60 protein-coding genes and 1 riboswitch (1 of these 61 only partly in view) are annotated in these 56,814 nt (G+C 41.1%); of the genes, 38 read left to right on the plus strand and 22 right to left on the minus strand.

Features of this window, described 5'->3' with window-relative positions; all coding sequences use genetic code 11:
• The first annotated feature begins 245 nt into the window (after window positions 1–245).
• The 10 genes from CWB85_RS07485 to ung all read left to right on the plus strand — a co-directional run bounded on the left by CWB85_RS07485 (window position 246) and on the right by ung (window position 8,912).
• The gene (locus CWB85_RS07485; protein ID WP_016709908.1) at window positions 246–860 is read left to right on the plus strand and encodes a histidine phosphatase family protein; all 615 of its coding nucleotides are present in this window, start codon (window positions 246–248) and stop codon (window positions 858–860) included.
• A 39-nt stretch (window positions 861–899) separates the two neighbouring features.
• A riboswitch (cobalamin riboswitch) is annotated at window positions 900–1,024 on the plus strand.
• An 84-nt stretch (window positions 1,025–1,108) separates the two neighbouring features.
• A complete protein-coding gene (locus tag CWB85_RS07490; RefSeq protein WP_138554556.1) occupies window positions 1,109–1,942 on the plus strand; it encodes an ABC transporter ATP-binding protein in 834 nt (277 codons plus the stop codon).
• Entirely contained in the window at window positions 1,932–2,927 is a 996-nt protein-coding gene (locus CWB85_RS07495) for a FecCD family ABC transporter permease (protein ID WP_016709906.1), read from the plus strand. The genes CWB85_RS07490 and CWB85_RS07495 overlap by 11 nt, the downstream gene beginning before the upstream one ends.
• A 3-nt stretch (window positions 2,928–2,930) precedes the next feature.
• Complete coding sequence (cobT, locus tag CWB85_RS07500) at window positions 2,931–3,995, plus strand: nicotinate-nucleotide--dimethylbenzimidazole phosphoribosyltransferase (protein WP_016709905.1); 1,065 nt, start codon at window positions 2,931–2,933, stop codon at window positions 3,993–3,995.
• On the plus strand, window positions 3,995–4,795 hold the full coding sequence (locus CWB85_RS07505; RefSeq protein WP_016709904.1) for an adenosylcobinamide-GDP ribazoletransferase: 801 nt from the start codon (window positions 3,995–3,997) through the stop codon (window positions 4,793–4,795). Before cobT ends, CWB85_RS07505 begins: the two co-directional genes overlap by 1 nt.
• Complete coding sequence (gene cobU / locus CWB85_RS07510) at window positions 4,792–5,319, plus strand: bifunctional adenosylcobinamide kinase/adenosylcobinamide-phosphate guanylyltransferase (RefSeq protein WP_138554557.1); 528 nt, start codon at window positions 4,792–4,794, stop codon at window positions 5,317–5,319. The genes CWB85_RS07505 and cobU overlap by 4 nt, the downstream gene beginning before the upstream one ends.
• Window positions 5,316–6,806 (plus strand): cobyric acid synthase, encoded by a 1,491-nt coding sequence (locus CWB85_RS07515; protein ID WP_138554558.1) that lies wholly within the window; start codon window positions 5,316–5,318, stop codon window positions 6,804–6,806. Before cobU ends, CWB85_RS07515 begins: the two co-directional genes overlap by 4 nt.
• Window positions 6,803–7,402 (plus strand): cob(I)yrinic acid a,c-diamide adenosyltransferase, encoded by a 600-nt coding sequence (gene cobO, locus CWB85_RS07520; RefSeq protein ID WP_138554559.1) that lies wholly within the window; start codon window positions 6,803–6,805, stop codon window positions 7,400–7,402. Before CWB85_RS07515 ends, cobO begins: the two co-directional genes overlap by 4 nt.
• A complete protein-coding gene (locus tag CWB85_RS07525) occupies window positions 7,402–8,250 on the plus strand; it encodes a cobalamin-binding protein (RefSeq protein WP_016709900.1) in 849 nt (282 codons plus the stop codon). Before cobO ends, CWB85_RS07525 begins: the two co-directional genes overlap by 1 nt.
• The gene (gene ung / locus CWB85_RS07530; protein WP_016709899.1) at window positions 8,250–8,912 is read left to right on the plus strand and encodes a uracil-DNA glycosylase; all 663 of its coding nucleotides are present in this window, start codon (window positions 8,250–8,252) and stop codon (window positions 8,910–8,912) included. Before CWB85_RS07525 ends, ung begins: the two co-directional genes overlap by 1 nt.
• Before the next feature lie 181 nt (window positions 8,913–9,093).
• Here ung and CWB85_RS07535 read toward each other — a convergent pair whose 3' ends face one another.
• A complete protein-coding gene (locus tag CWB85_RS07535) occupies window positions 9,094–9,282 on the minus strand; it encodes a DUF3545 family protein (protein ID WP_016709898.1) in 189 nt (62 codons plus the stop codon).
• Between the two features lie 192 nt (window positions 9,283–9,474).
• Window positions 9,475–10,425 carry a transaldolase gene (gene tal, locus CWB85_RS07540; protein ID WP_016709897.1) on the minus strand — a complete coding sequence of 317 codons (951 nt, stop codon included), beginning with the start codon at window positions 10,423–10,425 and terminating at the stop codon, window positions 9,475–9,477.
• 233 nt (window positions 10,426–10,658) lie between these two features.
• Here tal and yaaA point away from each other — a divergent pair, with 233 nt between their 5' ends.
• From yaaA to CWB85_RS07560, 4 genes are all read left to right on the plus strand, one after another.
• On the plus strand, window positions 10,659–11,438 hold the full coding sequence (yaaA, locus tag CWB85_RS07545; protein ID WP_138554560.1) for a peroxide stress protein YaaA: 780 nt from the start codon (window positions 10,659–10,661) through the stop codon (window positions 11,436–11,438).
• A gap of 106 nt (window positions 11,439–11,544) precedes the next feature.
• The gene (locus tag CWB85_RS07550) at window positions 11,545–12,456 is read left to right on the plus strand and encodes a mechanosensitive ion channel family protein (RefSeq protein WP_138554561.1); all 912 of its coding nucleotides are present in this window, start codon (window positions 11,545–11,547) and stop codon (window positions 12,454–12,456) included.
• 189 nt (window positions 12,457–12,645) lie between these two features.
• Window positions 12,646–13,125, plus strand: coding sequence for a DUF2059 domain-containing protein (locus CWB85_RS07555; RefSeq protein ID WP_016709894.1), 480 nt, complete (start codon window positions 12,646–12,648; stop codon window positions 13,123–13,125).
• Between the two features lie 103 nt (window positions 13,126–13,228).
• Entirely contained in the window at window positions 13,229–13,423 is a 195-nt protein-coding gene (locus CWB85_RS07560; RefSeq protein ID WP_080571552.1) for a DUF1289 domain-containing protein, read from the plus strand.
• A gap of 197 nt (window positions 13,424–13,620) precedes the next feature.
• Here CWB85_RS07560 and CWB85_RS07565 read toward each other — a convergent pair whose 3' ends face one another.
• Window positions 13,621–13,944: a BON domain-containing protein gene (locus CWB85_RS07565; RefSeq protein ID WP_016709893.1), complete on the minus strand. Its 324-nt coding sequence runs from the start codon at window positions 13,942–13,944 to the stop codon at window positions 13,621–13,623.
• 457 nt (window positions 13,945–14,401) lie between these two features.
• Here CWB85_RS07565 and CWB85_RS07570 point away from each other — a divergent pair, with 457 nt between their 5' ends.
• On the plus strand, window positions 14,402–16,492 hold the full coding sequence (locus tag CWB85_RS07570; protein ID WP_138554562.1) for a S8 family serine peptidase: 2,091 nt from the start codon (window positions 14,402–14,404) through the stop codon (window positions 16,490–16,492).
• Between the two features lie 60 nt (window positions 16,493–16,552).
• On the opposite strand, the gene srmB is transcribed toward CWB85_RS07570, so the two are convergent.
• Window positions 16,553–17,779: an ATP-dependent RNA helicase SrmB gene (gene srmB / locus CWB85_RS07575; RefSeq protein ID WP_138554563.1), complete on the minus strand. Its 1,227-nt coding sequence runs from the start codon at window positions 17,777–17,779 to the stop codon at window positions 16,553–16,555.
• Between the two features lie 76 nt (window positions 17,780–17,855).
• Here srmB and CWB85_RS07580 point away from each other — a divergent pair, with 76 nt between their 5' ends.
• Window positions 17,856–18,554: a tRNA1(Val) (adenine(37)-N6)-methyltransferase gene (locus CWB85_RS07580; RefSeq protein ID WP_138554564.1), complete on the plus strand. Its 699-nt coding sequence runs from the start codon at window positions 17,856–17,858 to the stop codon at window positions 18,552–18,554.
• A 30-nt stretch (window positions 18,555–18,584) separates the two neighbouring features.
• On the opposite strand, the gene CWB85_RS07585 is transcribed toward CWB85_RS07580, so the two are convergent.
• Window positions 18,585–19,238: a hypothetical protein gene (locus CWB85_RS07585; RefSeq protein ID WP_138554565.1), complete on the minus strand. Its 654-nt coding sequence runs from the start codon at window positions 19,236–19,238 to the stop codon at window positions 18,585–18,587.
• A 183-nt stretch (window positions 19,239–19,421) separates the two neighbouring features.
• On the minus strand, window positions 19,422–20,033 hold the full coding sequence (locus CWB85_RS07590; protein ID WP_016709888.1) for an SDR family oxidoreductase: 612 nt from the start codon (window positions 20,031–20,033) through the stop codon (window positions 19,422–19,424).
• 195 nt (window positions 20,034–20,228) lie between these two features.
• Between CWB85_RS07590 and CWB85_RS07595 the strand changes: the two genes are divergently transcribed.
• Window positions 20,229–20,702 (plus strand): VOC family protein, encoded by a 474-nt coding sequence (locus tag CWB85_RS07595; protein WP_016709887.1) that lies wholly within the window; start codon window positions 20,229–20,231, stop codon window positions 20,700–20,702.
• A gap of 40 nt (window positions 20,703–20,742) precedes the next feature.
• Here CWB85_RS07595 and CWB85_RS07600 read toward each other — a convergent pair whose 3' ends face one another.
• The 4 genes from CWB85_RS07600 to CWB85_RS07615 form a co-directional block, all read right to left on the minus strand.
• Window positions 20,743–21,123 carry a hypothetical protein gene (locus CWB85_RS07600; RefSeq protein WP_016709886.1) on the minus strand — a complete coding sequence of 127 codons (381 nt, stop codon included), beginning with the start codon at window positions 21,121–21,123 and terminating at the stop codon, window positions 20,743–20,745.
• Window positions 21,120–21,488: a hypothetical protein gene (locus tag CWB85_RS07605; RefSeq protein ID WP_171038995.1), complete on the minus strand. Its 369-nt coding sequence runs from the start codon at window positions 21,486–21,488 to the stop codon at window positions 21,120–21,122. The genes CWB85_RS07600 and CWB85_RS07605 overlap by 4 nt, the downstream gene beginning before the upstream one ends.
• An 87-nt stretch (window positions 21,489–21,575) precedes the next feature.
• Complete coding sequence (locus CWB85_RS07610) at window positions 21,576–22,466, minus strand: dienelactone hydrolase family protein (protein ID WP_138554566.1); 891 nt, start codon at window positions 22,464–22,466, stop codon at window positions 21,576–21,578.
• Between the two features lie 115 nt (window positions 22,467–22,581).
• A complete protein-coding gene (locus CWB85_RS07615; RefSeq protein WP_016709883.1) occupies window positions 22,582–22,800 on the minus strand; it encodes a hypothetical protein in 219 nt (72 codons plus the stop codon).
• 211 nt (window positions 22,801–23,011) lie between these two features.
• Between CWB85_RS07615 and CWB85_RS07620 the strand changes: the two genes are divergently transcribed.
• The 3 genes from CWB85_RS07620 (at window position 23,012) to CWB85_RS07630 (ending at window position 25,746) form a co-directional block, all read left to right on the plus strand.
• The gene (locus CWB85_RS07620; protein ID WP_138554567.1) at window positions 23,012–23,875 is read left to right on the plus strand and encodes a PA4780 family RIO1-like protein kinase; all 864 of its coding nucleotides are present in this window, start codon (window positions 23,012–23,014) and stop codon (window positions 23,873–23,875) included.
• A 200-nt stretch (window positions 23,876–24,075) separates the two neighbouring features.
• Entirely contained in the window at window positions 24,076–24,969 is an 894-nt protein-coding gene (locus CWB85_RS22760) for a GGDEF domain-containing protein (RefSeq protein WP_016709881.1), read from the plus strand.
• Window positions 24,970–25,161: 192 nt separating this feature from the next.
• On the plus strand, window positions 25,162–25,746 hold the full coding sequence (locus CWB85_RS07630; protein WP_138554568.1) for a YqaA family protein: 585 nt from the start codon (window positions 25,162–25,164) through the stop codon (window positions 25,744–25,746).
• Between the two features lie 40 nt (window positions 25,747–25,786).
• Here the strand turns inward: CWB85_RS07630 and CWB85_RS07635 are convergent, their stop codons facing one another.
• From CWB85_RS07635 to CWB85_RS07655, 5 genes are all read right to left on the minus strand, one after another.
• Entirely contained in the window at window positions 25,787–27,748 is a 1,962-nt protein-coding gene (locus CWB85_RS07635; protein ID WP_138554569.1) for a phytase, read from the minus strand.
• Between the two features lie 229 nt (window positions 27,749–27,977).
• Entirely contained in the window at window positions 27,978–29,144 is a 1,167-nt protein-coding gene (locus CWB85_RS07640; RefSeq protein WP_138554570.1) for a hypothetical protein, read from the minus strand.
• 191 nt (window positions 29,145–29,335) lie between these two features.
• On the minus strand, window positions 29,336–30,748 hold the full coding sequence (locus tag CWB85_RS07645; RefSeq protein WP_016709877.1) for a family 43 glycosylhydrolase: 1,413 nt from the start codon (window positions 30,746–30,748) through the stop codon (window positions 29,336–29,338).
• Between the two features lie 230 nt (window positions 30,749–30,978).
• Window positions 30,979–31,446 carry a PA2404 family protein gene (locus CWB85_RS07650; protein WP_138554571.1) on the minus strand — a complete coding sequence of 156 codons (468 nt, stop codon included), beginning with the start codon at window positions 31,444–31,446 and terminating at the stop codon, window positions 30,979–30,981.
• On the minus strand, window positions 31,446–32,588 hold the full coding sequence (locus CWB85_RS07655; RefSeq protein WP_138554572.1) for a PepSY-associated TM helix domain-containing protein: 1,143 nt from the start codon (window positions 32,586–32,588) through the stop codon (window positions 31,446–31,448). The genes CWB85_RS07650 and CWB85_RS07655 overlap by 1 nt, the downstream gene beginning before the upstream one ends.
• 102 nt (window positions 32,589–32,690) lie before the next feature.
• Between CWB85_RS07655 and CWB85_RS07660 the strand changes: the two genes are divergently transcribed.
• The gene (locus CWB85_RS07660) at window positions 32,691–34,856 is read left to right on the plus strand and encodes a TonB-dependent siderophore receptor (RefSeq protein WP_016709874.1); all 2,166 of its coding nucleotides are present in this window, start codon (window positions 32,691–32,693) and stop codon (window positions 34,854–34,856) included.
• Between the two features lie 128 nt (window positions 34,857–34,984).
• On the opposite strand, the gene CWB85_RS07665 is transcribed toward CWB85_RS07660, so the two are convergent.
• The 4 genes from CWB85_RS07665 to CWB85_RS07680 all read right to left on the minus strand — a co-directional run bounded on the left by CWB85_RS07665 (window position 34,985) and on the right by CWB85_RS07680 (window position 37,838).
• A complete protein-coding gene (locus CWB85_RS07665) occupies window positions 34,985–35,821 on the minus strand; it encodes a mechanosensitive ion channel family protein (protein ID WP_016709873.1) in 837 nt (278 codons plus the stop codon).
• A 40-nt stretch (window positions 35,822–35,861) separates the two neighbouring features.
• Window positions 35,862–36,569 carry an LrgB family protein gene (locus CWB85_RS07670; RefSeq protein ID WP_138554573.1) on the minus strand — a complete coding sequence of 236 codons (708 nt, stop codon included), beginning with the start codon at window positions 36,567–36,569 and terminating at the stop codon, window positions 35,862–35,864.
• Window positions 36,562–36,948, minus strand: a complete 387-nt coding sequence (locus tag CWB85_RS07675; protein ID WP_138554574.1) for a CidA/LrgA family protein — start codon at window positions 36,946–36,948, stop codon at window positions 36,562–36,564. Before CWB85_RS07675 ends, CWB85_RS07670 begins: the two co-directional genes overlap by 8 nt.
• 98 nt (window positions 36,949–37,046) lie before the next feature.
• On the minus strand, window positions 37,047–37,838 hold the full coding sequence (locus CWB85_RS07680) for a crotonase/enoyl-CoA hydratase family protein (RefSeq protein WP_016709870.1): 792 nt from the start codon (window positions 37,836–37,838) through the stop codon (window positions 37,047–37,049).
• Between the two features lie 261 nt (window positions 37,839–38,099).
• Here CWB85_RS07680 and CWB85_RS07685 point away from each other — a divergent pair, with 261 nt between their 5' ends.
• From CWB85_RS07685 to CWB85_RS07705, 5 genes are all read left to right on the plus strand, one after another.
• A complete protein-coding gene (locus tag CWB85_RS07685; RefSeq protein ID WP_249314814.1) occupies window positions 38,100–39,305 on the plus strand; it encodes an efflux RND transporter periplasmic adaptor subunit in 1,206 nt (401 codons plus the stop codon).
• A gap of 11 nt (window positions 39,306–39,316) precedes the next feature.
• Window positions 39,317–42,433, plus strand: coding sequence for an efflux RND transporter permease subunit (locus CWB85_RS07690; RefSeq protein ID WP_138554575.1), 3,117 nt, complete (start codon window positions 39,317–39,319; stop codon window positions 42,431–42,433).
• A 107-nt stretch (window positions 42,434–42,540) separates the two neighbouring features.
• A complete protein-coding gene (locus tag CWB85_RS07695) occupies window positions 42,541–42,861 on the plus strand; it encodes an HI1450 family dsDNA-mimic protein (protein WP_016709867.1) in 321 nt (106 codons plus the stop codon).
• Between the two features lie 61 nt (window positions 42,862–42,922).
• Window positions 42,923–43,738 carry a DUF481 domain-containing protein gene (locus CWB85_RS07700; protein WP_029216230.1) on the plus strand — a complete coding sequence of 272 codons (816 nt, stop codon included), beginning with the start codon at window positions 42,923–42,925 and terminating at the stop codon, window positions 43,736–43,738.
• Between the two features lie 8 nt (window positions 43,739–43,746).
• Complete coding sequence (locus CWB85_RS07705; RefSeq protein ID WP_016709865.1) at window positions 43,747–44,196, plus strand: hypothetical protein; 450 nt, start codon at window positions 43,747–43,749, stop codon at window positions 44,194–44,196.
• A 58-nt stretch (window positions 44,197–44,254) separates the two neighbouring features.
• Here CWB85_RS07705 and CWB85_RS07710 read toward each other — a convergent pair whose 3' ends face one another.
• Window positions 44,255–44,740, minus strand: coding sequence for an FKBP-type peptidyl-prolyl cis-trans isomerase (locus CWB85_RS07710; protein ID WP_016709864.1), 486 nt, complete (start codon window positions 44,738–44,740; stop codon window positions 44,255–44,257).
• Between the two features lie 12 nt (window positions 44,741–44,752).
• A complete protein-coding gene (gene ygfZ / locus CWB85_RS07715; RefSeq protein ID WP_016709863.1) occupies window positions 44,753–45,664 on the minus strand; it encodes a tRNA-modifying protein YgfZ in 912 nt (303 codons plus the stop codon).
• A 130-nt stretch (window positions 45,665–45,794) separates the two neighbouring features.
• Between ygfZ and CWB85_RS07720 the strand changes: the two genes are divergently transcribed.
• Window positions 45,795–46,046: an FAD assembly factor SdhE gene (locus tag CWB85_RS07720; protein ID WP_016709862.1), complete on the plus strand. Its 252-nt coding sequence runs from the start codon at window positions 45,795–45,797 to the stop codon at window positions 46,044–46,046.
• A gap of 112 nt (window positions 46,047–46,158) precedes the next feature.
• Entirely contained in the window at window positions 46,159–46,458 is a 300-nt protein-coding gene (locus tag CWB85_RS07725) for a hypothetical protein (protein ID WP_232321866.1), read from the plus strand.
• On the opposite strand, the gene nadB is transcribed toward CWB85_RS07725, so the two are convergent.
• Window positions 46,418–48,043, minus strand: a complete 1,626-nt coding sequence (nadB, locus tag CWB85_RS07730) for an L-aspartate oxidase (RefSeq protein ID WP_016709860.1) — start codon at window positions 48,041–48,043, stop codon at window positions 46,418–46,420. The two genes, CWB85_RS07725 and nadB, sit on opposite strands and share 41 nt — an antisense overlap.
• Before the next feature lie 259 nt (window positions 48,044–48,302).
• On the opposite strand from nadB, the gene rpoE reads away from it, so the two are divergent.
• The 10 genes from rpoE to pdxJ form a co-directional block, all read left to right on the plus strand.
• Window positions 48,303–48,884 (plus strand): RNA polymerase sigma factor RpoE, encoded by a 582-nt coding sequence (rpoE, locus tag CWB85_RS07735; protein WP_016709859.1) that lies wholly within the window; start codon window positions 48,303–48,305, stop codon window positions 48,882–48,884.
• A gap of 1 nt (window position 48,885) precedes the next feature.
• A complete protein-coding gene (locus tag CWB85_RS07740) occupies window positions 48,886–49,497 on the plus strand; it encodes a sigma-E factor negative regulatory protein (RefSeq protein WP_016709858.1) in 612 nt (203 codons plus the stop codon).
• A gap of 4 nt (window positions 49,498–49,501) precedes the next feature.
• Window positions 49,502–50,458: a MucB/RseB C-terminal domain-containing protein gene (locus CWB85_RS07745; RefSeq protein WP_138554576.1), complete on the plus strand. Its 957-nt coding sequence runs from the start codon at window positions 49,502–49,504 to the stop codon at window positions 50,456–50,458.
• Window positions 50,459–50,470: 12 nt separating this feature from the next.
• Window positions 50,471–50,920, plus strand: a complete 450-nt coding sequence (locus tag CWB85_RS07750; RefSeq protein ID WP_016709856.1) for a SoxR reducing system RseC family protein — start codon at window positions 50,471–50,473, stop codon at window positions 50,918–50,920.
• 69 nt (window positions 50,921–50,989) lie between these two features.
• Complete coding sequence (gene lepA, locus CWB85_RS07755) at window positions 50,990–52,777, plus strand: translation elongation factor 4 (RefSeq protein ID WP_016709855.1); 1,788 nt, start codon at window positions 50,990–50,992, stop codon at window positions 52,775–52,777.
• A 39-nt stretch (window positions 52,778–52,816) separates the two neighbouring features.
• Complete coding sequence (gene lepB / locus CWB85_RS07760; protein WP_016709854.1) at window positions 52,817–53,752, plus strand: signal peptidase I; 936 nt, start codon at window positions 52,817–52,819, stop codon at window positions 53,750–53,752.
• Between the two features lie 2 nt (window positions 53,753–53,754).
• Window positions 53,755–54,432, plus strand: a complete 678-nt coding sequence (gene rnc, locus CWB85_RS07765) for a ribonuclease III (protein WP_016709853.1) — start codon at window positions 53,755–53,757, stop codon at window positions 54,430–54,432.
• Window positions 54,422–55,354 (plus strand): GTPase Era, encoded by a 933-nt coding sequence (gene era / locus CWB85_RS07770; RefSeq protein ID WP_016709852.1) that lies wholly within the window; start codon window positions 54,422–54,424, stop codon window positions 55,352–55,354. Before rnc ends, era begins: the two co-directional genes overlap by 11 nt.
• Before the next feature lie 17 nt (window positions 55,355–55,371).
• A complete protein-coding gene (gene recO / locus CWB85_RS07775) occupies window positions 55,372–56,061 on the plus strand; it encodes a DNA repair protein RecO (RefSeq protein WP_016709851.1) in 690 nt (229 codons plus the stop codon).
• 59 nt (window positions 56,062–56,120) lie between these two features.
• Window positions 56,121–56,814 carry the 5' portion of a pyridoxine 5'-phosphate synthase gene (gene pdxJ, locus CWB85_RS07780; RefSeq protein WP_016709850.1) on the plus strand. It continues 38 nt past the right edge of the window, so the window shows 694 of its 732 coding nt (coding positions 1–694); the start codon lies at window positions 56,121–56,123; the stop codon falls past the right edge of the window.

Here is a 56,814-nt window from a genome sequence, read left to right on the forward strand (position 1 = left end):
TAATATCAATCAATTTAAATATTTAACCATTCTAGCGAGCTAAATAAAGCGCTAACTGCGTATAAATGACTGCATGGATGCAGGAGGTAGAGTAATGCAGAAGCAATTGCCGAGAACAACTACATGTCAAAATTTATGCCTTGTTATCACGCCATTTATCTGTCGCTATAAATGGTCAGTAACTTGATATGATTGGTATTACTTAATAACTCAAAGCTCGATTCATTATTTTTACTAAGGATGTTATGACACCATTTTCTAGTCGTGTTTATTTATTACGTCATGGAGAACTTGTTGAGCAAGGTGTTTTGGCCGGACATACCGATTTTGCATTAAGCAAAAATGGTGTCGAACAGTTAAACTCTGCCGTTGCCGGAATTACGGGTATAGAACGCATTATTAGTTCTACGCTAATACGTTGCAGCGTATTTGCAACTGAGCTTGCTAATCGCCAACAAATCCCCCTAGTGTTAACGGATCAAATCCGAGAGTATAACTTTGGCGAGTGGGATGGTTGTAAATATGAATTTTTATGGCAACAAACACATAGTCCGAGTATTGGTGATTTTTGGCAAGAACCATGGCATGTTACTCCGCCCGGTGGCGAGCGCATGGCTGAATTTTATGAACGGATTGCGACATGGTGGCACACTTTACTAATTGATATTGCAAAAACCAACACTCAAGCGCAGTTGGTGATCACTCATGCAGGAGTGATCAAACAGCTGCTCGCGATAATTTGCCAGTTACCTAAACAATCTCAGCAACAAAATATTTTCTCCATCGGCTATGGTAAGCATGTGTGCATTGAGGTTTTTATTGATGAAAGTGGTCATGCATGGCCTAGAATTATTTTTTAAATACGATTACTAGCCATCTAGAAAGATATTCATTGAAATATTTATTCACCTGCCCATAATAGAGCCTTATGTATTTTGGAATGGGGTGAAAGTCCTCAACTGTACCCGCAACTGTAAGTCACCTGGGTGATAAGTCAGATACAAAATACGTTAATTTGAATCAACGAGCGGGTTAACTCTTCTATTTTCACCATAAATGTTATGGGTTGTAGTGCTGTGGGTTTGCTATCGCCAGAGAGAACAACACATTGCATACACCTGACGCAGCGCCACCTCCTTTACTTAAAGTTACCAACTTATCTTGGTCTGTAGCCAGTACTACTATTTTGCAAAGTATCGATTTTTCGATAAAAGCAGGGCAGTTCATCGGTTTGTTAGGCCCCAATGGTGCAGGTAAATCAAGCTTACTGCGTTGTTTATACCGTTATAGCAAGCCAGGCAGTGGCGAGGTTGCCTTTGCCGGACAGAACATCTGGCAGTTAAGTGCGGATGAGTATGCTAAACAGGTAGCCGTTGTACTGCAGGAAACACCTTCGCAATTTAACTTATCTCTTTATGATGTTGTAAGTCTTGGGCTTACCCCCCACAAAAGCTTATTTAGTTCTACCACAACAACGGATAAAGAACTAATTTTACAGGCGATTGAACAAGTTGGCTTGAGCCATCATTGTCAGCAATCGTTTGATTCTCTTTCGGGTGGCGAAAAGCAACGGGCATTAATTGCGCGCTCTATTGTACAAGGCCCCAAATTACTCATTATGGATGAGCCTACTAGTCATTTAGATATTAAATATCAAATTCAACTAATGGAATTGGCTAAGTCGCTTAATGTGACCGTTTTAGCATCGTTTCATGACCTGAATCTCGCTGCGAGTATGTGTGATGAATTGTTGGTTCTCAAAAAAGGCCGATTAGTTGCATCAGGCACACCAGAGCAAGTGATCACTGAAAAAATGCTCAGCGATGTATTTGGCGTGTGCGCTGAGGTATCCCCGCATCCTCAAAGCGAGCAATTAGACAAGGTGATTCCGCATATTACCTACTTTTATGGTTATCAGACGGGAGTGACTAATGGCAAATAATCACTCTCTAGCTGTTGTCACTGCATTAATATTGGCAGTTGTCAGTATTTTTATTGCATTGAGCTTTGGTGCTGCCCCCAGTAAGTTCATTGATGTGTACCATAGTCTTATAGGGCAAGGGCATGACTCCTTTATTGAAAGAATCATCTGGCAATTACGGATGCCGCGTACCTTATTGGCTTTTTTAGCAGGTTCTGGTTTAGCGATTGCTGGGTTAATTTTACAAACAGTGACGCGTAACCCGTTGGCCGATCCTTATTTATTTGGTATTTCATCGGGCGCGTCATTTGGCGTGGTGTGCTTTATTACCATCACTGGTGTAAGTGCTGGAATCAGCATGTCTGCGGCAGCGTTTGTTGGCAGTTTGGTTACGATGTTATTACTGGTTTTTATTGCTGGGCGGGCAGGTCGTGGGCAAGTTGAAACCATGTTATTAGCAGGGGTGGCGCTCTCATTTTTATTTAGCGCATTTACTAGTTTATTGTTGTACTTTAGCGATCCACAGGCGATCACCGCTATTTTATTTTGGACGTTAGGCAGCTTTGCTCGTGCTCATTGGGAAACACTCTGGTTACCTGCTTTAGTTATTTTAAGTTGTACAGCGATAATGATAGGTTTTCGCCGTCAGCTCAATGCAATGTTATTAGGTGATGAAAGTGCTGTAACGCTAGGTATCCCGGTGCAACGTTTTCGACTATTAATGTTGATACTTAGCTCTTTGATCACTGCTGTATTAGTCGCCATGTGTGGCGGCATAGGTTTTGTTGGTTTGATGATCCCGCATATTGTGCGCTTTTTTATTTCCCAAGGCACACCCAGTGGCTTAATGATGACCGCACTGGTTGGTGGCACATTTATGGTATGGGTTGATGTGTTGTCGCGTATTCTACTTGCCAATCAAGAGTTACCTATTGGCGTGATCACCTCTGCAATTGGTAGTGTGTTCTTTTTATCGTTACTTTATTTTCGCAAGCGAGAGAGCTAACCGATGTTTAATATACCCACAATGACGAACCAGTTTAGCCATATAATCGCTGATAAAATAAATCAAAAAACCAAACCATTAGGCGCACTTGGACTGCTTGAGCAATGTGCTATGCAACTGGTTACAGTGTTTAGCCAAAATGTGGCTGAGGAACACGCGTTTAAAGCATTCACGCCTAGTATCAGCAAGCCTACTTTATTGGTTTTTGCAGGGGATCATGGTGTGGCAGCGCAAGGCGTGTCGATAGCACCCAGTGATGTTACCTCTCAAATGGTTGCTAACTTTGTCAGCGGTGGTGCAGCCATCAATGTATTTTGCCAACAGCTTGGCTGGCAGCTTGAAGTAGTTGATTGTGGCACTTTGCATCCAGTCACAGCAGCGAGTGTGCACAATTGTCGTTTAGGTAGCATCACCAAGCCATTAAATACTGAAATGGCGATGAGCACCTCACAAGTGCAGCAAGGCTTTAATAATGCTAAGCAACTTATCCAGCAGCTGTATCTTAACGGTTGTAATACTGTTGCATTTGGAGAAATGGGTATAGGCAACACCACCAGTGCTGCAGCAATTATGGCGGCAATACTAAAGTTACCCGCGCAGCAGTGTGTAGGTAAAGGCACTGGGGTGAGCGATGATATTGTAAAGCGCAAAATAACGGTAGTAGAGCAGGCGCTAGCATTACATAAATCACACCTTGCTGATCCGATGACTTTACTTGCTGCGTTAGGCGGGTTTGAAATTGTGCATATAACAGGTGCAATGCTTAGTGCTGCTGAGAAAGGCATGGTTGTCGTTGTTGATGGCTTTATTTGTAGCGCCGCAGCTATGGTTGCTATCGCGATTAACCCCGAAGTTAAAGAGTATTTAATATTTGCGCATTGTTCAAATGAGCAAGGGCATCAGCTTATGTTAGAGGCTCTAAATGTTAAGCCACTGCTACAACTCGATTTACGTTTGGGAGAGGGCACCGGCGCGGCGCTAAGTCTCCCGTTACTGCAAGCTGCACTGGGTTTTTATAATCAAATGGCGAGTTTTGCTGATGCTGGTGTAGAGCAGGTTGTTAGTTAATGCAAAATAACTCAGTGTACAATAACGTTACGCAATGGCAGTTACTATTATTAGCAATCAGCTTTTTAACTCGCATACCTGTTAAATTACGCTTTGATGTTAGTACTGCGCATTTAAACCAAGCAAGTCGTTATTTTGCTTTCGTTGGTTTGTTACTCGGTGGATTATTAGCGCTTAGTTATGGTGTTTTCCAGCTGCTGTTTCCGCCATCAATTAGCATCCTATTAATGATGGCAATAGGGCTGCTGTTAACCGGAGCTTTTCACGAAGATGGTTGGGCTGACGTTTGGGATGGCTTTGGTGGCGGTTGGCAGGTAGAACAAAAACTTGCCATTATGAAAGACAGCCGTCTTGGCACATACGGGGCGGCGGCATTATTTATCATACTGCTAATTAAATTTCAGAGCCTACTCTTTCTTAGTGAATCATTATCAAGTGTGCTGAGTGCAATTTTACTCGGACAATGTTTAAGCCGTATGGTGGCAACGAGTTTAATTATGAGCATGGATTACGTCAGTGAAGATGCCACCTCAAAAGTAAAACCGCTGGCGATGCATTTATCGGTTACAAGTTTAACTATTTTACTGTTAACCGCCGCCGCTTTACTGGCTGGTTTAATTTTACTTGGTATTATTTCATGGCAATCAGCGCTAATTATCAGTGCTGTTTTATTGCTTTTAAGATTGATTTTAATAAGTTGGTTCAAACGCCAGTTAGGTGGCTACACCGGCGACTGCCTCGGTGCGGCACAACAGCTAAGTGAAATTGCAATTTATTTAACTTTAGTGAGTCTATTATGAACGTTAATCACACGCTTATTTTAGGCGGTGCGCGCAGCGGTAAAAGCCGTTTTGCAGAGCAGCTTGCACAACAAACTAATAAGCCTGTTATTTACCTTGCAACAGGACAAGCTCATGATAAAGAAATGCAAGCGCGTATTAAGCATCACCAGCAACAGCGCCCTACAGATTGGCAATTAATAGAAGAACCCATTTCCTTAGCAGCAACACTGCAAGCACATAGCAGCAAAGATAACTGCATCTTAGTTGATTGTTTAACCTTGTGGCTAAGTAACTGTTTATGTCATAGCAATAGCTGCTGGAGTGAACAAAAAACGGCACTGCTAAATACCCTTGATAACTTACCTGGGCAAGTCATTTTTGTCAGTAATGAAGTGGGTCATGGCATTGTGCCGCTTGGCGAGCTTAGTCGTCAATTTGTGGATGAATCAGGTTGGTTGCACCAAGCGATTGCAGTAAAAGCTGCGCGTGTTGAATTTATAATGGCAGGTCTTGCCTTAACACTTAAAGGGCAATCACAATGAAAACATTGATGGTGCAGGGCACAACATCAGACGCCGGTAAAAGTACCTTAGTGGCGGCACTGTGTCGGGTATTTGTCGAGCAAGGCATTAAAGTTGCACCATTCAAACCGCAAAATATGGCTTTAAATAGCGCGGTAACCGAAGATGGCGGTGAGATAGGTCGTGCGCAGGCATTACAAGCTATTGCCGCTAAAATTGCGCCACGTGTTGATTTTAACCCTATTTTACTCAAACCAAACAGTGATACTGGCGCACAAGTGATCATTCACGGCAAAGCGATTAGCAATATGGAAGCACAGGCGTACCACGATTATAAAAAAGTCGCGATGGATGCGGTGCTCACCTCGCAACAACGCTTAAGTGAAGAGTTTGAGCTGCTAGTGGTTGAAGGGGCGGGTAGCCCTGCTGAAATCAATCTACGTGCTGGTGATATTGCTAATATGGGATACGCCGAAGCGGTTGATTGCCCTGTTATCATCATTGCTGATATCGACAAGGGCGGCGTATTTGCGCACTTAGTTGGTACTTTGGCACTGTTAAGCGAGTCTGAACAAGCGCGAGTAAAGGGATTTGTAATTAATCGTTTTCGCGGTGATATTGCATTACTACAAAGTGGCCTCGATTGGCTTGAAGAATACACAGGGAAGCCTGTGTTAGGTGTATTACCATATTTACATGATCTTGCCTTAGATGCCGAAGATGCGGTTGCGATTGATAACCAAGTAACCCAAGCTAAAGTAAAAATAGCAGTACTGCTGCTACCGCATATTAGTAATCATACTGATTTTGATGCGCTGCGATTAAATCCGCAGATTGATATTAACTATGTTCGCCATACCCAAGCAATCCCAAATGTTGATCTGATTATTATTCCGGGCAGTAAAAATGTGATCAGCGATTTGGCCTTTTTAAAAAATGAAGGCTGGGGGGAGCAAATTAAGCGCCATTTACGCTACGGTGGTAAATTGCTCGGTATTTGTGGCGGTTTGCAAATGTTGGGCTCTGATATTTTTGATCCTGACGAAGTTGAATCCAAGCAAACTCATTGTAAAGGTTTAGGCTTTGCAGATTTTGTGACTCATCTTGGGCAGCAAAAAGTACTTACCCAAGCACAAGGGATGATCATTTTACAAGGACAGCAGGCTAAAGTGACAGGCTATGAAATTCATGCTGGTAGTAGTCAAGGCCCGGCACTCGATAAGCCTTTTTTAAAATTTACGCAGCATCCACATAATGTTGTGCAAGACGGTTTTATATCAGTCGATAATTGTATAGCAGGTACTTACTTACACGGCTTGTTTGATAACCGCGAAGCCACGCAATTAATACTTGATTGGGTATTACCCAATAGTGGTATTACGCAATTAATAGACATCGATACACATCGCGAGCAGCAACTAACACGCTTAGCAAATATGTGTAAAAAATATTTAGATTTAGAAAAAATCACAGAAATTTACCAAGATTGGGAAGGAAGTAATCTATGAGCGACACAAGCAACGATAAACACCAGCAACGTCAACAAAAAGTAAAAAATAAGGTAGATGAACGCATTGCTGCAGCGCAGACAGAGCAAGGCGTTTTTCAGGTGATCACCGGTAACGGTAAAGGAAAATCCACCTCAGGGTTTGGCACAGTAACGCGTTGTGTTGGTCATGGTATGAAAGCCGCTGTATGTCAGTTTATAAAAGGCACTTGGCCTTGTGGCGAGCGCAACTTACTGCAAGGTGCAGGGGTTGAGTTTGCTATTATGAATACCGGATTTACTTGGGAGACGCAAAATAAAGAGTCAGATACCGCAGCGGCGCAAGCAACGTGGCAAGAAGCTAAACGTATGCTGGCAGATGAATCAATAAACTTAGTATTACTTGATGAGATCACCTATATGATCACCTATGGCTATATTGATTTAGATGAAGCGCTTGAAGTGATAGCTAATCGTCCGCCAATGCAGTCTGTGATTGTGACAGGTCGTGGCGCGCATCGTAAGTTAACTGATTTAGCCGATACCGTCAGTGAAGTACGCAATGTTAAGCATGCGTTTGACGCAGGCGTTAAAGCGCAAATAGGCTTTGATTACTAATGGTTAGGTTAGCCTTTTTTTTATTAGTTATCTTACACAGCTTTAGTGTTATTGCAGCTACGAGCAAACAGCAGTTAAGAATTATCGCGCTAGCTCCCCATATTGTTGAAAACCTCTATACCATAGGTGCGGGCGAGCAAATAGTTGGCACAGTTGAATATGCAGACTTTCCAGCAGCAGCTAACGATATCCCCCGCATTGGTGGCCATCAAGGGATTCAGCTAGAAAAGCTATTAGCGCTTAAGCCCGATTTAGTCTTAGCTTGGAAAACAGGCAGTAAAGCAGAAGACTTAGCGCGTATTGAGCGCTTTGGAATTGACGTTGCTTACAGCGATGCCAGCGAAGTCGATAAAGTGCCAAATGAGTTGCGCCGCTTAGGAATGCTGACTGGGAGAGAGCAAGCTGCCGAGCAAGCTGCAATTGAATTTGCAGATAAAATTGCTGCTATCAGAGCTGAATACCAACATAAAACAGAGGTAGCAGTATTTTATCAATTATGGCCTGAGCCAATGATGACGGTGGGTAAAAATACTTGGATCAATCAGCTAATCGATATTTGCCAAGGGCGCAATGTATTTGCAAACAGCCGTACTGACTACCCGCAGATCAGCATTGAAAATGTTGTGGTGGCAAAGCCTGAAGTGATTATATTACCCGACGAAAAGTCACAGCAGCAACAAGCTGTGATTGATTGGTCGCAATGGCCTGAGGTGCCCGCAGTGAAGTATAAGCAGTTTATTAGTGTAAATGCTGATTTATTACACCGTTTTACAACACGGATGATTGATGGCCTTGATGATATGTGTATTAAAATAGATGATTCACGCGCAATAATTAAGGAGCCATAATGAGTGATTGGCAAGACTTTTTAACAACCGAATGTGCAAAACCTTATATGCAACAGACGCTTGATACGGTAGCACAAAAGCGCAGCGAAGGCATCGCGGTATATCCGCCTCAATCACAGGTATTTAGCGCTTTTGATGCAACACCGCTGAGTGAAATAAAAGTCGTGATCTTAGGACAAGATCCATATCACGGCGAAGGGCAAGCGCATGGTTTGTGTTTCTCTGTGTTGCCTGAAGTCAGTAAACTGCCGCCGTCATTAAAAAATATTTATAAAGAGCTGGCGGCTGATATTCTAGGTTTCAGCATTCCAACACATGGTTATTTACAACGTTGGGCAGAGCAGGGGGTGTTTTTACTCAATACCGTATTAACGGTTGAACAAGGCCAAGCTCATTCGCATAAGCATTTGGGGTGGGAGCAGTTTACTGATCAAGTGATTGCCCATATTAACCAACACTGCGAGGGTGTGGTGTTTATTTTATGGGGTGCTCATGCGCAAAAAAAAGGGAAGGGCATTGATAGCAACCGTCATCATGTTTTAAATGGCCCACATCCTTCGCCGTTGTCTGCCCATCGTGGCTTTTTTGGTTGTCAGCATTTTTCTACAACCAATCAGTTATTAACCCAGCAAGGTAAAACCGCGATCGATTGGCAAGTTTAAGAATTGTAGGCGCGGGTTTACCCCGCGCAAATATAAAATTCAGTCGCGATGTAAAATCGCTGCTACACAAGTCTTAATTACGTGGGGTAGGCAACGCGCAATATATATTTACCGATAAAACAAAGGCCCTGGCAGTTAAGCAAGGGCCTTTTTAGTTGGTTAGTTTTACTGCGTAGTTAAATTAAAAATCTAATTCATCAATCGCAATATTGTCTGCAAAAAAATCTAGTTCCTGTAGTTCTTTACGTAAACGTTGCTTATCTTTTAAAGCTTCGATCTCACGCCATTTTCTCTTTTTATTTTTCTGAGAGGTCTTTCTTGTTGTATCAGGACCTTCTAACATTTCTAAAATATCGTCTAGGCTATCCATGAACTTCTCCTATTGAATTTTTTTGAACCTCGAAAATACCTATACCACAGGCCAAACTAAAATAGAACAAAAAAGTGACGGTTATGTTACAAATAAGTGATAAATTAATGAATAGGGATTATATTTTTGCATAAAAAAACGCCGCATATGCGACGTTTAATCTTTCATTAGTTAACGAGTCGATAAAGCCGTTTACATTGCTTTAAAGCGTGCTTCTAGCTGCTCTTGCGCGTCTGCAAATGAGCGAATACCTTCGGCTAGTTTTTCAGTCGCCATCGCATCTTGATTATGCAACCAACGAAATTGTGTTTCTGTCAGTGGCGCAGGCTTTGGCTCTTTAGCAATATCACTTTCAAGTAAATACTCTTGTGCGCCTTCAAGGTTGCCTAACTCTTCTAATAGGTTAGGGCTGATCGTTAGCTTGTCACAACCCGTTAAGGCGATGATTTCACCGGTGTTACGGAAGCTTGCACCCATAACCACGGTTTTGTAATCATGGCGTTTATAAAATTCAAAAATGCTACGTACTGATTGCACACCAGGATCTTGCAATGGATCCGTAGGCTTTTCCATGCCGTTGGCAACGTGCCAATCAAGAATACGGCCCACAAATGGTGAAATCAAAAATACGTTAGCATCGGCACATGCACGAGCCTGAGCATCACTAAACAATAAAGTCAGGTTACACTTAGTACCTTCTTTCTCAAGTTGTTCAGCGGCTTTAATACCTTCCCATGTTGAGGCTATTTTAATTAAAATTTTATCTTTGTTGACACCTTCTTTTTCATAAAGGCTCAGTAAAGTATGTGCTTTAGCTATGGTTGCCTGAGTATCAAACGATAAACGTGCATCAACTTCGGTAGAAATGTAGCCAGGTACAATTTCACTGATCTCTTTACCAAGTAATACCGCAAAGTAATCACACGCGAGCTCTAATTGTTTTGCAGCGTCTTGCTCGGTTTCTTTAGCATAACTCCACGCTTTATCTAAATATGGTTTGTAGGCTGCAATTTCACTAGCCTTTAATAGCAGTGAAGGGTTAGTTGTTGCATCTTCTGGTTGGTGTTTCTTAATCGCTTCAATATCACCAGTGTCCGCTACGATAGATGAATGTTGTTTGAGCCTTTGTAGAGCTGAAGTCATTTGCTTTCCTCATTCCAAGCAAGTTAAAAGAAAATACTGTAACTACCTTATACTGCAACACTGTGACAGTGCTTTATAGGTCTTATGTCCGTATCAGTAAAGAACGAAGGCGCATCGTTTAATTTGCTATGCGAATAAGGTAGGTATCATAAGATTGATACAAACAAAACGTGCTTTTCGTTTCATTTAATGTTGAAATTGACATTAAATAATTTCCAAGTCAATAGCTAACTATGATCACTGTTATTTCACCTGCAAAAAATTTAGATTACGAGAGCCAAGCAAGTACCGATAAATTCACGCAACCTGAGTTACTTGAGCACAGCGAAGAGTTAATGACTGTGTGTCGGGAGTTAACACCGGCGCAGATTAGCAGTTTAATGAAAATAAGCGATAAGCTTGCCGGCCTCAATGCTGCACGCTTTAGCGAATGGTCACAACCGTTTACTACCGACAACGCCAAACAAGCTGTAATGGCTTTTAATGGCGATGTATACGGTGGTTTAGATGCAAACAGTTTAACTGCTGGGCAACTTGATTACGCACAAAGCCATTTACGTATTTTGTCAGGCCTTTATGGGTTATTAAAACCGCTTGATTTAATGCAAGCGTATCGCTTAGAAATGGGCACTAAGCTTGAAAATAGCCGTGGCAAAAACTTATATGAGTTTTGGGGCAGCATTATTGCCGATAAGCTCAATACTGTTCTCGCTGAGCAAGATAGCCAATATTTAGTAAATCTTGCATCAAACGAGTATTTTAAAGCGGTTGATAAAAAAACCTTAAATGCGCAAATCATTACTCCACACTTTAAAGACTGTAAAAACGGCCAATATAAAATTATTAGCTTTTACGCTAAAAAAGCCCGCGGCTTAATGGCACGCTACATTATTGAAAATAAAATCACGCAGTTAAGTGAGCTGAAAAAGTTTACTGTTGATGGTTACTACTACAGTGAAGAAGCGAGTCAAAAAGCACTTGAGCCGGTATTTATGCGTGACGAGCAAAATTAATTTTTAAACATCGCTCAGTTTACATAGCCATGCAATCCATGGCTTTACGTTTTGGCGCTTATTTTGCAGTACCTTGAGTATATGTAAGAATACTTAGGGTTAAATAATGTTGAAAATACCTTCTATCAGTGAAGCTGAAAAGTTAATAGAAGAGAAACTCGGTGGCTGGTTTGATGTTGTCATAAGCCACATTCCCAATTTTATAGTGGCAGTGATCATTGCCATTGTATTTTCTATCCTCGCTCGCTTTTTAGGCTCGATGATGCGTAACTTATTACGCCGCTCTTTGGACTCTAAACAAATTGCCGATTTGATGGCATCAATATTTAAAATGATAATATTGTGCGTGGGATTATTTGTTGCACTTGATTTTATGGGGCTCAAAGGCACAGTGACCTCACTGCTTGCCGGTGCGGGGATTGTGGGCCTTGCCATTGGTTTTGCTTTTCAAGATATGACCGAAAACCTTATTGCGGGGATAGCTATGGGGATCCGCAAGCCTTTTAAAACCGGCGATGTAATTAAAACCGATGATGTGTTTGGCACTGTTAAGTCAATAAATCTACGCAACACTTTGGTGGAAAACTTCTACGGGCAATTAATTTTAGTGCCTAACAAAATACTGTTTCGTAATGTATTACGTAATTACAGTACCTTAGGCGTGCGCCGTATTGAAGTACCGGTGGGTATTTCATACGGTGATGATCCTGAGCTTGCCGCTGAGGTGATAGTTAAAAAAATTAATGAATTTGATTTTGTTATTAAACAGCAGGAAACCGCAGTATATGCTGAAAGTTTTGGTGACAGCAGTGTCAACTTACTGGTGTGGTTTTGGATCAAATACCCCGGTGAGGCTGACTTTATGACAGTACGCCACAAAGCAATTGTAGCCGTTAAGCAAGCACTAAGTGATGCTGATATTAGTATTCCATTCCCAATTCGCACCCTTGATTTTGGTATCAAAGGCGGCGAGAAACTCGATGCAATGATCAGTGAAAAGCAACAGCAGACTGAGTAATTACTCGCTTTAGAGTCAGTGTATCAGCAGGTAATATTTACTTGCTGATAGTGCTAATTTACACATATATGCTGGTGGCAATAGGATTTTGCTTTGCGCATATTTCCTGTATTAAGTTTTTTACTGAGAAATAGCAGCAATAAGAGTAAGATAAGTACAGGTTTATTTATCCCCTATAAGGAAGTTACAATGAAAAAACTAGTATCAATATGCGCATTCTCACTATTAATATTAACCAATCCCACCTATGCACAAGAGCAGGCAACCAGCTCAGTTGAAAGAATGTTCTCAGTAATGGGCATGGATAAGCAGATGAATGGTGGTTTTGAAGCAATGTTACCAGTTATTGAGCAAATGGCGGTACAGTTACAATTAGATGCCGCGGCGAAAGAAGAGTTGAAAAACATTTACCGAGATTGGTTTAAGTATGATTTTGATCAACAAGCAATTTTAACAGAATTAGTTGAAATCTACTCTGAGAATTTTACTGAAAAAGAAATCAATGAGTTAATCGCCTTTTATGAAACACCCACAGGGCAAAAGTTTCTTGCTAAATCACCAGAGCTAATGCAAATAGGTGCGCAGTTAGGTATGCAAGAAGGGCAGTTAAAACAAGGCCTACTGCTTGAAAGACTACAACCATTCTTAGCAAAACATCAAGGTAAGTAAAGTTAGCTTTGTATGATTGCGTGCTGCTTTTTAAGATTACTTATTAGACACAGCTAAAAACCCCCGCTACTGTCTAGTAAGTAATAACGACGCGGGGTTCAAAATGGATAGTCATAAGTTGAACACCAAGCAGCCCGACAATCCATGTATTCGTCATTGCTGTTTGGATGGCAATGATATTTGCCTCGGCTGCTTTAGAACCCTAGCTGAAATCCTAGCTTGGCACAGCGCCAACCCAGAACAAAAACAGCATATTCTTAATGAATGCCAAAACCGCAAAAACGCCCGACATAAATAATTATGATGAATTATCTTCGTGCTATTAATTTTATATTGGCAGGCATTAAGTTCGAACTGACTGTTTACTTGATACTACATGCCATTACAATATTGAAGAGGGTTGAACTTTTGTGAATATAAAAATCAGCACTAATAAAGCACTAAATAGAAACACAACGAGCAATTAAATTCTCCAACCTAGCCTCTCTAAGCTCTTTAATTTCTCACCTGCATTTTATTTTCTATGATAGCGATACCTTGGGTGTTTTCTAAAAACTTTTGTGCCAGTGCGCGTTCAAAACCGGTTGCAGCTTGGCCGTACAGGGCTATTTTGTTGCCATCAACATGCACTTGCAGTTGTGTAAGATTTAGGTTTGGGTTGCGGCGTAGTTTATCAATTATTGCTTGTTGTAAAGTTGGCTGAGGAGAAACGCTGCTGATCATAATCGTGCTGGTGGCTGCACTGACTTGTGTTGCACAGGCGAGTAAAAATACACAGCATAGTGATACTAATGATACAGTTAATTTAAAGCGGTTCATGATTTCCCTCAAGTTTGCTTAGTGAATGACATTTACTTAGTTACAAATTCCATTCCAAAATTAACCTATTGTAAATTAAAGATATTTAATATTTTCATAGTGACCTTAAGAATTTTTTACATTCTACTGAGTAAAAAATACGATGAGTGGTCATTATTTTAGATTTATTTGTTCCTTTTTTAGCTTTATTAGATTAATACAGTATATAGCTGTTTGTAACATTTAATTTACAGAGAATGTCATTCCTTAATAAATTAAAGGTGTGTAGCTGAGTTTTGGGATAAATATTTAAATGAAATAATTCTCTTTAAATTACAATAGATTAATTGCTCTATTTTAAACTTTAATAGATTGCAATTACTAAGTTGACAGCGTTGTCTTGTGGTGTTTCCATTAAAGGGTTGTGAATTAATTGTAAATTCATAGCTTATTTAAATTTACATCCAAGGATTTTAAAATGAAAGCGTCGAAAACCCCCGCATTGAAAATAACTGCATTAGCGAGTGCGATTCTATTATCAACTGCAAGCACTGCAATGGCAGAGCAAGTAGAATCAGCGCGTTTTATCGTGCATTTATCAGAGCAAACAGCAGCGGTACACACTGCGTTTGCGCGCAGTAAAGCCCACGTTGATACGATTAAAATGAATTTGATGAGTGATATTGCTCTGCAAGCAAATGTAGAAGTGCTGCAAAGTTTACCAGATATTAATGCTATGGCGGTGGTTTTAACGGCGGAGCAAAAAGCGCGATTGTTGCAAAGTGAGGATGTGGCCAGTATCGAAGTAGATCCAAAGCGCTATTTAATGGCTGAGAGCACGCCTTATGGGATCACTATGGTACAAGCTCAACAGTTATCAGACAATCTAACTGGTAATCAAAAAGTATGTATTATGGATACCGGTTATGCACTTAACCATCCTGACTTACCAAATACAGGGATCACAGGTAGTGATGGATATGGTGCTAATAATACGGGGAATTGGTACAACGATGGTAATGGTCACGGTACTCACGTAGCGGGAACCATTGCGGCACTTGGCGGTAATGGGTTGGGCGTTGTTGGGGTTAATTCATCGGGTCAATTAGGGCTGCATATAGTTAAGGTATTTAACGATCAAGGTCACTGGGCATACGGCTCTGATCTTGTTGCTGCAATTGCTCAGTGTCAGTCAGCAGGTGCAAGTGTGACAAGTATGAGCTTAGGGGGACCACAATCATCTAATGCTGAACGTCAAGCATTTGCCAATAGTTATGCGCAAGGCATGTTACATATTGCGGCGGCAGGTAATGATGCAAATAGCTCGCTAAGCTACCCGGCATCGTATGACTCTGTGGTATCGGTGGCTGCGGTTGATCGTAATGGCAATAAAGCTTCCTTCTCACAATATAACTCACAAGTTGAAATTGCAGCGCCGGGTGTAGGCACTAATTCAACGTGGAATAACGGCGGTTATAAAAGTATTAGTGGTACCTCAATGGCGACACCGCATGTATCGGGTGTTGCAGCACTAGTATGGAGTTACTTTCCAAATTGTAGTAATCAACAAATTCGTGATGCACTTAATGTAACAGCCCAAGACAAAGGCACACCAGGGCGTGATACGTCATACGGCTTTGGTATTGTTAAAGCAAAAGATGCTTATGATTATTTAGCGCAATCTGAATGTGGTGGTGGCAGTGGTGTTGATAATGCACCAGTCGCGCGCTTTAGTGCCTCGGTAAATGACAAACAAGTGACATTCAGTAATACATCCACTGATGATAAAGGCATTAGCAGTTATAGCTGGAGTTTTGGTGATGGAAATACTGCAAGCACGCAAAACCCTGTTCATACTTATGCAGCAGAAGGTAACTACACGGTTGTTTTAGAAGTGACGGATACGATAGGGCAAACAAATCAACGCAGTCAGACGGTGACGGTTTCATCGACCCCGGTAGGTGGGTGTGATGGTTTAGCAAGTTGGGATGCAGCAAAAGCATACCGTGTCGGTGATTTAGTTGAGTATAACCAAGCTAAATATAAAGCAACTTGGTGGTCAACGGGTGCAAGTCCGGCAGTCTTTTCGAATGTATGGTCACGTCAAGGTAACTGTCAAAGTAGCGGTGGTGGTGCTGTAAATCAAGCGCCAAAAGCTAACTTTGATTTTAGCGTAACTGGTTTAGCGGTGAGCTTTACTAACGCATCAACCGATGATGTAGCGGTAACGGCTTATAACTGGACGTTTGGCGACGGTAATGCAGCCAATGCAAAAACACCAACTCATACTTATCAAGCTCCCGGCTCTTATGAAGTAAAATTAACAGTAAGTGATGCGCAAGGCCTCAATCACAGTTTAGTAAAAACAGTGATAGTAACTGATGGTGATACGCCACCAGCAGGTTGCAGTGGTTTAGCTGCGTGGAGTGCCTCAACGGCCTACACCGCAGGAAATGAAGTCGCCTATAGTGGCAACCGTTACAGCGCTAAGTGGTGGACACAAGGTGCCAACCCTGCTGATAATTCATCTGCATGGGCGGTATGGAAAAATTTAGGTAAATGCCAGTAAGTTATACTAAAAAGCCGAGGCTATAACAGTCTCGGCTTTTGTACACATTAAAGAAAATGATTACTTCTTTTTCTTAGCTTTCGCCTTTTTGCGGGCTTTAATTTTTGCCGGATCTTTGAGTTTTTTAATTGGCAACTTAGCTTCTTTATGTTTTGGCTCGAGCCCTTTAATAACACGACGTTTAAGCTTTTGCTCTGTGTAACGTTCTACTTTGGCTACAATTGCAATATCGTGGGCTTCCACTAATGAAATCGCAATGCCTTTTTTACCCGCGCGACCAGTACGGCCAATACGGTGCACATATACATCTGCAGTACGTGGCATATCAAAGTTAATGACATGGCTGATATCTGCCACATCAATTCCTCGGGCAGCAACATCAGTGGCCACGAGTATTTTAGTGCGGCCACTGTGGAAGTTTTCCATTGCCTTCATACGCTTGTCTTGTGGCATTTCACCACGTAACCATGCTGCTTTAACACCGTTGTTAGTGAGTTCACCAATTAAGGTTTCAAGGCGTTCACGGGTTTTTACAAACACAATCGCTTTGCTAACATCAGGGCCATTTAGTGTATTAACTAATAACTCGAGTTTATGATGGTAGTCATCGGCTAAATGGATCCATTGATGGATTTTGGCTTTTTCTTTTCGTGATGACTCAGCTTCAAGTAGCGCAGGGTCATTTAATATTTGCTCAGCAAAACGCTCAACACTGTCGCCTTCAAGGGTGGCTGAGAACAAAAAGCATTGGCGTCGATTTTTAGCTTCTTCACAAATGCGCATCATTTCTTTACGAAAGCCCATGTCGAGCATGCGGTCGGCTTCGTCTAAAATAAGCATTTCGACGTTTTCGGCGTGGAAGTTTTCAGTTTCTAAATATTCCATTAATCGCCCCGGTGTGGCGATTAGAATGTCGTTATTTTTTTCAAATATTTCTTTATGCGTACCGTAGTTAATACCGCCAGTTACCACCCCAATCTTAAGGTTGGTGCCTTTAGCAAGTAGTTCACATTGTTCATGAATTTGATAAGCTAACTCACGGGTTGGCGTCATGATCAAAACGCGGGCGAAGCCTGGCTCCCGACGTGGAAAATCAAGTAGGTATTGAATAGCTGGGATCAAAAATGCAGCTGTTTTACCAGTACCGGTAGGTGCAGAAGCTAAAATGTCTCGCCCTTGCAGCGCTTCAGGAATAGCTTGTTGTTGGATGCTCGTTGGGGTTTCGTAACCCATTTTAGCAACGGCTTGCAGTAGCTTGTTATCAATATCAAAATCAGAAAATTGCATAGAGTGTCAAAAATAGAGGACAATTGCCGTTAATTATACGCGCTATCCGCCAGTTGGTGAATGAAAAGGTGAAAAAATGTCAGGCTTTGTGTTTAAACAATTTAAAGTGGCGCAAACGCGCAGCGCGATGAAGGTCTCGACGGACGGTATTTTACTGGGCGCTTGGGCTGATTTAGTCACTGCACAGCGGTTGCTGGATGTTGGCACGGGAACAGGCTTATTGGCATTAATGTGTAAGCAACGCAAGCCCTGCATGGCCGTTAGTGCTGTTGAAATTGATGAGAATGCGTGTGCTGATGCGCAGCAAAACTTTGCCAATAGTCCATGGCCCGATATTGCACTGGTGCAAAAAGCTATTCAGCAAGTAAACAGCATTACTGAGTTTGATGTAGTGATCAGTAATCCTCCGTATTTTAATGCCAGTTTAAAAGGGGATGATCAAGCGCGTAATACAGCACGCCATACTGATAGTTTGAGTTTTAGTGAGCTTATCAGCGCATTTAAACGACTTAGCCATGAAAAGTCATTTCTAAATGTAATTTTACCATGTCCAGAAGCACAGCAATTTATAACACAAGCACAACTGCAAGATTTGCATTTAGTACGCCATTGTTTGGTGAATACAACAAAAGCAAAAGCGCCAAGTCGCAGCTTAATGTGTTTTGCCTATCAGGCTCGTTCATGTGAGCTGACCCATTTAACGATTCATGGTGAAGCTGGGCAATATAGTGATGAGTATATTGCCCTGTGTAAGGATTTTTATTTAAAAATGTAGGTATGTTTTACATCACTAATGCGAGGTTTATCATTCGTTAATGGTTGCTTTAATGCCGCTTTTATCGATCACGAATGTATAAGAGTTACCATAAGATGTGTGACAAATTGAGAGTGTTTCATCATTAATTTTAATATCATCATTACAGTCGTCAACATGGCGCCATAGGCTTATCTCTCCTTTGGCCATGATGAGTGGTTGTTTGTTCACTATAAGTGTCATTGATTCTGTGGCTAAAAATCTCACTGCAAAAAAGTCAGGTTTATTGTTTGTTTGGTTTTTCATTAAGCTTAAGCGCAAGGCATCTTGCTCTTGCCAAGCAATGAAATGATAATCCTGATCGTTTTTTACCTTAAATTGCTTTTTGTGGTGGCGGCTAGCTTTACTGTGCTCTTGCACATAAAAAGAAATTTTATAGCCCACATTATGTTCGTGGCGGATGGTTGTTGGCTCATCACCACTGGCTAGGGTTTCAATATAGTACTTATTACTGCTTACGTCTCGTTCATCGCCTGCAATTTCGGTATTTGCCATGTGGAAATCAATTTCGCTATTCGTCGCGTTGATTAGCGTGTAATCATTTTTATAAAGTGAAGAACCAAAATTAGCAGTTTCGAGATCTTCAGAATCACACGCACTAATAAAACTTGATAAGGTTACAATACAGAGCATTCTAGTTAGCATAACTAAGTCCTTTTATGTGTTAGTTACTAATTAGTTTAGAGAGACACGTCTATTTTTGTACCTTAAAAATGTAATGTTTTGTAAGTAAATGTAGCTTCAATTGCAGGTATGCGAAAAACGCAGAAGTTTAATTTGGGCTTAGATCGGAGCATGTATACACGCCCCGATCTACACTGCTTGGAGTTAGTTCATATCAAATAATTCAAAAATTTGATTCTCACTCGGGGCATTTTTAGCTACTTGTAATAATGCATTGGCAACATTTCCTCGGCTAATTTTGGCCTCTTTACGGTCACTGGGTCGTTGTGTGGTAATTTTTAATGAGGCACTGTCGTTAGTAAGTGTACCAGGGCGTACAATCGTATAATTTAAGCCACTATTGATTAAGTGTTCGTCAGCCATATGCTTTGCAACTAAGTAAGGCTTTATGTCACTTTCAATCGCATCTGGGTCATTTGCACCGATTGAGCTGACCATAATAAAGTGTTTAATAGTATGTTGCTTTGCATAGTCAACGGCTTTGACTGCGGCCCATAAATCAATTAATAAGGTTTTATCTGCACCGGTGTTACCGCCCGAGCCAGCTACAAAAATAACCTTATCACAATCTGTAAATGCTTGATTAAAGTCCCCTTCAAGATCTTGCTCAAGCACTGTTAAGTAAGGGCTGTTTAACTCGCTTAGTTTGTTTTTATCACGTACCAGTGCGACCACATGCTGCTGATCATTAAGTAGTAATTGCGTTGTTAATTTACCAATTTGACCACTCGCGCCTATGATTAATGTCTTACTCATACATAACTCCTTATCAACTAGTTAAATTGCTTACAGTACACATAGACCTTGGGGGGAAATTTTATTTTTAAAGGGGCAATCGTTATTGCGATTGTTTTGATCAGTAACTGAATGTCTCGATTATTACTTTATAAAGCTGACTTTCAGCTAAGATCGACTATCTTTATGAGCAAGAACACACATTTGGAGAATAAAATGACGGTTTCAGCTATTCCAAAGGGGTATCATGCAATAACTCCTTATTTGATAATTAACGGTGCAGCGAAAGCAATAGAGTATTATGTGCAGGTATTCAATGCTCAGCTTATTATGCAAATGCCTTTACCTGATGGCGGTATTGCCCATGCGGAGATTAAAATAGGTGACTCGCATATTATGCTTTCAGATATGTGCCCAGAGGTACATTTTAAAAGCCCTGATGAATTAGGGGGGACACCGGTTAGTTTAATGTTGTACGTTGAGGATGTAGATAGCGTGTTTGCTAACGCGATTGCAGGAGGCGCTACAGAAATTCGCCCTGTACACGATCAGTTTTACGGAGATAGAGCAGGTACATTACAAGATCCATTTGGCCATGTTTGGACTATTGGCACCCATAAAGAAGATCTTAGCGAAGACGAAATAAGCCAACGTATGGCTGATTTAATTAGCAAAGAAGAAGACGCGTAAAGGTTAATCCCCGTTAAATCACCTTAGTTTATCAATACGATTAGTGGTGCTTTTTACTGCGTGGCGCGCCAAGTATAATTGCCACTTGGCAAATACATACAGATAAAAATGCACTGACGCCTAAAGCGCCACCAAAGTTATTAAAATACGGAATTAAGTTTTCAAATAGCATTGCAAACATAATGCTGGATGAAAATAGGGTATAGATACCAAAGCGTTTTGGCGCACTCATGCCAATAAAAGAGCCACCAAAAAAGAGGGTGCTGTATAGCTCTGCGTTAAAATCAGTCGGCAGGAGTATAAGGTAAGTAAGGATAGACAAAATGGCAGAGGCTCTAATAGCACCCAGACGATGATGTCTCGCCAAATAAAAAGTCGAGAATGCGCCTAGTAAAGCCAATAAAATCGATGCTAAATTCATAGTACAATCCCTTTCGCAAGGACAAATAAAGCAACGCTGATAAAGGCAATACTGCCTAGTTTCCCACCAAAGCCAGTAAACATTTTCCTAGTCAGTACATATAACGTAGCGCCAATGAAAGAAATAATGGCAAGTTCCCAGTAACTACTGATCAAACCTTGAGAGCACATACCTGCAAAACTTCCTGCATAAATAGCTGCGTAAGGGTGAGATTCATACTGCTTGGGAAAAGGAATAAAGCTACCAACGAGGCCAGTTAAACAGGATGCAATAACAGCAGGAATAGCAAACTGAGTATGAAGAATAAAACAACTCATGCAACCGAAAAAAAATGTCAGGTATTTTAACAGGAAAAATGTGCTCATGAGGGCGGTGATTTCTTAAATGAGTTTAGTGAGAAAGTGGCAGTGCTTAGCTTGTTATTAGCTATGTTACTAAACACTGCACTGAAGTTATACGAGTTTTTCGTTAAAAAATGCCAGTGTTCGTTGCCAAGCAAGTTCAGCGTTTTCTTTATCGTAACGACCCGTTGAATCGTTATGAAAACCATGGTTAGTTTTGGGATAAATGTGCATTTGGTAATCTACACCGAGGCTTTTTAAGTCACGCTCATAATCAGGCCATGTTGCATTTACCCGCTCATCGAGCTCTGCAAGTTGAATTACCAACGGAGCTTTTATATTTTTGCGCAGTGCTTCGCTGGCAGGAGTGCCGTAAAAAGGTACGCCGGCATTTAATAAGGTTGATTCCACAGCCGCTAAATAATTGACAATATAGCCACCAAAACAAAAGCCAACAGCGCCGAGTTTACCATTACTGTTTGGGTGTGATTTTAAATAGTTAGCGGCCGCGACAAAATCATTTTGAATTTTTTCTTTGTCCATAGAGCGTTGTATTGCTCGCCCTTCATCATCATTGCCAGGGTAACCCCCAAGTGGGTATAGTGCATCGGGTGCAAAAGCAATAAAGCCCGCTTTAGCTAAACGGCGGGCAACATCTTTAATGTATGGATTTAAGCCACGGTTCTCGTGGATCACTAGTACCACGGGACGTTTACCTGTAAGGCCCGTAGGTATGACCAAGTAACCTTGGCCTTTACTGTGGCCATCGGGTGAATCAAAGGTTTGGTAAGTGGCTTTGATTGCTTCGTCATTAAATGAGACTTGTTCGGCGAGGGCGTAATTAGGTAATAGTGCTGAAGTGAGTACGGTCATGGAGTAACCAAGTGCGACTAAGCCACCTAGTTTTTTCATAAAGGTACGTCGGTCCATTTTGCCATGGGCGTATTCGTCGTACCAATCAAACGCTTCTTGAGGAATATGATCTGAATGTGGGTTATTCATTGCAGTACCTTATGTTATTGATGATTTAGTTTTTTAATAACATAGCTGAGAGCGCTGACAATGTATATTGCTGTCTGCACAACAAACAAAATTAATCGCAGTGACTGAACAAAAGTTAGCTGACTTCTTCGCCGCCATGTTTTGCGGCTAAGTCATCAAGTTCAGCACACGTGTAGTCAAACCCTTCACCATCAAATTGATAACTTACTTTTACATCAAAGCCACCATTAAGCAGTTTTGTTTTCACCCGAGCGATAGGCCAGTGTTTTAATTCGTTTAAAAAACGATTTGCTATTTGAGCTGATTGGAAGTGGTAGCGTATTTCTGAATTCATATAAAGTAAGTATAATTTAGGCTGTTAACCTCGCAGTTTGTGGATTTAGCTGATTTAGTCAAGTTTTTTGTTATTTAACCAGTTTGATAAATTCGATAGTGTGTTTATTAGCATTGGTTTTCATGTGCTTTTGCTTTAACGTAAGGGCCTGTCAAATAAAATAGTGTGCGAGAAGATTAAAAGGTATGCCTAAGTTCGGTATAAACGTGTTATGAAAACGCCAAAACAGATCCTACCGTTAATCGAAGACGGTATCGTTGATGAAGTCATCAGCCAGTTAATGAGTGGTAAAGAAGCGTCGGTTTATGTTGTCCGTTGCGGCAATGACATTCGCTGTGCAAAAGTCTATAAAGATGTGCAGCATCGCAGCTTCAAACAAGCCGTAAAATACCAAGAGGGGCGTAAAGTACGTAATAGCCGTCGTGGTCGGGCGATGGAGAAAGGCTCGAAGTTTGGGCGTAAAGAACAAGAGAACGTCTGGCAAAATGCAGAGGTAGATGCGCTGTTCACGCTGGCTCGGGTTGGTGTAAAAGTACCGCAGCCTTATGGTTGTTATGATGGTGTACTGATCATGGACTTAGTGACCGATAATGAAGGTGATGTTGCACCGCGTTTAAACGATGTCAGTTTAACTGCAGAGCAGGCCATCGAAGATCACGCCACTATGATTCATTACATTCGCTTGATGCTCTGTGCTGGGATTGTGCATGGTGATTTGTCTGAATTTAATGTGTTAGTCGACAGTTACGGTCCAGTTGTGATTGATTTACCGCAAGCGGTTAATGCGGCGGCGAATAATAATGCCCACGAGATGTTTTTACGTGACGTACGTAATATGCGTTTGTATTACGGACAGTACGCACCAGAAATACTCGATACCCGTTTTGGTGAAGAAATGTGGGCTTTGTACCAAGCGGGTGAATTAACTCCTGAAACCGTGCTTTATGGTGATATCGCAGATGATCATACTGCCGCTAATGTAGACTCAGTACTTGATGAAATCAAAGCGGCATTTGAGCAAATGCAAGAGAACCAAGCGCGAATAAAGGCTGCACAAGCACCTGACGAAGATTAGCCTTACCCTGATTGAGTAAGGCAAAACATGGCTGCACAGTAAGTTGCTCTAAACGACAGTTAGGAACACAGGTGTCAAAATTTTTCTATCGTGGTGACTAAGTTATTAAATACACGCGTGATGCATTAGCTGCAGTATAGGTTCATGTGTTTGTGCTAAGGTTAGTTATTAAGTGATAATTTAAGCAGTGATAATCGCGTATGGCATACTGTGAAAATGAATTTAATCAGCAGCTTGAGAGAAAGTGGCTACACCGAGCGTTTGCGTCGATGTTTATATTGTCACTGGTATTGATTGTTGTTTTATATTGTATTTTTTTACCTGATCTTGATGAGCATATATTTTTAAACGGTGTACTTACTGACGCTATTAACTTTTTAATTGTGGTGGCTATTTTTGTGATCGTACAAAAAGCCAATTTGTCGACGACTGCTTATGTCCACTTGAGTCTCGGTTTGACGCTTTGGACAGCAGGATTAACTTTTGATCTTCTTGATGAAATTTTAACTCAGCCATTATTTATTGGTATTTATGTTGAAGATATTTTGCGTACTGCGGGCATGTTGCTTACCTGTTATGGTTTAAAGCTAACAATGGCGGATTTAAAGCGCACTCAGCAACGCTTATCAAAAGAGTTGACCACAGATTATCTAACTAAAATAGCTAATCGACGCTTTTTTTATCAACATATGCAGCAGGTGCAAACTCAGCGATTTACCCTGATAATTATTGATATCGATTTTTTTAAATCGATTAACGATGAATTTGGTCATGATGTGGGCGATAAGGTTCTGACTGAACTGGCGGCATTATATAGCAAGGCATTTAGTCAAGAATGTGTGTTTGCTCGCTTAGGAGGTGAGGAGTTTGCCGTATTTGTGCCCGGCGATGATCAGCAATTTGCCATCGAGCTTAGCCAGCAGTTACTCGCAATTGCACGAACTATAGAGTTGAATAAGCAACGTAAGGTTACAGTGAGTATTGGGGTGTCGTTTAAGACTGCCAACGAATCGCTTACTGAGGTCGTTAAGCGTGCTGATCAGGCGTTATATAAAGCTAAAAACAGTGGGCGAGACCAATATAACCTTGCTTAATATCTAAGCTATTGATTACAGTAAAATTTACAATTTTGACTGGGATTTTTACAGCCTCATTCAGACAAGCCGGCCAATTAATTAACTTTTTTAAGAAAAATCATTATTAAACAATGCCTTTATTTCACTGAAGCGGTTGGTATTGAGCTTGCAGTGTATTGATATTATGAATTTATTTTCTAAAGGATTACCATGACTGTTTTTAAGCGTTTAAAGCAGAAAACGCGACAATTGATTGATTCAAAACATATGCTTACCAGCATAACAGCGGCTTCATTTTTAGAATCAACAATCGTTCCTATCCCACTTGAAGCGGTGTTAGTGCCTTTAATGCAAGCTCGCCGTGAAAAGCTGTGGTTAATCGCCTTAATGGCGACAGTCGGCTGTATCATTGGTGCGCTATTTGGTTATGCACTGGGTTATTATTTATTTGATGCGGTTGGAGATTGGGTAATTAATACTTTTTCAAATCCTGAACAGTTTGAACAAGTAAAACAGCAAATGCAGGCACAAGGCTTTTGGTTTGTGATCACGTTAGGGATCGTGCCCATCCCCTTTCAAATTGCCATGCTTGCTGCAGGTGCGACTAAATATTCACTTGTGATGTTTTTAATTGCCACGACTATCGCGCGTTCAATCCGCTACTTTGGGTTGGCGTTGGTGGTTTACTTTGCGGGTAATCAAGCAGAGCGGGTTATTAAAAAACATAAAACCAAAGCGGTGATTGGCTTAACGCTATTAGTGTTACTTATTTGGTGGATAACAACCTTGCTATAGCCGCCTAAAAGCGGCAATAACAAGGCTTGAGTGGCGACTTTTATTTCAGGTTTTGTATCTGGCGCCAATCAACCAGTTTAAAATTCTGCGGTTGTTGAGGCATACGGTTATAGCCATCTTGCACAATTAACACGCCTTGTGGGTAACCTGGCAGAGGCTTAGCGGTTACTGTTAAGCCATCCGTTTCTGACACGCCATCAATGCCGTGAGCTAAATTGGCAATAATATTAAATTTGCTGGTAAATTCTAGTGTCGGGTGATGTTCACCTTTGTTTATCCTATATACCACATAGCTATTATCACCTTGGCTTGATACCACGAGTAAACGCTCATTAGTACCTTGATAAATTTCCATCCCTTCGACATCATCAATCAACATTTCATTAATTGATTGCAGTAAAATGGGTTGCTGTTTTGTATCGGGCTCAGCACTGATAAACCAAATTCCAGCGTCTTCTTCACCGGCAAAAAGTTCGCCATTCTTATCGTCACTACTGCAGCCCTCAGGCTGACTAGGTAGATTAAATTCACGCACCAGTTCACCGGCCACTTTTTGTTGTTGGTTGGTAATTTTATATTGCTGGTATAGCCCTGATTTATCATTAACAAATACGTAATTCCCAGAGTGAGAAGAGTACATACATAAACCATAAATTTCAGTTAAATTTGTTGCTACGCTGCCTAGCAGTTGCACGTTATTTTGTAGATCGACGGTGAATAAACTAATGCTATTTTCACTGCGGTTACTTGCTGCTATTAAGGTATTAGTAGGATTATTGATGCGACGATTTTGGCGAACATCAACATTGTTAACTCTACCCACTTCCAACGCTTGCGTTTGCTCACCCGCTAAGTTGTATACCATAAGGCCGCGGCGTTTATCGGTCCCTAGGATCAGACTTTTGCTGGTATCTGTTGGGTGCACCCAAATGGCGGGGTCGTCAGCGGCATCGCCAAAGGCCGCAACTGGCGCAGTTTGTAGGTTTGCATATACATGTGCTGTTTTAGTCACGCTGCTCGGTGATGATGAAGCGCTACTAAGTGGCTCTAGCACTAGTTGGCTGCTGAGGTACGCGCCAGTTTCGTCATCGTACATAATAGCTTGCGTACCGGCTACGTCATTTGTCACGGCCACTGAACCAATACTGTGATCGCCAGCTAGCTGCCATTTTTGTTGCAAGTTATGCTCGGTATTGTATCGGTATAAGCTATTGTCGTTGCTGGTGGTAAACCATAAGCTGCCATCAGCACTGGTGGTTAATCCACCAATACCACTGGCAAGCTCTCCAAATGGCGTAACCATGGCTACAGGGTGCTTAGCTGCCGTTGACTCTGCATTGGCATTCATTTGCCAAATCCCCAGTTCTTCTTCACTAATAAATAGTTGTTGATTTTTATCATTAACTGTACAGCCAGCAGCTTCATTGACCGCTGCAAACTCACGTACTGCAATGTTTGGAGCTTTGCCTGTGACAAAATTGTACACTAAGGTTTCTGTCATTAAACCTCGTACATCGGCAACAAATGCTGAAATACTGCCAGTATTGAGGTTGTTAAATAGGCATACTGCTTCAGGTTTTGCCTGTGGGGTGATAATGGCAGAGTGTGTTGTAAGTTGCCAATTACCATTAGTATTTGTTAGTTTGAACATTGCAACGTGATCATGCTCGTTATCTATACTGGCCACTAAAAACGTGTTCTCAGCAATAGTGCGTACTGATAATGTTTCAAAATTACCTGACTTAATAATGTCACTGTGTTGGCCATTTTTTGAAACGATAATTAGGCCCTGACTCTCACTCGCGAGTAACCATGAGTCGTCAACAAGCCAAGCGGCTTGCGAGCCTTGAATATTATTTTGTTGCCAAAATGGCGTGCTATTTAGTTTGAGCGCAGTGTGCTCTGACGCAGAGGGTTGCACATTTTGGTTGCTGCAAGCGCCTAATGTTGCTGTGAATGTAATTATGCTCAGTGCATAAGCCAGTGGTTTAAGTGTTGGCACAAGTAAGTCCTAAGTTAGCCAGATATGCGGTGCAAGCTAAATAACTTTTATGACAAAGCCGTGACAAAATTAAGACTTTTACCACAAAGGTTAAATTGATTATTTTTATCTAGGTATCACTTTAAATAATATAACTCATTGTTTTAATTTTATTTATATTTAGCGTTTTGAGTTGTTATTGACTCTTTGATCTATAAAATACAGGGTGAGCTGATTTGACCCTAAGCCATTATTTGTCTGTGATAGTGGTGGTTATTTGTGATTTTAGTTGTGCTAAAGCCTGTAATACAGAGCGTTGCCAAATAGCTTTAAACGCCTTACAAAATAAGTATAAAAATAGTAAAGGCATTAAAAATAATTTGATGATCAGCAGCGACACAAGGTTTAAAAATTCAATAAATAACCCTTCCAACGAATCGGCCATTTCAGCAATACCAGTGCTAACAGTATCAACAACTTTGCTAATTAAATTCCCCGAGTTACCCGTTAGTTGATCATTATAATCATGTAACAATTGCAGCTGTTGATTTTTTTGTAGATGTAATGCCGCTAATTGGTTGTTGAGCGACGCTTGCTGTTGCCTTAGATCGCGCTGTTTTTTTAATAATGGTTTGGCTTGTGGCAGCTCTGTTAAGGTGAGTTTTTCGGTTAAACTACGGGTTGTTTGAATAGCCTCAATTTGTTTATCTAATTCATCAAGTTGTTGTTTATTGTCGGTAATAATTGCCTTTAATTGCTGTTGTTGAACAGCAATGAGTTCCAGTTCATCGAGGCTACTTTGCTTTTGGCTATTAATTTTTGCGCTTAACTGCGCTGATAACGCTGAGGTTGTGTTGGCTTTGGCACTGAGCGTGTCAACGGTGTTTTCAACATATTGATTTTGAGAGTTAATCTCTTCATCTAAAAACGCTTGGCTGGCAAGACCTGTGGTGAGCACCACCAGTGGGATTAAAAACCGCACTAAAACAAGACTGGCGAGTAGTTTGCTTGTGAGCTGTTTAAAATAGCCAAAGTAATCACAGAGTAGATAACCAATAGCACTGGCGGTGAATAGGCTACTGAAAAAGACACCTGAAGAGATGCTAAATAATATTCGTTGGATAAATAATGAACCTAATGACATACGCATTGCATCGGCAATGTATTCGGCTAAATCGTTAACGGGATCAAGTAATTGTGCAGGCGCAATGCTGGCTATGCCGATGCCCACTTCGGCCGATTGCAGTAACGAAATAATCCCGTTTACGCTGCGAGCAGAAGCGTACACGAGTGAGGCTTGGACTAAAGCTTGATCAAGAAAAGCCATTATATAGCTATTAAATTGCTCTAACCAACAAAGCACTATTAGTATAAGTATGGCAATATACTTGATAACATTTCGTTGTTTGCTTTGCATGTATTCCCCATTAACCTAGACCAACTCGCCTACGCTACACTAATTAAGTGCAATTAGGCAATTGTGTACGATGGAAACATTTCAGCAATTAACTGCTTATGAATGATTTTAACAGTGCGCAAACAGGTTTGGCTGTTAACAGCTTTTCATCAAGCGCGTAAATAAGCTTGATGAAAAGCTAACAAGGTTATTTAATATTTTGGCCAACCATTTGAGTCCCAATTAAGCGTACTGATCAGTAACTTTGGCACACCGTTGTCACCGCCGTCATAAGCATGGCGAACCATCACATCAGTATTTAGGATATCTTGCCCACCTGGGCCGACCCATTGATTGTTACCAGCATCTAAAATACTGCCGCCAGCAGAGAGCATGTTGTTGCCATTTTTATCTAAGTAAGGGCCGCGGATATCACTGGCACGGCCATATGCGATACGGTAGGTACTGTCGGTTCCCGCGCAGCATTTACCCACGGAGACAAATAAATAGTAATAACCTTGACGATAAATAATAGTTGGTGCTTCAATCCCACCAGAGCGACTAGCTAATGAATAGAGCTCACCAAATGGTTTCATGGTGATCGGATTAATACGCATTAATTTGATGCCTGAATTCCATGAACCGAAGACTAACCAAGGGGCGCCATCTTTAGCGATGACGAGATCAGGGTCAATGGCATTGTAGTTATTGCTGTTGGTGGTATTAATAACTAAACCATCATCTCGCCAGTTACCGGCTGACACGCTAGTGGCTGACGTTAAACCAATAGCTGAAACCCGTGAACCAAAGGTGGATACGGCATAGTAAAGCCAACTACGGCCATTATAGCTTTTCAGCTCTGGTGCCCAGACATCGATGCCATCATGCTCAGGCACATAGTTAGACCACCAATTTAAACCATTAGGGAAAATCGCTGCTGCATCATTCCAAGTAACTCCATTATCTGACCATTTTCCGGCAATGCCAGGCCCGGTTTGAAAAATCCACCAAGTGCCATTTTCGTAACTAATGGTCGGATCATGAGTCACTAAACTACCTGTTAATGGCCAATGATTTGTTGCACCATTGGTGGTTGAAGGATCAAACGGGGCAGACTCTACGTTTGCCAGCTTATTGAGTTGCCAAAGCTGAGCATCACTGCCGTTGTAGGTCCATTGACTAATATTAGCGCCATCGCTACCGTTAAACTCATACAAATCGAGCGCTTTGCCGCTATTGGCATTAATGAAACTCACGTAACCGTTGCCATTGTCATTGATTTGCCAATGTTGTGTAGCCACTGCAGAATATTCATATTGTGCGACATTTGCACCATCAGCTATGGCCCAGTCGTACACTTCCATCGCTTTACCACTGTTTAAGTTGATCACAGAGTAATTATTACCTCCAACATTGGTAATGATCCAACGTTGAGTATTATGTTGATTTGCAGTCCACTGGCTTATATTTGCGCCATCATTGGTTTGTGCGCTACTAACTTCGACAAGTTTGGCGCTGTATTTTGATTCAATAGTGTAAACACCGTTATCAATTGCATAAGCACTATTAGCACAAAAACCAACAGCTATACATGCAGTGGCTATCACTTTATTAGAAAATATCATAGTGTCTCCAAATTATTGTGTGTGGATTAGATTATTAGCGAAGGCAGATAATTAGCCTTTATAAATTGTAATACTTTATTATATTAATATATTTGTAAAGGGTTTGTTTTGTAATGTTCAATAAAAGTTAATGAACTAATGATTTAAGCTGGTTTTTATAAACGAGAGCACACTTTAAGTAGCACACTAAGAAGGGAGAGGCTTAGGGCAAGGTGCCCCAAGCGAATAGTTTACGGTATTAATTGGTTTGGGATCGCCCAGTGTTGAATGAGTTCTTCACCTTGCCAAGTTTGAATGGTGATCCAAAGCTTATCGTCCTTGCTGATACTTGACGGTGCTATAGCATGGGCGTGTTGTCCATGATTGGTGCCGTGCATAATACCTTCATCACCCTTTACTAACTCAGTTAGCGGCAAAGGATACGGGCCTATATTTAAATAAGCTTGGCGAATATTACTGATTTCACCTTGGTTAAATGCTAAAAAGAAGTCTTTTACATATTCGTTATGATGCGAATATGGTTGTTCCATATTTAATGGCATAGGGGCTATTTTAAACTCACCTACAGTGTGTTCTTGCCATAGCTCAGGAAAAGTAGGGTTTAACGCTTGATAAATATAGATACAAGGCAACACCAGGATCAGTGCATTAAGTAAATACTTGTTACCTTGCCACCAGGTTTGTTGTAAACGTGCCATTAGTTTGTCTCCGCAGTATTATTCAGTGTGACAGAGCTTGGCTTTTTCACTTTAACCAGCTTTTTTGAATACATCATAAAGCCAGTAACAGACATGCCCGTTAAAATTACGCCAAAAAGGAACCAAATTACTTTGGTCCAAATACCACCAATTGTGCCGTAATGTAACGGATCTGCGATATGTGACAATGTTTGTAATGTGCTCATGGTTTCAGGACTTTTGCTAGCTGCGATCTCGCCTGTCCAAGGGTTCACAGATGTAGAATATGAATAGCCATCATAAAAAACCGTATCGCCAGCCCCCATGATGCTATACATACCGCGGTTGTGTTCAGGAAGCATGATGTAAGTCGGAGTAAATTCGCTAAACTGGTTTTTAGTTATTGTAATAGCACTATTTAAATCAATTGCTTGTGTGTTTTTAGAGCTAGGTAATTGAACTTCGTTTACTATCGGCGCATGCTCTTCAATATCGATCTCGTTATGCCACATAATGGCTTGAGTTAAGTACCAAAGCCCAGTTAAGCTCATAATCGCCATAAACCAAATAGACCAAACACCTGCCACAGTGTGTAAGTCTTTTAGCAATGTTTTACTACCTTGCCCAAAGCGTATTTTTGGCTGAGTAAAGGCACGCCAGAAGTTTTTATAGATTATTAAGCCAGTTGCCAAGGCACCGAAGATCACTAATGCCATAGCGCTCACTAGGTAGTAGCCTACACTATAGCCCGCTTGCCATGGAAAATATAACCAGCCGTGTAAAGTGCGCATGAATTCAATAAACGATGTTGTTTGATTTATGGCTTGTATTTCACCTGTGTATTGATTTACATAGGCTGTTGCGTATGGCTTATCGGTATCAGTAAAAATAATGGCATTAACTAAATAAGGTTCGTAACTAACAACACTCATCACATCAGCAGTTGGGTATTCACTGGTTAAGCTATTAATCAGCGATTGTTTAGATTTCTCAGGTAAGTTGTCAGGGTTACTAGCGCGCGCGTGTGAGTTTGTTAGCCATGTTAGCTCATGACTGATCACTGAAATAGTGCCAGTTAAACAAATAAAACAGAACAATACCCACACAGGTAACGAGAACCACCCATGTAATTGAAACCAAAACCGCTTGCTAATTTTTGCCATCTTTAAACTCTATTTAAATGATATTTATTATCATTACCATTGTATTTGAGTAATTGTACTATTAAACTATAGGCAATTTCAATTTACGACTAAGAGATAGTAATGCAGTTAAACAGAATAACTACGCGATTAAGTGTATTGTCGCTGACTTTATATACACTTTTTAATGCATCGACAGTTATCGCACGCGATGAAGTAATCACGAAAGAAGATCAAGATTTAGAGGTTATTACGGTCAAAAGCCAGCGGGGTCTAATTTCATATATGAGTGCGTCTGGTGCAAAATCAGATGTGCCAATCATTGAAACTCCACTATCTGTGTCTGTTTTAACGCAAGAACGTATTGAAGATTTAGGTGCACTAACCGTTCAGGATGCAATCGGCTATGTTGCAGGTCTGTATAATGGTCCCTATGGTGTTGATACACGTGGTGATTGGTCTGTCATTCGTGGTGTGTCGCCGGTGCAATATCTTGATGGTTTAAAGTCATTATATGGCTATTACAATAATGTTCGTACAAACCCGTATGCTTTATCACAAATTGAAATTCTCAAAGGCCCAAGTTCGGTGCTTTATGGACAAGGCTCAATTGGTGGAATTGTTAACTTAGTGAGTAAAAAGCCAGAAGCTGAAACGTCAGGGCAGCTTTGGGGGCAAGTGGGTAATTACTCTCGTAAGCAAGTTGCAGGTGATATTACAGGTGCATTAAATGATGATGCGTCATTACAGGGACGGGTTGTTGGCTTATGGCGTGATAGTGACACGCAAACAGATTATGTCCCGGATAATAGCATGGTGTTTTCTCCATCACTTACTTGGTACGCCGCACAAGATACTAAAATAACCCTGTTAACCAATTGGCAAAAAAATGAGTCTGGTACAAGCACCTCCTTTTTACCTCACTCGGGAACGATTTTGGAAAATGAAAACGGTCAAATACCTTCAAATCGATTTGTTTCTGAACCAGGTTTTGACCGTTATGATACTGAGCAAGCGTCAGTTACCGCTATTTTAGAACAAAATATTAATACCGACTGGCAATTTAAATTAGCAGCGCGTTATACAGACAGTCATGCTGATTATCATACTATTTATGGTTGGCCACCAAAGTACCTTGATGATGGTCGAACAGTTAGCCGAGTAGCTTATATTAGCTCTGCTGATTCACGTGCTATTGCAAGTGACGCACAGTTTCATGGCAATGTGGTAACTGGCAATATAGAGCACTCAATAGTCGTCGGTCTTGACTATCAAAATGCCTATACTGACAATGACTCTGCTTATGGAGTTGGCGGCACTTTAGACTTATTTAGCCCTGAATATGGACAGGTTGATAATTTACCAACCTTAGAAGATGTTGTTGATTATGATTCATCAAAAACTTATCAAACCGGTTTATATATCCAAGATAGTATGAAAATAGCGCAGCAATGGATCATATCAGCAGCATTGCGCCGTGATAAAGCCACCACTAATCCACAAAATGGTGAGCCTGAATCACAGTATGCCACAACAGGTCGTCTTGGATTAATGTACTTATTTGATAGTGGAGTGTCACCATACGCAAGTTACAGTGAATCATTTGAACCTTTATTAGGTTCTGATGCGTTTGGTAATGCATTTGTACCAAAAACAGGTGAGCAAGTCGAGGCTGGTATTAAATATCAACCCGCTGGAACTGAGCATTTATTAACGGCTGCGTTGTATCATATAGTAGAGCAAAACCGTACGACCTCGTTGAATGCAGACCAAGCTACAGACAGTAACGTTATTGATCCTAATGGCCAAGTACAGCAAGGTGAAGTTACCGTAAAAGGGCTTGAACTTGAAGCGCAGTTAGCCTGGCAAAGTGTTGACGTATATGCATCATATGCATACAGCGATGGTTATGTGAGCCAAAGTAATACGCTAGGAGAAAAGGGCGCAACACTTGCTGCTTTACCTGAACAACAAGCTTCAATTTGGACAACATGGCGACCTGAGAATATGCATGGGTTTAAGGTGGGGTTTGGTGCTCGTTATGTAGGAGAAACCTCTGATGGTAGTGCTTATGTCAGTATAGATAATGTGGTACTGAATGATCCGATCAAGACGGATGATTTTACTCTATTTGATGCCATGATAGGGTATGACTTTGAGAAGTATAGCCTGAGTCTACAGGCACAAAATATCACTGATAAAACGGTTATTACTTCGTGTTTGGCGCGCGGCGACTGCTTTTATGGGCAACGTCGTACGGTGTCGGCGAATGTTCGTTATAAGTTTTAAAAAATAGCGTAATTAATAAGGGAGCTATTTGCTCCCTTATTAATTTGAGTTGATTATCGCATCTTGTTTACATTCGTGTAGATAACCTGCCACCGGCACAGAAAATTAAACCCCAAAGATTATCAGGGTCAACTATCACGTTCTTGATTATTAATAGTAATAACACGTTGCGGGAATGGAATTTCAATATCTGCCCCCTGAATTGCGTTATAAACACCGCCATTTATTGCCAGCTTAGTTTCGATAATTTTTGTTGTTGGCACCCAGTATCGATAGCTAATGGTTACACCGCTTTGTGCAAAGCGCTCAATACCCACTTGCGCATTAGGTTCATCAGCAACTAACTCATGTACTTTTAAAACCTTTTCAATAAGCTCGATGGCATGCTCTGCATTGGCATTGTAGGCTATATCAATCTCCCCTTTGACTAATGAATAGTTAAACGAGTTATGCAGTATTTCTCCAACAATATGTTTATTGGGAATGGTTATTTCGACTTTTTCTTCGTTAATTAAAATGGTATAGCCCAGTTCGATAGTCTTGACTTGACCACTGACATTTTTAACTTCAATCGTGTCACCAACAATAAAGGGGCGAGTAGCAATAATGGCTAAGCCAGCGCCATAGTTTGATAGCATACCTTGTAACGCTAAACCTGCACCTAAGGAAGCAGCACCAATAGCGGCAACAAAAGGGGTAACACTTATGCCTATTTTACCTAACGCAATAATGACAAAAATCACGATCAGTAAAACTTTCACAACATTACTGATAAAGTTGGTGAGCGTCACGTCAATGTTATTGCGCGTCATTAAAGCGGCAACCATTTTTGAGATTTTCTGTGCGACCCATAAGCCAAAAACTAATATCAACAATGCACCCACTAACTGCATGCTGTATTTAACGAGGTACTCACTGATCATGGTGTAGTATTTTTCGACTTGCTGAATTTCTGTGCTGATCATCTCTTTGCCATAAATAGTTCGATTAGAATATTACAGATCATCATAGCAGAGCTTGACTTAAAAATGGATAAAGTAGCGGCACAATTAATGCCGTAAGTAATGCACTTAATGCCATAGCAACGGACGCAAAAGCGCTGATTTTTTGAGGCTCAGTTAAGACCGCTGCAGTGCCAATGGCATGGAAAGTGGTGCCAATTGCAACGCCTTGTGCTTGGTGATTGTGAACGCCCACTAACCGCAAGATCATCAAAGCAAATAATGCGCCGAGTATACCTATAAAAATGACCATTGTAGCTGCTAAAGAAGGGATCCCACCGAGTGATTCGGTTACTAATAATGTAATCGGTGTTGTGACTGATAAAGCGGCAACAGATGCCGCCAATTGCGGAGGAGCATCAAATGCGGCACTGAGCAGCGTTGCCATGACGGTGGCATTGATTATCCCTATACTACAACTGATCAAAATGAGTATTAGGTTGTTCCGTATATGTATAAATTGTTGGTATAGAGGTAATGCAAGTGCAACAATTGCCGGCTCCAACAGGCTAGTTAATAATTGACTATCGTTTGCAAGTTGTGAGTAGGGTAGTGAGCAACTGATTAATAATAAAGCAAGTAACATAATCGTCATCAAAACTGGGTTAGTTAGCGCTTTAAGCAAAGGGTTCTTAATGATTGCATTCAGTTTTTTTAACCCTAAAAATAACGTGATAATGACGATGGTACTAAGCCATCCGAGCTCATCCATGCTCAGCGCGTCCTTTAAATAAGCCAATCACAAAAGCGATTAATAATAAGCTAGTTAACGGTACCAAAATAAGTGTTGCGGTTAAGAACTGCCATTGTTGTTTGATGAGTTCAAGGTGCTCGATAAAGCCGACCCCCGCAGGGATAAAAAATAATGGCATAAAGTTTAACAGTGGTTTAGCTGATGGTGCGATATGCTGCTCTTTTACTGTTTTGGTTAAAAGCAGTGTAAGTAAGATCAACATACCTAATAATGGGGCGGGGAAACTGCCTTGCAACCAATTCATTATCAGCTTGGCAACGGCTAAGCAGCCTACAATTAATGTACTGCTGATCAAATAAGGGAGAAGCTTGATGGGCAAAGATGTTTTAACGTCCATTAATTATTGACTCATAGCTGTTTGGGTATTACTTCACCATGTTTTGTTACTTAACACTATGCGACTTATTGTTGAGTCGTCATATTACGCGCGTTTTGTTACCAGCGTTTGCTATTGTGATACTCAATGTTATCGGCGCCTTTTGCTATAGCAATGGCTTTTTTGGTATTGCCATTCATTAGTAAGCGAATTTGGCTAATTGTTTCTTTGGCCAAAATTTGTCTTTTTGAGGAGCTAAAACTTTGTTGGGTAACACGCTTGATTGCCGCCAATGTATCGGGTGAGCGAGCTAACAAGGTGTCTATCATTGCTAAACAACACTGTGAGGGGTCATCACTTACTTGCGTAATTAAGCCCAATTGCAATGCTTTATCTGCACTGATAGGCGCGGCATGACTGGCAAGCCACATGGCATCATCACGTTTTATTAAGCTGGGTAAAATCACATTCGCCCCCATATCAGGACAAAGTCCCCAGCGTGCTTCCATAATCGCTAATTGAGCATCTGGATGAACAATACGATAATCAGCGCCAAGTGCTATTTGTAGCCCGCCACCAAAGCAGTTACCTTGAATTACCGCAAATACTGGCACACTTAACGATTGCCAGCCAAGAACAACTTGCTGAGCTAAATTACAGTTCCCAGGTAACCACTTAAACAGCAGCTTGGCAATATTAGCAGGACTTTTCATCACGGCTGATACATCCAATCCGGCACAAAAATGTTCTCCGTCTCCTTGAATGACAACAGCACGGATACAGGCGTCTTTTTTAATTAGCTTAATCATTGTTGCGAGCTGTTTGAACATATCAAAGTTTAACGCGTTCTGCTTATCCTTTCGGGATAATGTTACATACGCAATCGATTGTCGTTTTTCAAAGTTTATCATGCTAACTCCTCAGACCTGTTTAAGATTAGCTTACGAGTTATTTGAATTGATGTAAAGAATGGCTTGTTAGTTGAAAAATAAGCTATAAAAACATCGTTTATTGTTAATTTGGCGCACAAATGATTACAAAGTGGTGTATATTTTTAGCTGAACTAACTGTTATCTTATCGATCAATATAGCCACTTAACGCAAGTTGCGTTTAAGCACATTTTGCAAACAATCATTAAGGTAGGATGCGCACCCTACCAAGGAGAAAAACCATGCTAAAACGGTTCACGCCAAGCATTTTAGGAACTTACATGTCACTCGCTATAAAAGGCGTTGTGAGTATAACATTACTTGCATATATAGCTGGTTGCTCAGATGACAATGCGACAAAACAAGTGGCTCCTGCTCCGGCGGTCTCTGTGTTTAATGTGGTGACTCAAGAAGTGGGGGATTATCGAGAGTTTGTTGCGCGTACACAAGCTTATCAGGAAGTTAAAATTCGCGCTCGTGTTGAGGGGGAGCTGATAGAGCGACATTTTGATGAAGGCTCATTTGTTGAAAAAGGGCAATTATTATTAAAAATAGATCCAAGCGAATACCAATCATCTGTTGCAGAAATAGAGGCGGATTTAAAGAGTAAACTTGCGGGTCAAGATGGCGCATTCCGTGATTTAAAGCGTGGTAAAGAAGTGGCTTCACAGGGGTTTATCTCTCAATCTGATTTAGATAAATTAACCACTAAGTATGATCAAGCTGCAGCGGCTGTTATTTCTTCACGAGCAAGTCTTGAAAAAGCGAAGCTAAATCTAAGCTATACGGAAATAAAAGCTCCGTTTGCAGGACGTATCGGTAAGGTGAATTATGATGTGGGTAATATCGTAGGGCCTGCTTCAAATGAATTGGCTGAACTGACCGATGTTGATCCTATTTATGTGAATTTTCAAGTAGAAGAAGCCGATTTTATTAGTTATCGTCAAAAGCATCAAGATAGTGCTAATAACCCACAAAATGTGCCTATTGATTTATCGCTGCGCTTACCTAATAACTCAAGTTTAGATTCAAAAGGGCGACTTGACTTTGCTGATACTAAAATTGATCGCAGCACAGGGACGGTAGAGCTAAGAGCGACTTTTGCTAACCCACAAAATATCATAATGCCAGGCTTGTTTGTGACATTGATTGTTGAAAGTAAAGATAAAAAACAACAAGCTCTTATTCCTCAAGCTGCAGTACAAGAAAACCAGCAAGGTAAATTTGTCTTAGTCGTGGGTAAAGATCATAAAGTTGCAACGCGTATTGTTAAGCTTGGTCGTCGTATTAACGCCATGTGGGTGGTTGAGTCTGGGCTCAAAGAAGGTGAGCAAGTAATTGTTGAAGGCTTACAAAAAGTACGCCAAGGGGTTGAAGTAAAACCGGTTGAGAAAAAAGTTGATCACACCACAGGTACTATTTCTAACAAAACAGATGCAGCAAGCTAAAGAGAGCCCACATGATAAGTAAAACGTTTATCGCGCGGCCTAAATTTGCTTTAGTGATTTCCATTGTGATAACTCTTGCGGGTTTGATTTCAATGGCTTTACTACCAGTGAATATGTACCCCGAAATAACCCCGCCACAAGTACAAATAACTGCTGTTTACCCTGGCGCGAGTGCGCAAATTGTTGAAGAGTCGGTGATCAGACCCATTGAAGAGCAAGTCAATGGTGTTGAAGATATGATGTATATCGAGTCCAGCTCTACTAATAATGGGACGGCGACTATTACCGTGTATTTTAAAGTCGGTACTGATACTGATATTGCGCAAGTGAATGTACAAAATAGAGTGGCACTTGCAGAGCCCGGCTTACCAAATGAAGTAACACGCCAAGGCGTTTCAGTTAAGAAAAAGTCCAGTTCAATGTTACTCGGTATTAATTTGTACTCTGATCAACAAAATATCGATGCAATATTTTTAAGCAACTATGCCACTAACTATTTAACTGAGCCGCTAGGACGTATATCAGGTGTAGCCTCAGCTGAAGTAATGGGTGAGAAAACTTACTCGATGCGATTATGGTTACGCCCTGATAAAATGGCCGCTTTAGGGCTGAATGTAGGTGAAGTACAAGCTGCATTACAAGAGCAAAATACCATAGTTGCGGCAGGGAAATTAGGCGCCGCGCCGAGCTTACCAAGTCAGCAATTTGAATATTCAATCCAAGCTAAAGGGCGCTTAAAAACCCCAGAAGAATTTGGTCAGACTATTATTCGAGCCAATAAAGACGGTAACTTTGTACGTTTAAATGATATTGCCCGTATTGAACTTGGCTCTGCTGACTACAGCACCAGCGCCAAGTTAAATCAACAAGATACCGCCTTTATCGTTATTTATCAGTTAACTGATGCTAATGCAACGCAAGTCGCCAGTGATGTAAAAGCAACCATGGCAGAGCTCGCAAAACAGTTACCTGATGGTGTGCAGTACTCAATTCCTTATGACACCACAGAGTTTATCAATCGCTCTATTGAAGAAGTTGTTATTACCTTATTTCAAGCGGTTGGTTTGGTTGTGTTAGTCGTGTTTTTATTCTTACAAAACTGGCGTGCGACACTAATTCCCACCATTGCAATTCCCGTTTCTTTAGTGGGCACTTTTGCGTTTATGATGGCAATGGGTTACTCAATTAATTTAATTACTTTATTTGGTTTAGTGCTTGCCATTGGTATTGTGGTGGATGACGCGATTATCGTGGTTGAGAATGTTGAACGGATCCTCAAAGAAGAAAAACTACCAATTAAAGACGCGGTAACTAAAGCAATGGAGCAAGTGACAGGGCCTATTATTGCGACTACCTTAGTGTTGTTAGCTGTATTTGTACCGGTCGGTTTTATGCCGGGCATAACCGGTGAGCTTTATAAGCAGTTTTCAGTAACAATCTCGTTTGCGGTACTTATCTCGTCGGTGAATGCATTAACTTTAAGCCCTGCTTTATGTGCGTTATTACTAAATGAAAAAGCCATGAAACCAATTAAGTGGTTGGCACCTATTGAAAGTGGTATCACTAAATCAACCTCAGTTTACAGTAAAATAATTCACTTTATTTTAAAGCGTTCTGCACGGATGGCCATATTTGTATTAGTTATTTTTGTTGCGGCAGGTTGGCTCGCTAAAAGCGTGCCAACGGGCTTTGTACCAGCAGAAGACCAAGGCTTTGTATTTGTCGATGTACAATTACCAGATGCTGCGGCCTCAGGGCGCACACAGAGTGTGATGCATAAAATTGGGGAAATTGTAAAACAAGAGCCTGCGGCAACTGATTTTATCGCCGTATCGGGGTTTTCATTACTTGGTGGCGCAGGTTCTAATAATGCACTTGGTATTGTTGTTTTAAAAGATTGGGAAGAGCGTACGACACCCGAACTCGGATTGAAGTCAGTGATTGGTCGATTAATGGGGCAACTGTGGGCGATGCCTGACGCACAGATCATGGTATTTAACCCGCCACCAATACCAGGGTTAGGTGCAAGTGCAGGATTTGAGTTCCGTTTGCAAGACAGTGAAGGGCGTGATCCGAGTGAGCTGGCACAAGTACTTAATGGGTTAGTTTATGAAGCCAATCAGCATCCAAACTTAAGTAATGTATACAGTACCTTTAGAGCAAATGTACCGCAGTACTTTTTAGAAATAGACCGAAACAAAGCTAAAGCTCAAGGAGTTGCGTTAAGTGATATTTTCTTAACCCTGCAAGCTCAGCTGGGTTCACTATATATTAATGATTTCAATCAGTTTAGCCGTACTTATAAAGTTATAATACAGGCTGAGAGCGAGTTTCGTAAAAACCCAGCTGACTTACAGCATTATTTTGTTCGCAATGACGAGGGAGCTATGGTGCCGCTCACCACCTTAGCTAAACTTGAGCCAATCCTAGGTCCAACCACCTTAAATCACTTTAACTTATATCGCAGTGCCAGTATCAGTGGCCAGGCAGCGGCGGGTTTTTCAAGTGGCGATGCAATTGCAGCAATGCAAGAGCTTGCCGAGCAACTTCCCAATGGTTATATCTTTGAATGGGCTGGGCAATCAAAGCAAGAGATTGAAGCAGGGAATATGGCGCCAATCTTATTTGGTTTAGCTGTTATTTTTGTTTACTTATTCTTAGTGGCGCAATATGAAAGTTGGACTATTCCGTTTTCGGTGATTGCGGCAATACCACTGGCGATGTTTGGTGCTATGTTAGCGCTTTATGTATTAGGTATGGAGAATAATATTTATGCGCAGGTGGGGTTAGTATTGTTAATAGGCATGTCGACCAAAACCGCAATTTTGATTGTTGAGTTTGCTATGGAAGAACGCCTCGCGGGGAAGAGCATATTTGATGCGGCACTTAGTGCCGCTAAAATGAGGTTTCGTGCGGTGCTAATGACCGCATTATCATTTGTGCTTGGTATATTACCATTAGTATTTGCTACTGGTGCGGGAGCTGGAAGCCGTGTATCACTGGGTGTCACTGTATTTGCTGGTATGTTAGCGGCGACGATATTTGGCACTTTACTGGTACCGCTATTTTATAGTTTGGTGCAATTAATGCGTGAAAAAGTCAAAGGTACAGCGACGACACAAGAGTAAAATACGCGCCATATAAAAAAAGTCAGGGAAACCTGGCTTTTTTTTGTCAAAAATTTACTGAGGTTTGATACTATATCTCGCATTAGCAGCATGAAAGGTTTATGGCAATGACAGGACCACGTTTATACAGCGAAGAAGAAGTAACACACCAAGCTTACGATATCTTTCTAGAGTTAGCCCCTGATAACCTTAGCGAGCAAGATATTGAAGATTTTAATCAACACCGTGAAGAGCTTGGCTTTATTGAAGAAGGTGAACCTGATGATCAATGGCATGACTTTGTGGCATTGGAAATAGAGCCGGAATTATTTCTACAGGTTTTGGTTGGCCTTGAGTTCGACAATCAAGATATATTATTTGCGAAAATTTTGATCAGCCGTGATAAAGACGCCCCGTTTTGTCATATTTTGTGGAAAGATAGCGAATAATATCGATGTTGTATTTGTGTGAAAGACGCCCTGTTTTAAGCATCAGTCAAGTGAGCGTACAGTGATTAGGTTATTACTGTTAATAAGCTGCTTGCTGAGTGTTAATGCTTGGGCCGTTGATCCTTTTGAAGATTTCCATGAGTATGGGCAACTCTCGGATGAAGAGATCCATAAAATCCACCAAGGTGAGCTTTTATACGGCGATACTGAGTTTGGTTTTATTGTTAGCCGTGGTAATACCAATTCGACGAGCTTGAAGTTTAAAGGTAATTTATATCAAGATCTCGAAAAGTGGCGCAATCAATTTAAAATAGACAGCTTATATAAGCGTGATCGAAATGACACTACAGGCAATGATGAAGTGTCTGCTAACCGTATTTTTCTCTCTGCTCAAGGCAATTATAAAGTAGGGGAAAAAAATGCCTCCTTCTTTATATATGGTGATTATGAAGAAGATGAATTCAGTGGTCTTGATTTCAAAAGTACGTTAGCTGCCGGTTACGGTAATCGTTTATATCAAGGTGTGAAGAACCAAGTGGATTTTGATATTGGGCCTGGCTTATATCGCTCTGTGGCAGAGGATGATGCCGAACTCGAAGAGGATGAAGATGAAACCAAAACCGGTTATTTATTACGCCTAGCCTTGCAGTGGGAGCGTACAGTATCAACACGCACTCGCTTTAATCAAGATTTAAGTATTGAGCAATCTTTATCAGGGCTCAACTCGCGATTAAAGTCAGAAACCTCATTAATAAGTCAAGTTATGGGCTCAGTATCCCTAAAGTTCGCCTATTTGTATCGTTATAACTCCAAACCGGAAGACGACAAATTAAAGTTTGACTCAGAGCTAAGTGCGACATTAGTTTATAGTTTTTAGAGAGTAGTATGTATCAACATAAGCAATTTGCACTGTTCATTTTTGTAATTTTAAGCTGGATAGCCAGCTTTGTAGGTCTAGCGTGGTATTTAATTGGTGCAGATATGCCGTTAATGGTATTTGCTGCGATTTTAGTGCTGGTGGGTTTTTTATTCCATGGTTTAACGATTAAAGTGGATGACAGCCAGATAAGTTGGGGTTTTGGTCCTGGGGTCTTCGGTGATACATTACAATTAGCGGATATCGTGGAAGCTAAAGCTGTAGAAAACTCTTTTCGACATGGTATAGGCCTACGTATTACACATGATGGCTGGGTATACACAGTGTCAGGTTTTAGTGCAGTACAGTTAACTTTAAAAGATGGTAGCCAATATCGATTAGGGACCAATGATCAAGCTGGGTTATTAGCCGCTTTAGCTGATAAAATTAGCCAGCCTGAAGAAATTGAAGCCGTATAATTTGGGCAATATAAAAAAAGCGCCGTAGCGCTTTTTTATATCGGTAATACTGTCGATATTAGTGATCGTGACCACAACCGCCTGCACCGTGAACATGCCCATGAGCTAGTTCGTCAGCTGTTGCATCGCGTACTTCAAGTATTTCTACATCAAAGTTTAGAGTAATACCAGCTAGTGGGTTATTACCATCAACAATCACTTCATCTTCTTGAATATCAATGATCATTACCGATTGGTCGCCGTCATCTGTTGAGGCTCTAAATTGCATGCCAACTTCAATTTCCATTCCTTCAAACATCGATTTTGGTACAGCTTGCATTAGTTCATCATGGCGCTCACCATAGCCTTGCTCTGGTGGCACTGTGACACTTAGAGTATCGCCAGCTTGTTTGCCTTGTAACGCATCTTCTAGCCCTTGAATTAGGTAACCGGTACCAACGATAAAGATGAGTGGTTCGCCATCAAATGAGTTATCGATAGAGTTTTTGTCGTTATCCATTACTGAATAATGCATTTTTACCACTTTGTTTGCTGCAATGATCATAGTCACTCCTATTTATGCGTCTTCGAGAGAGTAGGGTAGAGGAAGAATTGATAACTCTACCGTTGGGGCATGTTTTGCACGCAGCAACTGACTAGGTTCACTGTCGTTTGGCAACACAACAAGGCCAAATAAGGTTTTACTTTGTTGATTGTAGGCTTGGCTGATTAATTTACCAGCACGACGCCAGTTTTCACCCATTTGGGTTTCAAGCTCTGGCTCCGCGAGCTCACCATCACTGTGTCCTGATACGATATACATCGCACGTTTGTTTTTACCAAGGTATTTCATTCTCGCAACGGTTTCTTGGCCTGTGTAGCAGCCTTTACGAAAGCTTATTCCGTTAATTGCTTGCAGGTTAACCATTTGCGGTACGTATTCACCGAGTGCTTCTTCGTTAAGCTCAGGCTCGCCAGCTAAAATACTATGTTGTTGCCAAAGTGCATCGTTTTCTAAGGCAATAACATCGTCAGGCAGAGAAAAGTCAGCATTAACCATAAGCAATATACGGTTATCTGCTAATTTAAGTGCTTTACCATGACTAAAATTACATGCACTGTCTTGCTCATTAAAGTGGATCTCTAATGCCGCTAATGTTGCTGTTAAATCATCACCGAGAAGGCCAATTAGCTTGTTGTTATCAGTCTGTATTTCTACTTTTGAAAACACCGCATACTTTTTTAACTCAGCTAGAGATTGTGCAACTTCAGCGGCAGAGGCGGCTAAGTAGTAACTTTCTTGATATGCAAAAAGTTTGGCAACACTCCAGAGTTTGCCTTTGGCATTGCAGTGCCCAGTCCATAAAAAATTAGTTTGACTGAGTTTATTAATATCTTGGGTGATTTGGCCATGAAGGTAGGCGAGTTTATCAACACCGCTTATACGGATCAGCTGATGTGATAAAGGGCATGCGTATACTGTTGACATAAAAACCTGCGTGACAAGAAATGTAGGCACATATAATAACGTAGTTAGCGCTGCTGGTATAGGTGCATAAATAGCTGTTTATTCAGGTGCAATTTGTTAAACTGCACAGCAACTAAGTTCGAGGTAGAAAATGACTGAAATTCACAATAAAGCGCGTATTCGCTGGGCTTGTCGTCGCGGCATGTTAGAACTAGACGTGTTATTTATGCCATTTGTAGATGAGGCATTTGATTCGTTATCAGCACAGCAGCAAGCAGTACTGCAACGTTTGTTAGAAGCGGATGATCCGGACCTATTTGCATGGTTTATGGGGCATCAAGAATGTAAAGATCCTGAGCTTAAGCAAATGGTGCAACTGATCTTAGACCGAGTTCGTGTATAGGTTTATCATTGAAAACAATCTAGCGGACCACAAGCCTTTTGTGGTCTATTTTAGCTTGTTTGCAATATGTTATAGCTTATTTTTAACGACTATCTATGCGCAAATAGTTTGTGTGATTTGTTGCGCGATTTGTGGCTTTATTAGTTGGCAATGGTATAGCAAATCTCACCCTGAACACGGCGTGTTTATACTCGATTCTGAACAGTGTCGTTTTGAAAACGACACCATTAAGATAAATGGTCATATCAGTAACAAAAGCCGCGCTTATCAGCGCAGTGTATGGCTCTATATTGAGGGCTTTACAAGCTCCCACTGGCTAATAATTAACGCCAGTGGGGTGGATAAACAAAGTTTTGTTCGATTAAAACGCGCTACTTTGGCTGCTCGTCGTGAGTGTGGGGAGTCAAAATAGTGGGGGTTGGGTTGTCATTTAATTGCGGATAGTCAATGGTGTAATGTAAACCGCGGCTTTCTTTACGTTCCATCGCACTACGAATGATAAGCTCCGCGACCTGTACTAAATTACGTAGCTCAAGTAAGTTATTTGAGACACGGAAGTTTGCATAGTAATCACGGATTTCTTGCTGTAATAATTCAACACGGTGTAGGGCGCGCTCTAAGCGTTTAGTTGAACGGACAATTCCGACATAATCCCACATAAATAAGCGTAACTCATGCCAGTTATGGGTGATCACTACTTCTTCGTCTGAGTTAGTCACGCGACTTTCATCCCATACAGGCAACTCTTTGAGTGCCGGGCTGTGCTGTATTTTTGCTAAAATATCTTTAGCTGCAGCATGGGCAAATACAATACATTCTAATAAAGAGTTACTGGCCATACGATTAGCGCCATGCAGACCAGTATAAGCAACTTCACCAATTGCATATAGATTATCTAAATCAGTTTTGCCATTAAAGTCCGTCATCACCCCACCACAGGTATAGTGCGCCGCAGGCACCACAGGAATAGGCTCTTTTGTAATATCAAGGCCTACACTTAAACATTTTGCATAAATGGTTGGGAAGTGCTCAATAATAAAATCTTTATCTTTATGGCTGATGTCTAGATAGACACAATTAGCGCCTAAACGTTTCATTTCAAAGTCGATAGCACGCGCTACAATATCTCGCGGGGCAAGTTCTTCTCGTTCATCAAAGTCTTTCATAAAGCGTGTCCCATCAGGACGCTTTAAATATGCCCCTTCGCCACGCATAGCTTCAGTGATTAAGAAATTTTGTAATTCAGGGTGATACAAACTGGTCGGGTGAAATTGATTAAATTCCATATTAGCAACTCGACAGCCTGCCCGCCAAGCCATGGCTATGCCATCACCACTGGATACATCTGGGTTTGAGGTATATAAATATACTTTACTGGCACCACCAGTCGCCAGTGCAAAAAACTTAGCTGAAATAGTCTCGACACGTTTAGCACACCGGTTCCACATATAGATACCATGAATATGCTTACCAGTTTGCGCTAGTTTTTTATCGCCAATCAAATCGATCGCATTATATTGCTCAAGCAAAGTGATATTGGCATGTGCTTGAACTTGGCTGATCAAGGTTGTTTGTACTGCACGGCCTGTTGCATCGGCAGCATGTAAAATACGACGGTGGCTGTGACCACCTTCACGAGTTAAGTGAAAGCGCTCTTTGCCTTTGCTATCAAATTCCATATCAAAAGGCACGCCTTGCTCAATTAGCCATTGCAAACAGTTTGGAGCATTACTTGCTGTATAATGAACGGCATCGCGATCACACAAACCACCGCCAGCGTCTAAAGTATCTTGCACATGTGATTCAATGCTGTCATTCTTTTTATCGAACACGGCGGCAATACCACCTTGCGCATAAAGGGTAGAACCTTCCGTTAATTCACCTTTGCTGATCACGGTAACGTTACAATGATTAGCTAAAGAAAGTGCTAATGAAAGGCCGGCAGCGCCGCTACCAATAATAGCGACATCAGCGATGTGGTGTTTATTTTGGTTCATGTCCGTGTTCTTTGCGGTTACAATGCCCACTACTCGCTTATAAATAGCAATGAGCAAATAATATTATGATAGGCGTATATGTATCATATTTGGCGCGACACTATTAGTGATTTTCATCGTTCGCGAGTTAATTTATGGTCTATTCTATAAAAAAATAATATTAAACAGAACTTTTCATTCATTCGCTAGTCAGAGTATTCGTAAACAATGGCAGGATATGAATGACAAGCAATAATCAGACAGAGGAGTACCGGCTCGAATGAGCGAGCAGGATTTGGATTTAGCGCTAGTAAAAAGGGTCCAGCAAGGCGATAAAAATGCCTTCAATCTTTTAGTAAAGAAGTATCAGAATAAAATAGCCAGTTTGATTTCTCGTTATGTTTCAAATCAAGGTGATATTGCTGATGTTGCTCAAGAAGCTTTTATTAAAGCGTACCGTGCACTTCCAAACTTTAGAGGTGACAGTGCCTTTTATACTTGGTTATACCGTATCGCCGTTAATTGTGCTAAAAATTACTTAGTGGCTCAGGGGCGTAAACCGCCAGCAAATGATATCGATGCTGACGATGCCGAATTTTATGATGGTGCGGATGCAATGCGTTCAAATGCATCACCTGAGAACGTGTTATTAAGCGAAGAAGTTCGCGCAGTGATTTTTAACACTATTGATAGTTTGCCTGAAGATCTTAAAACTGCGATCACCCTACGAGAAATTGAAGGGATGAGCTATGAAGAAATAGCCGTAGTGATGGATTGCCCAGTCGGGACGGTGCGTTCGCGTATTTTCCGTGCCCGTGAAGCAATTGATAACAAATTAAACCCATTAATAGGCGAGTCTTAATATGACAAAAGCACACGTTAACAAGTTGGATGATCAGCATTTATCCGCGTTACTTGACGGCGAACAATCATTAACTGATGAGGTCATTGCACCGCAAGATGCAGCTACCTTAGGACGTTATGCGCTAATCGGTGATGTAATGCGTGCTGAGTCTGAGGATGCCTTCGTCTTTGATATTAGTGATAGCGTGGCAAAAGCGCTGGAAAGTGAGCCTGTTTATGCTGACTTTACTCAAAAAGAGTCTCAATCAGCAGTTACTGTGGCAACGGGCACTGATAATGTTGTGGCATTTAACTGGCGTAAACCAGTTGCGCAGCTGGCGATTGCAGCCAGTGTCGCTATGTTTGCAATCGTGGGTATTCAAACCTTGCCGCAAGGTGAAAACTCACCAACTAATGAAATTCCAATGTTACAAACAACACCTGTAACAGGCATGGCTTCACCTGTTAGTTACTCATCAGAACCTGCATTACAAAATGCTGAACAAGGTTTACGTGAGTTACAACAACAACGAATTGGCGCGTTAGTTTTAGAACACCAACGCCAAGCACGTGTTGCATATTCATTAGAAAAAGCTCACACTGAGGCGCAAGCCGAAGAGGAAAAAAACTAATTAAATGAAAGTAATCACTTTTATTTTGTCGTTAGCGCTTATGGCCCCTGCCTTCGCTAACGACGAAAACCCCGCAAAACAGCTATTGTTGAAAATGGCTGACGCTGTACATAACCGCAACTTTGACGCGTCCTTTGTGGTCGTTAAAGGTAAATCAATGGAACCATACCGCTGGTTACATGCAAAGCAAGGTGACACCGAACTTGAGCATTTAAGTTTGCTCAATGGTGCCGGCCTGGAAATGGTGCGTATCGATAGTCAAGTTACTTATTTCGAACCACAATCAGAGCCTTACTCAATTGATACCGATTCTATAGCGGGTCCCATCCCAGAAGTGTTGTTTAAAGATATTGAACGTTTAAGTCAGCATTATGATTTTGTGCTAGGTGGTAAAGGTCGCATAGCAGGGCGAGCAGCTCAGCTTGTTCGTATCGAATCAAAAGATGAGCACAAGTTTAATTACTGGCTGTGGCTAGATGCTGAATCATCATTGTTACTTAAATCAGCCTACGTGAATCAAGCGGGTGAGATGTTGGAGCAGTTACAATTAACCCACATAAGTGTAACAGAAGAGCCAGCTGCACTACTGCTGGAAATGCTAAGCCGTGAATTTCCAACCCCATTGCCTGCGACGGCAATATCTCAAAGTGACATCAATACAAGTAGTAGCAATTGGCAAATTGGCTGGTTACCTGATGGATTTAGTTTATTAAAATCAGATCGCCATAAACTGGATTTAAACAATGAGTTGACCGACTACTACCTTTATTCAGATGGCTTTGTAGAAGTCTCGGTGTTTGTACAACGGCCATTACCAGGGCGCAGACCAAGTGGTGCTTTGTCATCTGGTGCAACAACTGTCTATGTGCATAATAGTGGCAGTTTTGATGTGTCTGTAGTGGGGAATATACCTGCAACAACAGCTAAGGCGATTGCTGAGTCGGTTGCAAGACCTTTGTAAAATAAGCAGATAATGATAGAACAAACTCTTACTGTGGTGTCGATTAAAGGCACCACTGCGCATTTAGAAGCCCAACAAAAACAAGCATGTGCTGGTTGTAATGGCCGGTGCGGCTCACAAGTTTTCAGTAAGCTATTCGGCACGGCTAAAAAAACCTTCCCTTATCAATTTTCTGTGCCTGTGGTTGTAGGGCAAAGAGTGACCTTAGCATTAGATGATAGCCACATGGTAAAGCATGCTTTGGTTGTGTATATGTTACCTCTAGTGTTAAGTTTAGGTTTTGCGTTAACGGCGGCTGGAGTTTTTTCTGCACCAGAGTGGCTACAAATCATTGCCGCTATAGGCGGTGGTTTTACTGGTTTTGCTATTGCTAAAAGCCGAGTTAAGAGCCTCAGGCATGATATAAAAGTAATAAAAATTCACCCAATTAGTCTTCCTTTAACTCAAATAGATGGTGATTAAGGCCAATTGAATGTAAAATTGCGGCTTTATACACTCAATCCATTAAAATAGAAGTTTAGAATCCAGTTTATGAAGCATATCCGTAATTTTTCGATCATCGCCCATATTGACCACGGTAAATCGACCCTTTCTGATCGTTTGATCCAAGTTTGTGGTGGTTTAACTGACCGTGAAATGCAAAAACAAGTATTGGATTCAATGGACATTGAGCGCGAGCGTGGGATCACCATTAAAGCGCAAAGTGTAACACTAAATTATAAAGCCAATGATGGCGAAACTTATCAACTAAACTTTATCGATACCCCGGGACACGTTGACTTTACATATGAAGTATCGCGTTCACTGGCAGCTTGTGAAGGTGCATTGTTAGTTGTTGATGCTGGGCAAGGCGTGGAAGCGCAAACACTTGCAAACTGCTATACCGCAATTGAAATGGATTTAGAAGTTATTCCGGTACTGAATAAAATCGATTTACCGCAAGCGGATCCGCTTCGTGTAGCTGAAGAAATTGAAGATATTATTGGTATTGATGCTCTAGATGCTGTGCAATGTAGTGCCAAAACAGGGGTTGGTATTGCCGAAGTGCTCGAGATGATTGTTAAAGACATCCCGCCACCGGTTGGTGAAAAAGACGAACCGCTTCAAGCATTGATTATTGATTCATGGTTTGACCCGTATCAAGGTGTAGTATCTCTTGTGCGTATTAAGCACGGTGAACTACGTACGGGCGATAAAATAAAAATCATGTCGAACGAGCATATTCATACCGCTGATCAAGTTGGTATTTTCACACCAAAACAAACAAATACTGGCATTTTAAAAACAGGTGAAGTGGGTTTTGTGATTGCGGGTATTAAAGAAATTCATGGTGCGCCGGTGGGGGATACTATTACCCATCAAAAAAATGCGGCGCCGCAGCGTTTACCAGGGTTCCAAAAAATTAAACCTCAGGTTTATGCCGGTATGTTCCCGATTGCTTCTGATGAGTATGAATCTTTTCGTGATGCACTAAACAAATTAAGTTTAAACGATGCGTCGTTATTCTTTGAGCCTGAAAACTCAACGGCACTCGGTTTTGGTTTCCGCTGCGGCTTCTTAGGCATGCTTCACATGGAAATCATTCAAGAGCGTTTAGAGCGTGAATATGATATCGATCTAATCACTACCGCACCAACGGTAATCTATGAAGTAGTTACTAAGGCTGGTACTATTCAGATTGATAATCCGTCTGATTTACCAGCAGTAAATGATATTTTAGAAATTCGTGAGCCAATGGTTGAGGCAAATATTCTTGTACCGCAAGAGTATTTAGGCAGCGTGATTACATTGTGTATCGAAAAACGCGGTATGCAAACGAAAATGAGTTACCACGGTAAACAAGTTGCTGTTACGTACGAACTGCCGATGGCTGAAGTGGTAATGGACTTTTTTGATAAGTTAAAATCAACGAGTCGTGGTTTTGCTTCACTTGATTATAACTTTAAGTACTTCCAAACCTCAGATATGGTGCGAGTTGATATCTTAATTAATGGTGAGCGGGTTGATGCACTTGCTATTATTGTACATAGAGACAGTGCGCAGTCACGTGGTCGTCAGTTAGCGGATGCATTAAAGGACTTAATCCCACGTCAAATGTTTGATATTGCGATCCAAGCTGCAATTGGTCAACATGTTATTGCTCGTACAACCGTAAAACAATTACGTAAAAATGTAATTGCAAAGTGTTATGGTGGAGATGTAAGTCGTAAGAAAAAGCTTCTACAAAAGCAAAAAGATGGTAAAAAACGAATGAAACAACTCGGAAACGTTGAAGTGCCTCAAGAAGCATTTTTAGCAATTCTTAAAGTTGGTAAATAAATTTCGTAATCTAATTACGTAAGATTAAGGATGTAATGAATGGCAGGTTATTTTTCAATATTTTTAGTGTTGCTGACACTGGGATCAGGCTTAATTTGGTTAATTGACCACTTTGTGTTTGCACCAAAAAGACAGCAACGCTTGGCGCTGGCGCAGAGTTCTGCTGGCGGCGAGCTAGATGAAGAAACTGCTGCATTGATTGCCCCTGAACCAACAATTACGGAAACGGCAAAATCAATTTTCCCGATGATAGCGGCCATTACTATCTTTAGATCGTTTTTATTTGAACCGTTTCAAATTCCATCAGGTTCAATGATGCCAACACTGTTGGTGGGTGACTTTATTTTAGTACAAAAATATTCGTACGGTATAAAAGACCCTGTGTGGCGTTCACAACTAGTGGATGTTGCGGAACCTGAGCGTGGGGATATTGTGGTTTTTAAATACCCTTTAGATGAGCGAGTCGATTACATTAAGCGTGCGATTGGTCTACCGGGTGATAAAATTGTTTACCGTGACAAGCGTTTATATATTCAACCAAATTGTGCAGAAGGAGAAGCACAACAAGGTGATTTACTGTGTAATGAATTTAATAAAATTGATATGGAAATCGTAAACCGTGATGAATTTAAACAAGGTTCAATGGATTTAGTGCGTTTAAATGAGAACTTAACTACGCTAAAACATGATATTTTAATAAACCCAGAAGCGCTGGAAATGAAAGGGCGTTACTATCAACAACCGGGTACACGTTCTGACGAATGGGTAGTGCCGGCTGATCATTACTTTATGATGGGTGACAACCGCGATAACAGCCAAGATAGTCGCGTATGGGGCTTTGTGCCAAAAGAAAACTTGGTGGGTAAAGCTGTCTTTATATGGATGAGTTTTGAATTTGAAAATGGCCCAGATGACATTTTACCAAGCTGGGTTCCAACTGGTGTTCGTTTTGAACGCCTAGGTAATATTCAGTAACAATGAAAAAAAATGTAACAGAGTTATATAGCAAAATAGGGTATACCTTTACTGAGCAAGCGCTGCTTGAGCAGGCGATGACCCATCGCAGCCATAAAGGCCAACATAATGAGCGCTTAGAGTTTTTAGGTGATTCAATTTTAAGTTTCGTTATTGCTAATGCTTTATATAGCAAATTTCCTAAAGCACGCGAAGGTGACTTGAGTCGAATGCGCTCTACGCTTGTGCGTGGTCAAACTCTAGCTGAGTTTGGTTTAGAGTTTGGTTTGGGTGATTACCTACGTTTAGGGCCTGGTGAACTTAAAAGCGGCGGTTTTAGACGTGAGTCAACTTTAGCTGATGCTGTTGAAGCAATCATAGGTGCAGTCTTTTTAGATAGCGGCATCGATGTGTGTGGTGATTTAATTTTAGCTTGGTATGAAACGCGTTTAGATGCAATTTCACCGGGTTTAAATCAAAAAGATCCTAAAACCTTATTACAAGAATACTTACAAGCCCGCAAATTACCTTTGCCAGGCTATACGGTAGTCGATACAAAAGGTCAGGCTCACAATCAAACGTTCACGGTTGAATGTATTGTTGAAGGTATGGATAGCATTATCTCAGTGGGTAGCTCTCGTCGTAAAGCTGAACAAAAAGCCGCTGAAAAAGCATTGAAGATACTTAAAAATGAATCTTGATACATTGATCCAACCTCGTAGCGGTGATATTGATACATTTTGTGGCATGGTCGCTATTGTTGGTCGCCCAAATGTTGGTAAATCGACCTTGCTGAATGAAATTATTGAGCAAAAAGTAAGTATTACCTCGCGTAAGCCACAAACCACACGTCACCGTATTATGGGGATTCATACCGAAGGCAAACACCAAGCGGTGTATGTTGATACGCCTGGTCTGCATGTTGAAGAAAAGCGTGCCATTAACCGTTTGATGAACCGTGCTGCATCGAGTTCATTAGGTGATGTTGAGTTGGTTATTTTTGTTGTTGAGGGAACTCACTGGAATGCCGATGATGAAATGGTGCTTAATAAAGTTAAGCAAAATGGTAAACCCGTTTTATTAGTGATCAATAAAATTGATCAAGTAAAAGACCGTGACTTAGTATTACCACATATGAAGTGGTTAGGTGAAAAATTTGACTTTGTGGGTATTATGCCTGTGTCGGCTACACAAGGTAAGAACATCAACCTTATCAAAGATGAAGTAACTAAACGCCTACCACCGTGTGAGTTTTATTTCCCAGAAGATTATGTCACTGACCGCTCAATGCGTTTTATGGCGGCTGAAGTTATTCGTGAAAAACTGATGCGCTTTATGGGTGAAGAATTACCTTATTCTGTTACTGTTGAAATCGAGCAATTCAAGTGGCAAGACAATGGTATTTGGCACATCAATGGCTTGATCTTAGTTGAGCGTGAAACGCAAAAGCGCATGGTAATAGGTAATAAAGGCGAAAAGCTTAAAGTGATAGGCCGTGAAGCACGTAAAGATCTCGAAGAGATGCTTGATAACAAAGTATTCTTAGAGCTCTGGGTAAAGGTTAAATCAGGCTGGGCTGACGATGAGCGAGCATTACGCAGCTTAGGCTATGGTGAAGATTAATAGCCTAAGAAAAACCAATGGATAGCGACTTCTACACAGCATATTTATTACATCGACGTCCTTTTAGCGACTCACAAGTAATGCTTGATATGCTAGTAGAGGGCGTTGGCCAACTCCGTATGCTGGCTCGTATCAGTGGTCGCCAAGCAACTAAGTATAAAGCCCAGCTACAACCCTTCCAAACACTACTCGTTAATTACACTGGCAGGCACGATCTAAAATATATTCAGCGCTTTGAATTGCATGGTACACAATCAACTTTAGTAGGAGATCAGCTTTATTGTGGCTTTTACCTCAATGAGTTGACTAATCGTATCGTTCCTATCAATGAACCAGTTGAACAGGTTTATCAATTGTATCAAACTCACCTACAGCAGCTAAATCAACATCCGAATTTACAAGCGGTATTACGCTCTTATGAATTTCAATTATTAGAATTGCTAGGTTATGGCGTTGACTTTAGTTTCGATGCGGCGGGAGAGCCTATTTCGTTAAAGCAAACTTATAGTTATTTTGCTGAATACGGCTTTGTTGTTCAGCAGCAAACCGGTAGTGGTTTTTCTGGTGCGCAGTTAAACGCCATCGCAGCCCATGACTTTAGCGCGCCGGATGTGTTATATATGGCAAAACAATTAAGCCGTCATTTAATGAAACCTTTGCTAGGAAAAAAACCATTAAAAAGCCGCGAGCTTTTTATATCCAAATAGTTTGGATATTCACCCTAACTCTAGTGCGGAATTGAACCGTTATTTTTATAGGTAAAACAATGAAAGATATACTTTTGGGTATAAATGTTGATCACATTGCTACATTACGTCAAGCTCGTGGTACCCGTTATCCAGATCCTGCACATGCAGCCAGTGTTGCAGAACATGCAGGTGCTGATGGCATTACCATTCATTTACGTGAAGACAGACGTCATATTCAAGACCGTGATGTGTATGTGATGGCTAAAACAATTCAAACACGTATGAATCTAGAAATAGCCGTCACTGATGAAATGATCGATATCGCACTAGATGTAAAGCCTGCTTATGTCTGCTTAGTACCAGAAAAACGCGAAGAGTTAACCACCGAAGGTGGCCTAGATGTGGTTGGTAACTTAGATAAAATTAAAGCCGCAACGGCAAAACTAAGTAACGCTGGAATTAAAGTGTCGTTATTTATCGATGCGGATAAAGCGCAGCTAGATGCAGCAAAAGCGTGCAATGCCCCTTATGTCGAGATACATACGGGCGCATATGCAGATGCTGAGACTGAAGCAGAGCTGAAAGAAGAACTTGAGCACATTCGTCAAGGCGTAAAATACGCAGCGAGTTTAGGCTTGATAGTAAACGCAGGGCATGGTTTGCATTACCACAATGTAAAACCAATAGCAGCGATGGAAGAGATTTACGAACTTAATATTGGCCATGCGATCATAGCGCGCGCTGCGATTGATGGTTTAGATAAAGCCGTGC

The sequence above is a fragment of the Pseudoalteromonas sp. S1727 genome, assembly GCF_005886375.1.
Classification (GTDB): domain Bacteria; phylum Pseudomonadota; class Gammaproteobacteria; order Enterobacterales; family Alteromonadaceae; genus Pseudoalteromonas; species Pseudoalteromonas haloplanktis.

Excerpts from the sequence above, each read along its gene's own strand:
- rpoE (WP_016709859.1), top strand. The coding sequence starts at position 48,303 with ATGAGCGAGCAGGATTTGGATTTAGCGCTAGTAAAAAGGGTCCAGCAA.
- CWB85_RS22760 (WP_016709881.1), top strand. The coding sequence starts at position 24,076 with ATGGCATACTGTGAAAATGAATTTAATCAGCAGCTTGAGAGAAAGTGG.
- CWB85_RS07555 (WP_016709894.1), top strand. The coding sequence starts at position 12,646 with ATGAAAAAACTAGTATCAATATGCGCATTCTCACTATTAATATTAACC.
- tal (WP_016709897.1), bottom strand. The coding sequence starts at position 10,425 with ATGACTTCAGCTCTACAAAGGCTCAAACAACATTCATCTATCGTAGCG.
- ygfZ (WP_016709863.1), bottom strand. The coding sequence starts at position 45,664 with ATGTCAACAGTATACGCATGCCCTTTATCACATCAGCTGATCCGTATA.
- CWB85_RS07535 (WP_016709898.1), bottom strand. The coding sequence starts at position 9,282 with ATGGATAGCCTAGACGATATTTTAGAAATGTTAGAAGGTCCTGATACA.
- CWB85_RS07680 (WP_016709870.1), bottom strand. The coding sequence starts at position 37,838 with ATGATAAACTTTGAAAAACGACAATCGATTGCGTATGTAACATTATCC.
- CWB85_RS07740 (WP_016709858.1), top strand. The coding sequence starts at position 48,886 with ATGACAAAAGCACACGTTAACAAGTTGGATGATCAGCATTTATCCGCG.
- CWB85_RS07665 (WP_016709873.1), bottom strand. The coding sequence starts at position 35,821 with ATGATCAGCACAGAAATTCAGCAAGTCGAAAAATACTACACCATGATC.
- CWB85_RS07485 (WP_016709908.1), top strand. The coding sequence starts at position 246 with ATGACACCATTTTCTAGTCGTGTTTATTTATTACGTCATGGAGAACTT.
- CWB85_RS07620 (WP_138554567.1), top strand. The coding sequence starts at position 23,012 with ATGAAAACGCCAAAACAGATCCTACCGTTAATCGAAGACGGTATCGTT.
- CWB85_RS07495 (WP_016709906.1), top strand. The coding sequence starts at position 1,932 with ATGGCAAATAATCACTCTCTAGCTGTTGTCACTGCATTAATATTGGCA.
- CWB85_RS07630 (WP_138554568.1), top strand. The coding sequence starts at position 25,162 with ATGACTGTTTTTAAGCGTTTAAAGCAGAAAACGCGACAATTGATTGAT.
- CWB85_RS07515 (WP_138554558.1), top strand. The coding sequence starts at position 5,316 with ATGAAAACATTGATGGTGCAGGGCACAACATCAGACGCCGGTAAAAGT.
- CWB85_RS07550 (WP_138554561.1), top strand. The coding sequence starts at position 11,545 with ATGTTGAAAATACCTTCTATCAGTGAAGCTGAAAAGTTAATAGAAGAG.
- CWB85_RS07610 (WP_138554566.1), bottom strand. The coding sequence starts at position 22,466 with ATGAATAACCCACATTCAGATCATATTCCTCAAGAAGCGTTTGATTGG.
- CWB85_RS07640 (WP_138554570.1), bottom strand. The coding sequence starts at position 29,144 with ATGCAAAGCAAACAACGAAATGTTATCAAGTATATTGCCATACTTATA.
- CWB85_RS07670 (WP_138554573.1), bottom strand. The coding sequence starts at position 36,569 with ATGGATGAGCTCGGATGGCTTAGTACCATCGTCATTATCACGTTATTT.
- CWB85_RS07570 (WP_138554562.1), top strand. The coding sequence starts at position 14,402 with ATGAAAGCGTCGAAAACCCCCGCATTGAAAATAACTGCATTAGCGAGT.
- CWB85_RS07655 (WP_138554572.1), bottom strand. The coding sequence starts at position 32,588 with ATGGCAAAAATTAGCAAGCGGTTTTGGTTTCAATTACATGGGTGGTTC.
- CWB85_RS07645 (WP_016709877.1), bottom strand. The coding sequence starts at position 30,748 with ATGATATTTTCTAATAAAGTGATAGCCACTGCATGTATAGCTGTTGGT.
- CWB85_RS07675 (WP_138554574.1), bottom strand. The coding sequence starts at position 36,948 with ATGGACGTTAAAACATCTTTGCCCATCAAGCTTCTCCCTTATTTGATC.
- CWB85_RS07505 (WP_016709904.1), top strand. The coding sequence starts at position 3,995 with ATGCAAAATAACTCAGTGTACAATAACGTTACGCAATGGCAGTTACTA.
- CWB85_RS07750 (WP_016709856.1), top strand. The coding sequence starts at position 50,471 with ATGATAGAACAAACTCTTACTGTGGTGTCGATTAAAGGCACCACTGCG.
- CWB85_RS07745 (WP_138554576.1), top strand. The coding sequence starts at position 49,502 with ATGAAAGTAATCACTTTTATTTTGTCGTTAGCGCTTATGGCCCCTGCC.
- CWB85_RS07560 (WP_080571552.1), top strand. The coding sequence starts at position 13,229 with ATGGATAGTCATAAGTTGAACACCAAGCAGCCCGACAATCCATGTATT.
- cobU (WP_138554557.1), top strand. The coding sequence starts at position 4,792 with ATGAACGTTAATCACACGCTTATTTTAGGCGGTGCGCGCAGCGGTAAA.
- srmB (WP_138554563.1), bottom strand. The coding sequence starts at position 17,779 with ATGCAATTTTCTGATTTTGATATTGATAACAAGCTACTGCAAGCCGTT.
- recO (WP_016709851.1), top strand. The coding sequence starts at position 55,372 with ATGGATAGCGACTTCTACACAGCATATTTATTACATCGACGTCCTTTT.
- CWB85_RS07590 (WP_016709888.1), bottom strand. The coding sequence starts at position 20,033 with ATGAGTAAGACATTAATCATAGGCGCGAGTGGTCAAATTGGTAAATTA.
- era (WP_016709852.1), top strand. The coding sequence starts at position 54,422 with ATGAATCTTGATACATTGATCCAACCTCGTAGCGGTGATATTGATACA.
- CWB85_RS07565 (WP_016709893.1), bottom strand. The coding sequence starts at position 13,944 with ATGAACCGCTTTAAATTAACTGTATCATTAGTATCACTATGCTGTGTA.
- CWB85_RS07580 (WP_138554564.1), top strand. The coding sequence starts at position 17,856 with ATGTCAGGCTTTGTGTTTAAACAATTTAAAGTGGCGCAAACGCGCAGC.
- CWB85_RS07710 (WP_016709864.1), bottom strand. The coding sequence starts at position 44,740 with ATGATCATTGCAGCAAACAAAGTGGTAAAAATGCATTATTCAGTAATG.
- CWB85_RS07605 (WP_171038995.1), bottom strand. The coding sequence starts at position 21,488 with ATGAGCACATTTTTCCTGTTAAAATACCTGACATTTTTTTTCGGTTGC.
- nadB (WP_016709860.1), bottom strand. The coding sequence starts at position 48,043 with ATGAACCAAAATAAACACCACATCGCTGATGTCGCTATTATTGGTAGC.
- CWB85_RS07650 (WP_138554571.1), bottom strand. The coding sequence starts at position 31,446 with ATGGCACGTTTACAACAAACCTGGTGGCAAGGTAACAAGTATTTACTT.
- ung (WP_016709899.1), top strand. The coding sequence starts at position 8,250 with ATGAGTGATTGGCAAGACTTTTTAACAACCGAATGTGCAAAACCTTAT.
- CWB85_RS07660 (WP_016709874.1), top strand. The coding sequence starts at position 32,691 with ATGCAGTTAAACAGAATAACTACGCGATTAAGTGTATTGTCGCTGACT.
- CWB85_RS07595 (WP_016709887.1), top strand. The coding sequence starts at position 20,229 with ATGACGGTTTCAGCTATTCCAAAGGGGTATCATGCAATAACTCCTTAT.
- cobT (WP_016709905.1), top strand. The coding sequence starts at position 2,931 with ATGTTTAATATACCCACAATGACGAACCAGTTTAGCCATATAATCGCT.
- yaaA (WP_138554560.1), top strand. The coding sequence starts at position 10,659 with ATGATCACTGTTATTTCACCTGCAAAAAATTTAGATTACGAGAGCCAA.
- CWB85_RS07525 (WP_016709900.1), top strand. The coding sequence starts at position 7,402 with ATGGTTAGGTTAGCCTTTTTTTTATTAGTTATCTTACACAGCTTTAGT.
- lepA (WP_016709855.1), top strand. The coding sequence starts at position 50,990 with ATGAAGCATATCCGTAATTTTTCGATCATCGCCCATATTGACCACGGT.
- lepB (WP_016709854.1), top strand. The coding sequence starts at position 52,817 with ATGGCAGGTTATTTTTCAATATTTTTAGTGTTGCTGACACTGGGATCA.
- CWB85_RS07685 (WP_249314814.1), top strand. The coding sequence starts at position 38,100 with ATGCTAAAACGGTTCACGCCAAGCATTTTAGGAACTTACATGTCACTC.
- CWB85_RS07600 (WP_016709886.1), bottom strand. The coding sequence starts at position 21,123 with ATGAATTTAGCATCGATTTTATTGGCTTTACTAGGCGCATTCTCGACT.
- CWB85_RS07690 (WP_138554575.1), top strand. The coding sequence starts at position 39,317 with ATGATAAGTAAAACGTTTATCGCGCGGCCTAAATTTGCTTTAGTGATT.
- CWB85_RS07705 (WP_016709865.1), top strand. The coding sequence starts at position 43,747 with ATGTATCAACATAAGCAATTTGCACTGTTCATTTTTGTAATTTTAAGC.
- CWB85_RS07585 (WP_138554565.1), bottom strand. The coding sequence starts at position 19,238 with ATGCTAACTAGAATGCTCTGTATTGTAACCTTATCAAGTTTTATTAGT.
- CWB85_RS07615 (WP_016709883.1), bottom strand. The coding sequence starts at position 22,800 with ATGAATTCAGAAATACGCTACCACTTCCAATCAGCTCAAATAGCAAAT.
- CWB85_RS07695 (WP_016709867.1), top strand. The coding sequence starts at position 42,541 with ATGACAGGACCACGTTTATACAGCGAAGAAGAAGTAACACACCAAGCT.
- cobO (WP_138554559.1), top strand. The coding sequence starts at position 6,803 with ATGAGCGACACAAGCAACGATAAACACCAGCAACGTCAACAAAAAGTA.
- rnc (WP_016709853.1), top strand. The coding sequence starts at position 53,755 with ATGAAAAAAAATGTAACAGAGTTATATAGCAAAATAGGGTATACCTTT.
- CWB85_RS07720 (WP_016709862.1), top strand. The coding sequence starts at position 45,795 with ATGACTGAAATTCACAATAAAGCGCGTATTCGCTGGGCTTGTCGTCGC.